General features: G+C 70.5%; 58 protein-coding genes and 1 pseudogene (1 of these 59 cut by a window edge). 30 read left to right on the forward strand and 29 right to left on the reverse strand.

All coding sequences use genetic code 11. From position 1 onward, the window contains the following. The first annotated feature begins 55 nt into the window (after positions 1–55). Together AVW09_RS17750 and AVW09_RS11990 are read left to right on the forward strand one after the other, a co-directional pair. Positions 56–721: a hypothetical protein gene (locus AVW09_RS17750; protein WP_063258296.1), complete on the forward strand. Its 666-nt coding sequence runs from the start codon at positions 56–58 to the stop codon at positions 719–721. Positions 722–736: 15 nt separating this feature from the next. Beyond that, on the forward strand, positions 737–1,117 hold the full coding sequence (locus AVW09_RS11990; RefSeq protein WP_063258297.1) for a VOC family protein: 381 nt from the start codon (positions 737–739) through the stop codon (positions 1,115–1,117). A 61-nt stretch (positions 1,118–1,178) separates the two neighbouring features. On the opposite strand, the gene AVW09_RS11995 is transcribed toward AVW09_RS11990, so the two are convergent. From AVW09_RS11995 to AVW09_RS12030, 8 genes are all read right to left on the reverse strand, one after another. After that, entirely contained in the window at positions 1,179–2,294 is a 1,116-nt protein-coding gene (locus AVW09_RS11995) for an ABC transporter permease (protein ID WP_063258298.1), read from the reverse strand. After that, the gene (locus tag AVW09_RS12000) at positions 2,291–3,175 is read right to left on the reverse strand and encodes an ABC transporter ATP-binding protein (RefSeq protein WP_063258349.1); all 885 of its coding nucleotides are present in this window, start codon (positions 3,173–3,175) and stop codon (positions 2,291–2,293) included. The genes AVW09_RS11995 and AVW09_RS12000 overlap by 4 nt, the downstream gene beginning before the upstream one ends. A 101-nt stretch (positions 3,176–3,276) precedes the next feature. Further along, positions 3,277–3,948 carry a response regulator gene (locus tag AVW09_RS12005; protein ID WP_063258299.1) on the reverse strand — a complete coding sequence of 224 codons (672 nt, stop codon included), beginning with the start codon at positions 3,946–3,948 and terminating at the stop codon, positions 3,277–3,279. After that, complete coding sequence (locus AVW09_RS12010) at positions 3,941–5,212, reverse strand: sensor histidine kinase (RefSeq protein WP_063258300.1); 1,272 nt, start codon at positions 5,210–5,212, stop codon at positions 3,941–3,943. Before AVW09_RS12010 ends, AVW09_RS12005 begins: the two co-directional genes overlap by 8 nt. Before the next feature lie 180 nt (positions 5,213–5,392). Then, on the reverse strand, positions 5,393–6,628 hold the full coding sequence (locus AVW09_RS12015; RefSeq protein ID WP_063258301.1) for an RNA polymerase sigma factor: 1,236 nt from the start codon (positions 6,626–6,628) through the stop codon (positions 5,393–5,395). Then, on the reverse strand, positions 6,625–7,053 hold the full coding sequence (locus AVW09_RS12020; protein WP_022878177.1) for a YciI family protein: 429 nt from the start codon (positions 7,051–7,053) through the stop codon (positions 6,625–6,627). Before AVW09_RS12020 ends, AVW09_RS12015 begins: the two co-directional genes overlap by 4 nt. Before the next feature lie 118 nt (positions 7,054–7,171). After that, a complete protein-coding gene (locus AVW09_RS12025) occupies positions 7,172–8,014 on the reverse strand; it encodes an exodeoxyribonuclease III (RefSeq protein WP_022878176.1) in 843 nt (280 codons plus the stop codon). A gap of 61 nt (positions 8,015–8,075) precedes the next feature. Beyond that, positions 8,076–9,290, reverse strand: coding sequence for a hypothetical protein (locus AVW09_RS12030; RefSeq protein ID WP_063258302.1), 1,215 nt, complete (start codon positions 9,288–9,290; stop codon positions 8,076–8,078). Between the two features lie 51 nt (positions 9,291–9,341). Here AVW09_RS12030 and pyrE point away from each other — a divergent pair, with 51 nt between their 5' ends. Then, positions 9,342–9,920, forward strand: coding sequence for an orotate phosphoribosyltransferase (gene pyrE / locus AVW09_RS12035; protein ID WP_063258303.1), 579 nt, complete (start codon positions 9,342–9,344; stop codon positions 9,918–9,920). A 26-nt stretch (positions 9,921–9,946) separates the two neighbouring features. Here the strand turns inward: pyrE and AVW09_RS17755 are convergent, their stop codons facing one another. From AVW09_RS17755 to AVW09_RS12050, 4 genes are all read right to left on the reverse strand, one after another. Continuing rightward, positions 9,947–10,087 carry a hypothetical protein gene (locus tag AVW09_RS17755; RefSeq protein ID WP_156496087.1) on the reverse strand — a complete coding sequence of 47 codons (141 nt, stop codon included), beginning with the start codon at positions 10,085–10,087 and terminating at the stop codon, positions 9,947–9,949. Between the two features lie 12 nt (positions 10,088–10,099). Beyond that, positions 10,100–10,675: a YdeI/OmpD-associated family protein gene (locus AVW09_RS12040; RefSeq protein ID WP_063258304.1), complete on the reverse strand. Its 576-nt coding sequence runs from the start codon at positions 10,673–10,675 to the stop codon at positions 10,100–10,102. A gap of 1 nt (position 10,676) precedes the next feature. Then, positions 10,677–11,507 carry an HAD-IIA family hydrolase gene (locus AVW09_RS12045; protein ID WP_063258305.1) on the reverse strand — a complete coding sequence of 277 codons (831 nt, stop codon included), beginning with the start codon at positions 11,505–11,507 and terminating at the stop codon, positions 10,677–10,679. Positions 11,508–11,589: 82 nt separating this feature from the next. Continuing rightward, on the reverse strand, positions 11,590–11,760 hold the full coding sequence (locus AVW09_RS12050) for a CsbD family protein (protein ID WP_063258306.1): 171 nt from the start codon (positions 11,758–11,760) through the stop codon (positions 11,590–11,592). Between the two features lie 187 nt (positions 11,761–11,947). Between AVW09_RS12050 and AVW09_RS12055 the strand changes: the two genes are divergently transcribed. Continuing rightward, positions 11,948–12,895: an SDR family NAD(P)-dependent oxidoreductase gene (locus tag AVW09_RS12055; RefSeq protein ID WP_063258307.1), complete on the forward strand. Its 948-nt coding sequence runs from the start codon at positions 11,948–11,950 to the stop codon at positions 12,893–12,895. Between the two features lie 9 nt (positions 12,896–12,904). Here AVW09_RS12055 and AVW09_RS12060 read toward each other — a convergent pair whose 3' ends face one another. Both AVW09_RS12060 and AVW09_RS12065 read right to left on the reverse strand, forming a co-directional pair. Beyond that, entirely contained in the window at positions 12,905–13,540 is a 636-nt protein-coding gene (locus AVW09_RS12060) for a metal-dependent transcriptional regulator (RefSeq protein ID WP_063258308.1), read from the reverse strand. A gap of 9 nt (positions 13,541–13,549) precedes the next feature. Continuing rightward, positions 13,550–14,827, reverse strand: coding sequence for an Nramp family divalent metal transporter (locus AVW09_RS12065; protein WP_063258309.1), 1,278 nt, complete (start codon positions 14,825–14,827; stop codon positions 13,550–13,552). Between the two features lie 87 nt (positions 14,828–14,914). Between AVW09_RS12065 and AVW09_RS12070 the strand changes: the two genes are divergently transcribed. Beyond that, entirely contained in the window at positions 14,915–15,565 is a 651-nt protein-coding gene (locus AVW09_RS12070; protein ID WP_063258310.1) for a TrmH family RNA methyltransferase, read from the forward strand. Here the strand turns inward: AVW09_RS12070 and AVW09_RS12075 are convergent. From AVW09_RS12075 to AVW09_RS12085, 3 genes are read right to left on the reverse strand one after another with little or no spacing between them, the layout of a single operon-like run. Next, the gene (locus AVW09_RS12075) at positions 15,534–15,845 is read right to left on the reverse strand and encodes a hypothetical protein (protein WP_063258311.1); all 312 of its coding nucleotides are present in this window, start codon (positions 15,843–15,845) and stop codon (positions 15,534–15,536) included. The genes AVW09_RS12070 and AVW09_RS12075 overlap by 32 nt on opposite strands. A 51-nt stretch (positions 15,846–15,896) precedes the next feature. Beyond that, positions 15,897–16,430: a hypothetical protein gene (locus AVW09_RS18005; RefSeq protein ID WP_063258312.1), complete on the reverse strand. Its 534-nt coding sequence runs from the start codon at positions 16,428–16,430 to the stop codon at positions 15,897–15,899. Between the two features lie 42 nt (positions 16,431–16,472). After that, complete coding sequence (locus tag AVW09_RS12085; RefSeq protein ID WP_063258313.1) at positions 16,473–17,801, reverse strand: MATE family efflux transporter; 1,329 nt, start codon at positions 17,799–17,801, stop codon at positions 16,473–16,475. A gap of 73 nt (positions 17,802–17,874) precedes the next feature. Here AVW09_RS12085 and AVW09_RS12090 point away from each other — a divergent pair, with 73 nt between their 5' ends. Together AVW09_RS12090 and AVW09_RS12095 are read left to right on the forward strand one after the other, a co-directional pair. Beyond that, positions 17,875–19,848 carry a M13 family metallopeptidase gene (locus AVW09_RS12090; protein ID WP_063258314.1) on the forward strand — a complete coding sequence of 658 codons (1,974 nt, stop codon included), beginning with the start codon at positions 17,875–17,877 and terminating at the stop codon, positions 19,846–19,848. 48 nt (positions 19,849–19,896) lie between these two features. Continuing rightward, on the forward strand, positions 19,897–20,859 hold the full coding sequence (locus AVW09_RS12095; protein WP_082822958.1) for a serine hydrolase: 963 nt from the start codon (positions 19,897–19,899) through the stop codon (positions 20,857–20,859). Between the two features lie 159 nt (positions 20,860–21,018). Here AVW09_RS12095 and AVW09_RS12100 read toward each other — a convergent pair whose 3' ends face one another. Next, positions 21,019–21,417, reverse strand: coding sequence for a DUF2199 domain-containing protein (locus AVW09_RS12100; protein ID WP_063258316.1), 399 nt, complete (start codon positions 21,415–21,417; stop codon positions 21,019–21,021). Between the two features lie 345 nt (positions 21,418–21,762). On the opposite strand from AVW09_RS12100, the gene AVW09_RS12105 reads away from it, so the two are divergent. Continuing rightward, positions 21,763–22,035: a hypothetical protein gene (locus AVW09_RS12105; RefSeq protein ID WP_063258317.1), complete on the forward strand. Its 273-nt coding sequence runs from the start codon at positions 21,763–21,765 to the stop codon at positions 22,033–22,035. Between the two features lie 14 nt (positions 22,036–22,049). Next, a complete protein-coding gene (locus tag AVW09_RS12110; RefSeq protein WP_063258318.1) occupies positions 22,050–22,937 on the forward strand; it encodes an FHA domain-containing protein in 888 nt (295 codons plus the stop codon). A 69-nt stretch (positions 22,938–23,006) separates the two neighbouring features. Here AVW09_RS12110 and AVW09_RS12115 read toward each other — a convergent pair whose 3' ends face one another. From AVW09_RS12115 to AVW09_RS12130, 4 genes are all read right to left on the reverse strand, one after another. Beyond that, a complete protein-coding gene (locus AVW09_RS12115; protein WP_063258319.1) occupies positions 23,007–24,236 on the reverse strand; it encodes an MFS transporter in 1,230 nt (409 codons plus the stop codon). Further along, positions 24,233–24,757, reverse strand: a complete 525-nt coding sequence (locus tag AVW09_RS12120; protein WP_063258320.1) for an ArsR/SmtB family transcription factor — start codon at positions 24,755–24,757, stop codon at positions 24,233–24,235. The genes AVW09_RS12115 and AVW09_RS12120 overlap by 4 nt, the downstream gene beginning before the upstream one ends. A 66-nt stretch (positions 24,758–24,823) precedes the next feature. Further along, positions 24,824–25,705 (reverse strand): formyltetrahydrofolate deformylase, encoded by an 882-nt coding sequence (gene purU, locus AVW09_RS12125; protein ID WP_063258321.1) that lies wholly within the window; start codon positions 25,703–25,705, stop codon positions 24,824–24,826. Positions 25,706–25,759: 54 nt separating this feature from the next. Continuing rightward, the gene (locus tag AVW09_RS12130; protein WP_063258322.1) at positions 25,760–26,878 is read right to left on the reverse strand and encodes a zinc-binding alcohol dehydrogenase family protein; all 1,119 of its coding nucleotides are present in this window, start codon (positions 26,876–26,878) and stop codon (positions 25,760–25,762) included. Positions 26,879–26,961: 83 nt separating this feature from the next. On the opposite strand from AVW09_RS12130, the gene AVW09_RS12135 reads away from it, so the two are divergent. The 5 genes from AVW09_RS12135 to AVW09_RS12155 all read left to right on the forward strand — a co-directional run bounded on the left by AVW09_RS12135 (position 26,962) and on the right by AVW09_RS12155 (position 31,699). Then, complete coding sequence (locus AVW09_RS12135; protein ID WP_063258350.1) at positions 26,962–27,528, forward strand: TetR family transcriptional regulator; 567 nt, start codon at positions 26,962–26,964, stop codon at positions 27,526–27,528. A 112-nt stretch (positions 27,529–27,640) separates the two neighbouring features. After that, entirely contained in the window at positions 27,641–28,957 is a 1,317-nt protein-coding gene (locus tag AVW09_RS12140; protein WP_063258323.1) for an MFS transporter, read from the forward strand. Positions 28,958–29,366: 409 nt separating this feature from the next. Beyond that, complete coding sequence (locus AVW09_RS12145; protein WP_063258324.1) at positions 29,367–30,065, forward strand: GNAT family N-acetyltransferase; 699 nt, start codon at positions 29,367–29,369, stop codon at positions 30,063–30,065. A gap of 124 nt (positions 30,066–30,189) precedes the next feature. After that, on the forward strand, positions 30,190–30,402 hold the full coding sequence (locus tag AVW09_RS12150; protein WP_063258325.1) for a helix-turn-helix domain-containing protein: 213 nt from the start codon (positions 30,190–30,192) through the stop codon (positions 30,400–30,402). Further along, the gene (locus AVW09_RS12155; protein WP_063258326.1) at positions 30,392–31,699 is read left to right on the forward strand and encodes a HipA domain-containing protein; all 1,308 of its coding nucleotides are present in this window, start codon (positions 30,392–30,394) and stop codon (positions 31,697–31,699) included. Before AVW09_RS12150 ends, AVW09_RS12155 begins: the two co-directional genes overlap by 11 nt. Before the next feature lie 2 nt (positions 31,700–31,701). Here the strand turns inward: AVW09_RS12155 and AVW09_RS12160 are convergent, their stop codons facing one another. Next, positions 31,702–31,911: a hypothetical protein gene (locus tag AVW09_RS12160; protein WP_063258327.1), complete on the reverse strand. Its 210-nt coding sequence runs from the start codon at positions 31,909–31,911 to the stop codon at positions 31,702–31,704. Between the two features lie 4 nt (positions 31,912–31,915). Continuing rightward, positions 31,916–32,725 (reverse strand): SDR family oxidoreductase, encoded by an 810-nt coding sequence (locus AVW09_RS12165; RefSeq protein WP_063258328.1) that lies wholly within the window; start codon positions 32,723–32,725, stop codon positions 31,916–31,918. A 211-nt stretch (positions 32,726–32,936) separates the two neighbouring features. Between AVW09_RS12165 and menC the strand changes: the two genes are divergently transcribed. Beyond that, on the forward strand, positions 32,937–34,070 hold the full coding sequence (gene menC, locus AVW09_RS12170) for an o-succinylbenzoate synthase (RefSeq protein WP_063258329.1): 1,134 nt from the start codon (positions 32,937–32,939) through the stop codon (positions 34,068–34,070). A 77-nt stretch (positions 34,071–34,147) separates the two neighbouring features. Further along, positions 34,148–35,536 carry a glycine--tRNA ligase gene (locus tag AVW09_RS12175; protein ID WP_022878483.1) on the forward strand — a complete coding sequence of 463 codons (1,389 nt, stop codon included), beginning with the start codon at positions 34,148–34,150 and terminating at the stop codon, positions 35,534–35,536. A gap of 158 nt (positions 35,537–35,694) precedes the next feature. Here the strand turns inward: AVW09_RS12175 and AVW09_RS12180 are convergent, their stop codons facing one another. Beyond that, positions 35,695–36,045 (reverse strand): hypothetical protein, encoded by a 351-nt coding sequence (locus tag AVW09_RS12180; RefSeq protein WP_156496088.1) that lies wholly within the window; start codon positions 36,043–36,045, stop codon positions 35,695–35,697. Next, positions 36,045–37,121: a DUF6177 family protein gene (locus AVW09_RS12185; protein ID WP_063258331.1), complete on the reverse strand. Its 1,077-nt coding sequence runs from the start codon at positions 37,119–37,121 to the stop codon at positions 36,045–36,047. The genes AVW09_RS12180 and AVW09_RS12185 overlap by 1 nt, the downstream gene beginning before the upstream one ends. A 38-nt stretch (positions 37,122–37,159) precedes the next feature. Between AVW09_RS12185 and AVW09_RS12190 the strand changes: the two genes are divergently transcribed. The 7 genes from AVW09_RS12190 to AVW09_RS12225 all read left to right on the forward strand — a co-directional run bounded on the left by AVW09_RS12190 (position 37,160) and on the right by AVW09_RS12225 (position 44,557). After that, the gene (locus tag AVW09_RS12190; RefSeq protein ID WP_197462630.1) at positions 37,160–37,519 is read left to right on the forward strand and encodes a DUF6507 family protein; all 360 of its coding nucleotides are present in this window, start codon (positions 37,160–37,162) and stop codon (positions 37,517–37,519) included. Beyond that, entirely contained in the window at positions 37,519–39,795 is a 2,277-nt protein-coding gene (locus AVW09_RS12195) for an ADP-ribosyltransferase (RefSeq protein WP_063258333.1), read from the forward strand. The genes AVW09_RS12190 and AVW09_RS12195 overlap by 1 nt, the downstream gene beginning before the upstream one ends. 83 nt (positions 39,796–39,878) lie before the next feature. Further along, complete coding sequence (locus AVW09_RS12200; RefSeq protein WP_156496091.1) at positions 39,879–40,379, forward strand: hypothetical protein; 501 nt, start codon at positions 39,879–39,881, stop codon at positions 40,377–40,379. 447 nt (positions 40,380–40,826) lie between these two features. Continuing rightward, a complete protein-coding gene (locus tag AVW09_RS12210; protein ID WP_156496092.1) occupies positions 40,827–41,201 on the forward strand; it encodes a hypothetical protein in 375 nt (124 codons plus the stop codon). Positions 41,202–41,375: 174 nt separating this feature from the next. Beyond that, positions 41,376–42,386, forward strand: a complete 1,011-nt coding sequence (locus tag AVW09_RS12215; protein ID WP_063258337.1) for an ATP-binding cassette domain-containing protein — start codon at positions 41,376–41,378, stop codon at positions 42,384–42,386. Continuing rightward, positions 42,383–43,186, forward strand: a complete 804-nt coding sequence (locus AVW09_RS12220; protein ID WP_063258338.1) for an ABC transporter permease — start codon at positions 42,383–42,385, stop codon at positions 43,184–43,186. Before AVW09_RS12215 ends, AVW09_RS12220 begins: the two co-directional genes overlap by 4 nt. Before the next feature lie 312 nt (positions 43,187–43,498). Continuing rightward, positions 43,499–44,557 carry a magnesium and cobalt transport protein CorA gene (locus AVW09_RS12225; RefSeq protein WP_063258339.1) on the forward strand — a complete coding sequence of 353 codons (1,059 nt, stop codon included), beginning with the start codon at positions 43,499–43,501 and terminating at the stop codon, positions 44,555–44,557. Here the strand turns inward: AVW09_RS12225 and AVW09_RS12230 are convergent. Both AVW09_RS12230 and AVW09_RS12235 read right to left on the reverse strand, forming a co-directional pair. After that, a complete protein-coding gene (locus AVW09_RS12230) occupies positions 44,535–47,420 on the reverse strand; it encodes an ATP-binding protein (RefSeq protein ID WP_063258351.1) in 2,886 nt (961 codons plus the stop codon). The genes AVW09_RS12225 and AVW09_RS12230 overlap by 23 nt on opposite strands. Positions 47,421–47,490: 70 nt before the next feature. Next, complete coding sequence (locus AVW09_RS12235; protein ID WP_063258340.1) at positions 47,491–48,489, reverse strand: LacI family DNA-binding transcriptional regulator; 999 nt, start codon at positions 48,487–48,489, stop codon at positions 47,491–47,493. A gap of 97 nt (positions 48,490–48,586) precedes the next feature. Here AVW09_RS12235 and AVW09_RS12240 point away from each other — a divergent pair, with 97 nt between their 5' ends. The 3 genes from AVW09_RS12240 (at position 48,587) to AVW09_RS12250 (ending at position 51,701) form a co-directional block, all read left to right on the forward strand. Beyond that, positions 48,587–49,621: an agmatine deiminase family protein gene (locus AVW09_RS12240; RefSeq protein WP_063258341.1), complete on the forward strand. Its 1,035-nt coding sequence runs from the start codon at positions 48,587–48,589 to the stop codon at positions 49,619–49,621. Next, positions 49,618–51,309 carry an amidase gene (locus tag AVW09_RS12245; RefSeq protein ID WP_063258342.1) on the forward strand — a complete coding sequence of 564 codons (1,692 nt, stop codon included), beginning with the start codon at positions 49,618–49,620 and terminating at the stop codon, positions 51,307–51,309. The genes AVW09_RS12240 and AVW09_RS12245 overlap by 4 nt, the downstream gene beginning before the upstream one ends. A gap of 179 nt (positions 51,310–51,488) precedes the next feature. Next, positions 51,489–51,701: an ArsR/SmtB family transcription factor gene (locus AVW09_RS12250; RefSeq protein ID WP_063258343.1), complete on the forward strand. Its 213-nt coding sequence runs from the start codon at positions 51,489–51,491 to the stop codon at positions 51,699–51,701. A gap of 17 nt (positions 51,702–51,718) precedes the next feature. Here the strand turns inward: AVW09_RS12250 and AVW09_RS12255 are convergent, their stop codons facing one another. Next, positions 51,719–52,576 (reverse strand): DUF3800 domain-containing protein, encoded by an 858-nt coding sequence (locus tag AVW09_RS12255; protein ID WP_082822955.1) that lies wholly within the window; start codon positions 52,574–52,576, stop codon positions 51,719–51,721. Between the two features lie 299 nt (positions 52,577–52,875). On the opposite strand from AVW09_RS12255, the gene AVW09_RS12260 reads away from it, so the two are divergent. The 4 genes and pseudogenes from AVW09_RS12260 to AVW09_RS17315 all read left to right on the forward strand — a co-directional run. Then, on the forward strand, positions 52,876–53,910 hold the full coding sequence (locus tag AVW09_RS12260; protein WP_063258345.1) for a type IV toxin-antitoxin system AbiEi family antitoxin domain-containing protein: 1,035 nt from the start codon (positions 52,876–52,878) through the stop codon (positions 53,908–53,910). Beyond that, positions 53,907–54,821 (forward strand): nucleotidyl transferase AbiEii/AbiGii toxin family protein, encoded by a 915-nt coding sequence (locus tag AVW09_RS12265; RefSeq protein WP_063258346.1) that lies wholly within the window; start codon positions 53,907–53,909, stop codon positions 54,819–54,821. Before AVW09_RS12260 ends, AVW09_RS12265 begins: the two co-directional genes overlap by 4 nt. Before the next feature lie 91 nt (positions 54,822–54,912). After that, a pseudogene (locus AVW09_RS12270) lies at positions 54,913–55,230 on the forward strand (amidase); the annotation flags it as partial. A 304-nt stretch (positions 55,231–55,534) separates the two neighbouring features. Further along, a protein-coding gene (locus AVW09_RS17315) for a type II toxin-antitoxin system HicA family toxin (protein ID WP_082822956.1) crosses the window boundary here: on the forward strand, positions 55,535–55,582 show its 5' end (the start). Its footprint extends 162 nt past the window's final position; the window shows 48 of its 210 coding nt (coding positions 1–48); its start codon is at positions 55,535–55,537; its stop codon lies off the right edge, out of view.

Consider the following 55,582-nt stretch of genomic DNA (forward strand, 5'->3'; position numbering starts at 1 on the left):
CCCCACCCCACCCCGACACGGCGCCGGCCCACCCGCCGCGCCCTAGAGTCGAGGCATGAGCGACGAGGACGTCGAGCTGGCGCGGCTGCGCGAGCGCGTGTACGGCGGGCGCGGGATGGCGCCCACCGCCGACGAGATCGCCCGGCTCAGCACGCTCGAGGATCAGATCCGCGCGGACCCCGCACCGGACACGCCCGCGCCGCCCACGCCACCCACGCCCGACGAGCCGACGGATGCCACCCCGCGCACGCCCCGCCCCGTCCGGCGTGGCATCCTCACCGCGCTCGCCGCGGTCGCCCTCGTCGGCCTCGGGGCCGCGATCGGCTTCGCCGCGGCCACCCAGCCCGCCCCGGCCGACGCGTCGGCGCCGGCGCTGCCCGAGCTCGCGTTCGCCCAGACCGCCGAGGACGTGATCTCGGGCGACATCCTGTCCGACAGCGGCATCGACCCGGCGAGCATCCGCTATATCGCGACGATCCGCGACTTCCGCATCTACCTCGCCGTCCCCGACGACGGCGACGGGGAATGCATCGCGGTCTTCACATCCACCGAGAACCGGCCGTGGTCGGCGGGATGCGCGAGCGGCGGCCACCCCGGGGCCGCGGTGTTCGGGGTGGACGAGAGGCTCACGGTCGCGATCGGCGACCCGGCCGACGACGCCGTCGCGGGGACGCCCGTCCGACTGTCCGAGAGCGTCACGGCCTACATCAGGCAGAACTAGAGAAAGGGCACGACCATGTTCCACTCCGAAGGGGCGTTCTCCGGATTCGCCGTCGACGACCTCGACGCCGCCCACCGTTTCTACGCCGACACCCTCGGCCTGCGCGTGGAGGTGCTCGAGGGATCCGGGTTCCTCCGCCTCCATCTGGCGTCCGGAGGGATCGTCCTCGTGTACGGCAAGCCGCACCACGTCCCGGCGTCGTTCACGGTGCTCAACTTCCCCGTCGCCGACGTCGAGGCCGCCGTCGACGACCTGCGCTCGCGCGGCGTCGAGACGAAGATCTACGACGACGCCGACTTCCCCACCGACTCCCGCGGCATCATGCGCGAGGGCGGCCCGCTGATCGCGTGGTTCCGTGACCCGGCGGGCAACGTCCTCGCGGTCCTCGAGGAATGAGAAGCGGGATGGATGCCAGAAGCCGTGGCATCCATCCCACCGGTGACCGGGCCCGAGCCGGTCAGCCCCGCAGCGCTTCCGCCAGCTTGACGCGGGCCCCCATGCGCAGCAGGGAGTTCTGGTAGATCCGGGCGGCGACGGCGATCGCTCCGACGCACGAGGCGATCAGGATCAGCAGTGAGAGCACGGGCTCCCACCAATGGGCGTCGCCGAGGTAGAGGCGCAGCGGCATCCCGACGGGCGCCGAGAACGGCACGTACGACATGATCGTCAGCACGACGGGGTTGTCGTTGAAGAAGATCACGAGGAAGTACGGCGCCATGATCAGCATGGTGATCGGCGTGGTGGTGGCGCCGATGTCCTCCTGACGCGAGACCATCGCGGCCGCGGCGGCGAACAGCGACGCCAGCAGGATGAATCCGAACAGGAAGAAGATCGCGAACCAGGCGATGGGTGCGCCCAGGGCGCCGAGCACTCCGACCTGGTCCGTGACCGCCAGACCGATCACGGCGACCGCCGCCAGCAGCACGATCTGAGCCATCGCGAGGACCGTGTTGCCCAGCACCTTGCCGGCCAGCAGCGCCCGCACCGGGATCGCGGAGATGAGGATCTCCACGACGCGCGTCTGCTTCTCCTCGACGACGCTCTGCGCGATCGTCCCGCCGAACGTGCTCGCGGCGATCAGGAAGACGATGCCGAAGCCGAGCGCGATGAAGTAGCGGAGCGCGTCGGCCGCACCCGCGCCGGGCTCGATCGTCTCGACCTCCGGGGTCTCGCTCAGGAGCTGCAGGAGCGCGGCGGGCACCCTGTCCTTCACCACGACGGTGTAGTCGAACGCCGGGTTCGACGATCCCGACACCAGGGCGGCATCCACGGTCCCGTCCTCGACGAGCGCACGCGCGGTGGCATCGGAGTCGGCGACCGTCGCGTCGACGCCCTCGACCCCCGACAGGGCGGGCTGCGTCTGATTCGTGACCGCGACCGGGATGCCACTGCCCCCGGCGTCGCGCGCGGCGAATCCGCCCCACAGCACCGACGCGAGAGCCGCGACGACGAGGATCGCTGTCGAGATCACGAAGACCTTGCTGCGCAGCTTCGAGCCGATCTCGCGCTCGGCCACGAGCCACACGCTCTGCAGCTCGCTCGGGGCGGGGCGCGGCGTCGTTGCGGTGCTCACTGGATGACCTCCTTGAAGATGTCGGCGAGGGTGGGCCGCTGCGGCGCGAAGCTCGCCACGTCGCCGCGAGCGACGGCCGCGCGCAGCACGGCCTGGGCCGCGTGGTCGTCGGCGGCGTCGAACACGGCGTACCCGCCGTCGAAGTCGACCACCGTGATGCCGGGCTGATCGCGCAGCCAACCCGCGTCGCCGCCCGAGAGCAGTTCGTACCGGTGCGTCGCGTGCTGCGCGCGGAGGTCGTCGCGGCTGCCGGCCGCGCGGATCGTGCCGGCGGCGATGATCACCAGGTCGTCACACAGCCGCTCGACGACGTCGAGCTGGTGCGAGGAGAACAGCACCGCGGTGCCCGTCGCCGCCTTCTCCTGCAGCACGCCCGCGACCACGTCGACCGCGAGCGGGTCGAGGCCCGAGAACGGCTCGTCGAGGATCAGGACGTCGGGCTCGTGCACGAGCGACGCGGCGATCTGCGCGCGCTGCTGATTGCCGAGCGACAGCGTCTCGACCAGGTCGTTGAGCCGCTCGCCGAGGCCGAGGCGCTGGAGCAGCGCCGTCGCCTTCGCCGTGGCCTCGGCCTTGCTGAAACCGTGAAGCCGGGCCAGGTAGGCGATGTGTTCGACGACCTTCATCTTCGGATAGAGGCCGCGCTCCTCGGGCATGTACCCGAAGCGTCGCCGGTCGGCCGCCGTGAGCGGCGTGCCGTCGAGAGCAACGGTTCCAGCGTCCTTGCCGAGGACGCCGAGCGCGATGCGCATGGTCGTGGTCTTCCCCGCGCCATTGCCACCGACGAAGCCCGTCAGCCGTCCCGGAGCCACGGTGAAACTCACGTCGTCGAGCACGCGGCGACCGCCGTAGCTCTTGGTGATGCCGTCCAGTTCGAGCACGCTCCACCCCTTTCTGGTGATGGCCTCCACGCTACGGACACGGGTGCGGCGTGGCATCCATCCGGGGGAGGGTTCTGCGACTCCGCCGCGCGGGGGAGGCCCTACGTCAGGCCGTGCCGATGCGCGAGCACGACGGCCTGGACCCGGTCGCGCGCGCCGAGCTTCTGCAGCACGTTCGACACGTGCGTCTTGACCGTGGCTTCGCCGATGAAGAGCCGCGCGGCGATCTCGGCGTTGCTCAAGGCCTCGGCGACGAGCTTCAGCACCTCGGCCTCGCGTTCGGTGAGGGGCTCCGCGAGGACGAGTGGCTCCACCGCGGGCGAAGGCGGTGCGACCTCGCCCCCGCGCCCGGCGAACCGCGAGATGACGCGGCGTGTCACCTCCGGCGCGAGCAGCGCATCGCCCGCGCCGATGACCCGCACCGCGCCCACGAGCTCTTCAGGTCCGGCGTTCTTGAGCAGGAACCCGCTCGCCCCCGCCCCGAGCGCATCGAAGAGGTAGTCGTCGCGGTCGAACGTCGTCACGATGAGCACCGCCGCGTCGGAAGCCGGGTCGGCGATGATGCGTCGCGTTGCCTCAAGGCCGTCCATGTCGGGCATCTGCACGTCCATGCAGATCACGTCCGGTCGCAGGCGCGCGGCGGCGGCGATCGCCTCGACACCCGTGCCCGCTTCGCCGACCACCTCGATGTCGTCCTCGAGCGAGAGGATCGTGCGGAACCCCGCCCGCATCATCGCGTGGTCGTCGACGAGCAGTACGCGCAGGTCAGGCATGCGTGACCTCGCTCTCGACCAACGGCACGCGCACCCGCACGAGATAGCCTCCGCGCGAACGCGGGCCCATCTCGATGCTGCCGCCCGACACCGCCGCGCGCTCCCGCATCCCGAGCTGCCCGAGCCCCGGGGTCGCCGTCCCGCGCCGACCGGTATTGGTCACCTCGAGCTCGACCGACGTGTCGTCGAACCGGACGCGCACGTCGGCCGTGGCATCCGGTCCCGCGTGCCGACGGGCGTTCGTCAGGGCCTCTTGCGCGATCCGGAACAGGTTCACCTGCACCAGCGGCGGCGGCTCGACCGCCGGCTCGCCGATCACGGCGAACGTCGTCGGAAGCCCCGCGGCCGATGCCTCCGCGACGAGGGAGGGGAGGGATGCCAGACCGTGCGTCGTCGGAGCGGTGTCGGTGCTCGGCTCCTCGCCGTGGGTGGCATCCGGGGTCCGGAGGGTTTCGAGCAGCTGCCGCAGCTCTTTCAGCGACGTGCGCGCCGATTCCTCGATGCCGCTCAGCACCCGCCGCGAGGTGTCGGGGTCGCGTTCCAGCACCGAACGGGCGACACCCGCCTGCACGCCCATGAGCGACACGTGGTGCGCGACGACGTCGTGCAGTTCGCGCGCGATCCGCACCCGGTCGAGCGCCACCGCCTGAGCGGCCGTGATCTCGCGCTCGGCCTCGAGCTCGGCCGTGCGCTCCTCGAGCGCGACGCGCTGCAGACGCTGCTGGTGGGAGCGCTCGCCGAAGAAGTACGCGCCGCCGAAGAACAGGGCGTTGACCCCTAGGGTCAGCAACTGCGCAGCGACGAAGGGCGAGAAGGCGCCGGTGCGCGACGGGAAGCCCTCCGGCACCTGGTCGACCGGCATCGTGGCGTCCTGGAACATCACGACGAACAGCCACGCGAACATGCCGAGAATGATGGCGACCCGCACGATCGTGGCGCGGCGCCGATTCGTCGACCAGGCTCCGACCGTGTACAGCGCGATGAACATCGCGATGTTGCCCGCGTAGATCTCGGGGACGCGCAACGTGACCGCGACGAAGTACGCCACGGAGACGATCACGGCCACGATCGACGGCCACCGGCGGCGGAAGGCCAGCGGCACGGCCAGCACCGCGACGTACACGACGGCGAAGATGAATTCGGCCTGCTGGTCGCCGTAGATCCCCGCGACCGCGGACAGCACCGCGCTCAGGAGCCCCCCGACGAACAGCACCGCCGCGAGGGCGACGTCGCTGCGCCACTGCGCGCGCGTGAGGTTCGGCATCCCTCCACGGTAGGGGCGACCTCCGACGTTCGGCATCCCCCTCCGGACGGAGTCCACCCTCACCCGTCCGAAGTTCGCAGAATCCGCGCTTCCTCGCAGATTTCCGCCCGAATCCTGCGAAGAACGGGGAAATCTGCGACGTTCGGCGCGTCGACGTTCGCGCGCGTCGGCCTTCGCGCCTCAGCCGCCCAGCGCCTCGGCCTTCCGCCGCAGCAGCGCCGCCTCGCGGGCGTTGCGGGTGAGGCCCGCGGCCTCGAGCAGCTGGGCGCGGGCGTCGTCGACGCGGCCCAGGCGCGCGAGCAGTTCGCCGCGCACCGACGGCAGCAGGTGCGAACCCCGCAAGGGCGTGGCATCCATTCCGTCGACGATCGCGAGTCCTTCTTCGGGACCGGATGCCATCGACACAGCGACCGCGCGATTGAGCTCGACGACCGGGTTCGCGGTGATCCGGCCGAGCATCTCGTACAGCAGGACGATGCGGTCCCAGTCGGTCACCTCGACGCTCGCGGCCTCGGCGTGACACAGCGCGATCGCGGCCTGCAGTTGATACGGGCCTCGGCCCTTGCCGAGGGCGTCGGCCCGGTCGAGGAGCGCGCGGCCGCGGGCGATCGCCGAGTGATCCCAGCGGCGTCGATCCTGGTCGGCCAGCAGCACGGCATCCCCGTTCCCGTCGATCCGGGCGGCGAAGCGGGATGCCTGGAACTCCATGAGCGCGGAGAGCCCGAGCACCTCCGGCTCGCGGGGGAGTAGGCGGTCGAGGACGCGGCCGAGCCGCAGCGCCTCGTGCGCCAGCTCGGTGCGGAGGACCGCGTCGCCCGTGCTCGCGACGTAGCCCTCGGTGAAGATCAGGTACACGACGGTCAGCACCGCGGTGCGCCGCGCGGGCCATTCCGCGGGCTCGGGCACCGCGAAGGGGACGCGCGCCGCGCTGAGCGCCTTCTTGGCCCGGACGATCCGCTGCTGCATCGTCGGGACGGGGACCAGGAAGAGCCGCGCGATCGCCTCGGTGTCGAGGCCTGCCACGACCTTCAGCGTCAACGCCACCTGCGCTTCGCGCGAGAGCACGGGGTGACAGGCGGCGAAGACCAGGCGCAGGACGTCGTCGTCGATCGGCTCCCACATGTCGTCGGCCACCTCGTCGAGGTCGGCGGCGAGGAGGCGGTACTTCTCGCCGAGGCGCTGCTCGCGCCGCCAGCCGTCGATCGCGCGACGCTTCGCCACCGCCGTGAGCCATGCCCCGGGGTTGCGCGGAACGCCGTCGCGCCCCCACTGCTCCACGGCTTCGACGAGCGCGTCCTGCGCAAGGTCTTCCGCGGTGCCGAGGTCGCCGACCACGCGAGCCAGCGCCGCGACGATCCGGGCACCCTCGATGCGCCAGATCGCCGCGACGCGGCGCGAGAGGTCGGGCTCGGTCACCGCCCGGACAGCTCCTCGCGCCAGCCCTCCTCCTTCTGGATGTACTCGTTGTCGGCGAACGCGGCGAAGTCGGTCTCGTCCGTCACGCGGCGCACCTCGAGCTTGTTGCCGGCGATGAGCGGCGCGCGGCGCGCCCACTCGATCGCCTCGTCGCGCGAGGACACCTCGATGATCCAGAAGCCGTTGAACAGCTCGTGCGTCTCGCCGTAGGGGCCGTCGGTGACCACCGGCTCCTCACCGCCGAACTCGACGACGAAGTTCTGGCTCATGTCTTCGGCGAGGCCGTCGCCGGCGACGAGCACGCCCGCGGTGATCATGGACTCGTTGTACGCGCCCATGTCGTTGATGATCTGCTCGAAGGGGATCTGCTTGTACGCCGCGTACGCCTCGTCGGTGCCGCGCATGATCAGCATGTACTTCGTCATGGTCTCTTCTCTTCCCTGCTGCCGTGGATTCCGGGGGGAGCGGATGCCTGCCCCTACTATCGCGTCGAACGGCGCGGGCCGGAATCGACAGGGGGACGAAAAAAGATCCCGGATGCCGTCAGCCGAAGATCATCGGGAGGTCGTCGTCCTCGCCGTCGGTGAAGTCGAGGTCGGCGACGACGGGCACGTGGTCGCTCGGCGCCTCGCCCTTGCGCTCGTTGCGGTGGATCTCGGCGCCCTGCACGGCGTCGGCGAACGCCGTCGAGCCGAGGATGAAGTCGATCCGCAGACCCTCGTTGCGGGGGAAGCGCAGCTGCTTGTAATCCCAGTACGTGTAGCCGGTGGGAATGAGCGGACGCACGACGTCGGTGAGCCCCGCGGACTCGAACGCGGCGAACGCGGCGCGTTCGGGCGGCGAGACGTGCGTGGTCACGCCCTCGATCACGGTGGGGTCGCCGTTGTCGGCATCCGTCGGGGCGATGTTGAAGTCGCCCGTGAGGGCGAGGGGCAGGCCGGGGTTCGCCGCGAGCGTGTCTTCGGTGTGACGGCGGAGGGCCTCGAGCCAGTCGAGCTTGTAGCGGTAGTGAGGGTCGTCGAGCCCGCGGCCGTTCGGGACGTACAGGCTCCACACCTTCACGCCGTTGACGGTCGCGCCGAGCGCCCGCGCCTCCTTCGGCAGATCGGGACCTTCCTTGCCCTTCTCGAACCCGGGCATGCCGGGGAAGCCGATCTCGACGTCCTCGATCGGCTCGCGGCTGGCGATCGCGACGCCGTTCCACTGGTTGAGCCCGTGCGCGACGACGTGATACCCGGCCTCTTCGAACGCGGCGTACGGGAACTGCTCCGTCTTGCACTTGATCTCCTGCATCGCCAGCACGTCGATGTGCTCGCGCACGGCGAACTCGACGGTGCGGGCGACGCGGGCGCGGACGGAGTTGACGTTCCAGGTGGCCAGGCGCATGGCATCCAGCCTACTTTCGGGCGCCGACATCGCCGTTCGATGAGCTGCAGCGGGGGATCCCCTACCGTGCCGCGGCGAGCAGCACACCGCCCACTGCCCAGACGAGGGCGAGAGCCCCCATCGCGAACGCCCACCGCTCGCGCGGCTCCCGTTTCCGGGAGAAGGCCCCTCGGACACACAGCCCCCACCAGATCGCCAGGACGGCGATCACGGAGGAGACGGCGATCGCATGTGCGGACGCCGGTGCGAACGCGGTCGCCGCCGCGCCGATCGGAAGCGGGGCGGCCGCGGCCCACCACGCGATCCCCGGGGAGTGCGACGCGCTCCGGGGATCCCACGGCGCCGCGCCCAGCCGTCGTGCGACGTCGGGGACGTCTCCGGGCACGGGATCGTCGAACCTCAGGTGCGACCGCTCGGCGAGGACCGATGACGGGTCGTTCCCTCCACGCGACAGGATGCTCGCCGCGTACGCGTCGCGCTCCGCCTCCGTGGTCACCCCGGGAAGCGGACAGCCCCAGCGGCCCGCCTGGGCGGGGCGATTCCGTCTTCGCGCATCTTCGACGAGCGCGCGTCGCGCTTCCGGATCGCCGTCGGCACGGACGAGCGCGCGCAGCATCACCCGTCCCTCTTGCGGTCGGCTGTCGAGGAGCTCGAGGGCGCGCCGGGTGGCGAATGCGGGGTCGGGGAGTTCGACCGGACGATCGAAGAGCCGCAGTCCCGCGGCGAGCACTCCTCCACTGACGATGACCGTGATCAGTGCGGCGAGAGCGAGTTCGGCAGTGAGAGGTGATGGCGTGGAGAGGAAGGCATTCCACAGCGTGTGGGCTGTGTTCCAGAGAAGCGTGAGAAAGCCGGCGATCAGACCGATGACCGCGATGAGCATGCTGACGCACCCCAGACCCTGGGCGGGCGAGCCGTCGTTCGGTCCGCGCTCGACGTACGTCGGTGAGGTGAGGTCGGCGACCACTGCCGGAACCGCCTCGTCGTGAGCGAGGCGCAGGCTCTGGCGGACGAAATTGCCCCGGGTCGCCTGGCCGAGTAGCCACAGACGCATGTGGGCGACTTCTCGCGGACGGGTCCAGCCCGGGAAGACGACGCCCCACCGCCCCGCTTGCGCGCGATCCCCGATCTGCCGGTAGTGCTCCGCGAGAGCCAGGCGGAGTTCGGGCGATCGGGATGCCCGTGCCTTGGCTTCCTGGCGCGCCTCTTGCACGTCCGTCCCCGCGCCTTCGGTCGCGAGCAGCGCGACGAGGTCGGGGGTGGGCGTTTTCGGCATGCGCCCATGATGGCGGAGGCTTCGCTTTCCGCACCAAATAGACTCGACGCCGTGACTGCCGCCTCCACGCCCGAGCTCGAAGCCGACCGTCAGGCCCTCATCGGCCTCATCAACGCCGAGGCGGTGTTCCACGGCGACTTCACCCTCTCGAGCGGCAAGAAGGCGACGTACTACGTCGACATGCGCAAGCTCACGCTCGACCACCGCGCCGCTCCCGCGATCGGCCGTCTCGTGCTCGACCTCGTGAAGGACCTCGACGGTGTCGTCGCCGTCGGCGGGCTCACGCTCGGCGCCGACCCGATCGCCAACGCCGTGATGCACGAGTCGGTGCACGCGGGTCGCCCTCTCGACGCGTTCGTCGTGCGCAAGGAGCCCAAGGACCACGGCCGCGGCCGCCAGATCGAGGGCGCCGACGTCGCGGGCAAGCGCGTCGTCGTCGTCGAGGACACCTCCACGACCGGGCAGTCCGCCCTCAAGGCCGTCGAGGCGCTCCGCCGCGAGGGCGCCGAGGTCGTCGCCGTCGCCGTGATCGTCGACCGCAAGACCGGCGCACAGGCCGCGATCGAGGCCGAGGGCCTGCGGTGGCTGGCATCCATCGACCTCGACGACCTGGGGCTCGCGCCGCAGTAAGTCGGATGCCGGGGCGGATGCGGCGATCACTCCCCGCCGTCGCCCGGACCGTCGAACGGGTCGCGGTGGTTGCCCCTCCGCGAGCGGCGCCACTGCACGATGAACGCGACGAGCGTGCCGGCGGTGATGACGAAGGCCGTGAGGAGCCAGAGCGTGCGGTCGTCCATGGGGTCTCCTGATCAGACGGGGCGTTTGCCCGCGGCGGCGTCGGCCACGATCTTGGCGATCCGCGCCTCGCGCGTCTGCGGTCGCACGGCCATCGCGATCTGAGTGAGCCCGAACTTCCGGGCCGAGGGCGGGAACGCGTCCCAGTTCGTTCGCGCCGCGGGTACCGCGTCGAGAGCGGCGGTGAGTTCGCGCGGCTCGATGCCGGCCTCGGGTCCGTCGAGGATCTCCCACGCGCCGTTGGCGCGGGCGACCTCGAGCGCGCGGACACCCGCGGTCCGCAGACGCCCCTCGGCCTCGAGTCGGGCGATGCGCGCCTTGTTCGTCGCCGCCCATCCGCTCCGCGGCTGACGCGGCGCGAACCACAGCCCCGAGCTCACCTCGTCGAACACCCGCACCGGGCCGTCGATCCAGCCGAAGCACAGCGCCTCGCAGATCGCCTCCTCGTACTCGACGTAGCGGCCCGCGTCGGCGCCCCGACCGCGGAGCAGCCACGCGCCCTTCGACACGGTGTGGTTCTCTTCGAGCCAGCGGCCCCACTCGACTGCATCGACCGCCGCGACCTTCACCCCGTCGTCGAGCGCGCCCACGTCACAGGCCTTCGGCCAGGCCCTCTTCGCCGTCGGCGAGGTCGGACTCGACGGGCTCGTCACGGACGAGGTCGGCGACGGATGCCAGGATCTCGTCGGGCCGGAACGGGTACTTCTCGATCTCGTTCTGGTCGCTGATGCCTGTCATCACGAGCACGGTGTGCAGCCCCGCCTCGATGCCGGCCACGATGTCGGTGTCCATGCGGTCGCCGATCATGCCGGTGTTCTCCGAGTGCGCGCCGATGCGGTTCAGGGCGGACCGGAACATCATCGGGTTCGGCTTGCCTACGATGTACGGCTCTTTGCCGGTGGCCTTCGTGATGAGCGCGGCGATCGCCCCGGTCGCGGGCAGTACGCCCTCGGTCGAGGGACCCGTGGCATCCGGGTTCGTGGCGATGAAACGGGCGCCGTCGCGGATGAAGCGGATGGCCTTCGTGATCGCCTCGAACGAGTAGTTGCGCGTCTCGCCGACCACGACGTAGTCGGGCGAGGTCTCGGTCATGATGAAGCCCGCCTCGTGCAGGGCGGTCGTGAGCCCCGCTTCGCCGATGACGAAGGCGGAGCCGCCCGGCATCTGCGATCGCAGGAAATCGGCGGTGGCCAGGGCCGAGGTCCAGATCGAGGACTCGGGCACCACGAGCCCCGAGGACCGCAGGCGTGCGCTCAGATCGCGGGGCGTGAAGATCGAGTTGTTGGTGAGGACGAGGAACGGCGTGCCCTCGGCCCGCCACTGCGCGAGCAGTTCGGACGCACCCGGCACGGGGGTGTTCTCATGGACGAGCACGCCGTCCATGTCGGTGAGCCAGCACTCGATGTCGCCCCGGGTTCGCATGGGCCCAGCCTAACGCGACGGTCCGACACGGCCAGGGGGAAGAGCGCGGGGCGCCGACCCTGGAGTCGGCGCCCCGGGACGCTTACTTGAACGTGTCCTTGAAGTCCTCGGTGGCCTTCTTCGCCTCGGCCTTGACCTGGTCGGCCTTGCCCTCCGCGACGAGCTTGTCGTTGTCGGTGGCGTTGCCGATGGCTTCCTTCGCCTTGCCCACGATGTCCTGAGCGGCGTTCTTGATCTTGTCGTCGAGACCCATGATCGGTTCCTTCCCTAAGTGACGTCGTCGCGCCGGGTGGTGGCCGCGGCGGAGCCGGTGTGCTCACTCCTCAGACGCATCGACTCGGCCATTCGTCACGCGATGGAGCGAGAAAGTTCACGAGATCGGTATTCCGCATCCGGAATGCACCCGTGACGGCACCGAGCGATCTGGTTAGGGTCGAAGGGTGGCGCGCGACGAGTGGGACCCCCGGAACCTTCCCGACCTCACGGGCCGCGCGTACCTCGTCACCGGGGCGACCCGCGGACTCGGCTACTTCTCGTGCGAGCAGCTGGCCGGTGCGGGCGCGCACGTGCTGCTGACGGGCCGTAACCCGAACCGGCTCGTGCTCGCGAAGGAGGCCGTGCGTCGGACGCACCCGGATGCCTCGATCGAGACGCTCCTCCTCGACACGAGCAATCTCGGGTCGGTGCGCGCCGCTGCGGCGACGGTGCGTGCACGCGGTCGGCTCGACGGACTCCTGATGAACGCCGGGATCGTGCATCCGCCCAAGACCCGCGAGCTCGCGGGCGGGCACGAGAAGGTCTTCGCAACGAACGTCCTCGGACACTTCGCGCTCGCGGGTGAGCTGCTGACCCCGCTGGCCGCGGCGCGCGGACGCATGGTGTGGGTGGGCAGCATGGCGACCTCGCTGTGGAAGCACCTGCCGACGGACCCCGACCTCGTCGAGGGCTACACGCCCTGGCGGGCGTACGTGCAGTCCAAGGCGGCCACGACGATGCTGGCCCTCGAGGCCGACCGTCGCCTCACGGCGCACAGCGTGCCGGTCGAGAGCCTGGTCGCCCACCCGGGGTACTCCACGAGCGGCCGGACCCGTGGCATCCGCGGGGTGAACGAACCGACGCGCCTCACGAGGTTCGTCGACAACCTCCAGGCCGCGTTCACGCAGGGGAAGGAGGAGGGGGCGTGGGCTCTCGTCCGTGCCCTGACCGACGCGCACGCCGAGGGCGGCTCGATGTACGGACCCGCCCAGCTCGCGCGGGGCCTTCCGCGCCGGGCGACTCCCGCGCGTCTCACGCGCGACAGCGGGCTCAGCGCCGACCTGTGGCGCGCCTGCGAGACCGCGACGCACGTCCGCTGGCCGTTCGAGCGCGTGCGCCGCGTGGCGTCCTGAGGGTGCGCGTCAGCGCGTGAGCCAGACCGAGGCGCCGGCGCCCTCGGGCAGCGCCACCTCGACGCCGTCCGCCCGCACGGTGTCGGGCGACACGACCTCGACCTCGTGGCCGACGTCGATCCGCCGCGCCACGAGCGCCCGGAGCAGCTCGGGGTCGCGATCGCTGACGCGCAGCACGCGCCCCGAGTGACCGGATGCCGCGTCCTGCAGCAGCACGAAGGGTTCGCGGTGCACCGCGCCGGTGGCATCCGGGATCGCGTCTCCGTGCGGGTCGAACCGGGGTCGCCCGAGCCGCTCGTCGATGCCCTCGAGGAGCCGGTCGCTGAGGGAGTGCTCGAGGACCTCGGCTTCGTCGTGCACCTCGTCCCACGAGTAGTGGAACTCGCGCACGAGCCACGTCTCGATGAGGCGGTGCCGACGGATCACCGACGCCGCGCGCCGCGCGCCCGCCGGCGTCAGCGAGACGGGACCGTACGGCCGGTGGCTCACGAGCCCCTGCGCCGCGAGCTTCTTCACCATCTCGGTGACGCTGGAGGGAGCGAGGCTCAGCACCCCGGCCAGCTGCGAGGGCGTGATCGGGTCGTCCTGCCACTCGGTGTGGTGGTAGATGGCCTTGAGATAGTCGTCGGCCACGGGCGATTCCACGCGCTCAGCCTAACCGCCGCTGAACACCAACCACAGGAGCACGGCGTTCAGCGCGACGAGGAACACCGAGGCCACCACGCCCGCGGCGGTCGTGAGGGGGCGGTTGCGATGGACGCCGAGGAGGTCGCGCCGGGAGGTCAGCACGACGAGCGGGATCAGGGCGAACGGGATGCCGAACGACAGCACGACCTGGCTGAGGACGAGGGCCACCGTCGGGTCGATGCCCAGCCCGAGGATCGCGAGCGCGGGGACCAGGGTCACGAGGCGGCGGGCGAGGAGCGGCACGCGGACGCGGAGGAGTCCGTGCATGATCTCGGCGCCGGCGTACGCGCCGACGGACGTGGATGCCAAGCCGCTCGCGAGCAGCCCCACGGCGAACAGCGTCGCGACCAGCGGCCCGAGCCCGTCGCGGAGCGCCGCGTAGGCGCCTTCGAGGCTGTCGGTGCCGTCGACGCCGGTGAGGTTGGCTGCGGCCAGCAGGAGGATCGCGAGGTTCACCGTGCCGGCCACGGCGAGGGCGATCGTCACGTCCCACCGGGTCGCGCGCAGCAGGCGCGGCGTCGAGACACCGCGAGCCGCCTCGAGATCGGCGGCGGCGGTCGGTTCGGCGGGAGCGAAGCGGTCGCGGCTCAGCGCCGAGTGGGCGTAGATGGCGTGCGGCATGATCGTCGCGCCCAGGATGGAGGCCGCGAGCAGCACCGACGTCGCCCCGTCGAACCGCGGCACCAGCCCGCCGACGACACCGACGGGATCGGGCGGCGCGAAGAAGAGGCCCGCGCTGAACCCCACGGCGATGATGACGAGGAGACCGATCACGACGGTCTCGAACGCCCGCGCCCCCCGGCGGGATTGCACCAGCAGCAGGCCGATCGACACCACGCCGGTGATCGCCCCGCCCCACAGCAGCGGGATGCCGAACAGCAGATTCAGGGCGACGGCACCGCCGATGACCTCGGCGACGTCGGTGGCCATCGCGACGAGCTCGGCCTGCAGCCAGTAAGCCCGCCGCAGCCACGGGCGGTGGATGCGGCGGCCCAGCAGCTGCGGGAGGCTCTCGCCCGTGACGATGCCGAGCTTCGCGGACAGGTACTGGATCAGCCACGCCGTGACGTTGCCGAGCACCACCACCCACACGAGCAGATAGCCGAACACGGCGCCGGCCGTCATGTTGCTCGCGACGTTGCCCGGGTCGAGGTACGCCACGCCCGCGACCATTGCGGGCCCGAGGAGCCACGCCGCGCGGCGCGTGGCGCGGCGCGGGGGCGCGGCATCCAGGGTTTTCGGCATCCCGAAATGGTAGCGATATTTCGGGATGCCGAAAAGTGCTGTGACGCGATGCGACGGCCCGCGCGGGGCGGCGGATAGCCTGGAGCGATGACCCACGACGACGCGACCCCGGTACCGGACGACGCGACGCCGGTGGTGCTCCCGGGCGTCGGGCCGTGGCCGGGCGGACCCGACGCGTGGCCGGACGACCCGCGCTACGACCGCGAGCTGCTCGCCGACGGCGACCGCCGCAACGTCGTCGACGCCTACCGGTATTGGACGATGGATGCCATCGTCGCCGACCTCGATGCGCGTCGGCATCCGTTCCACGTGGCGATCGAGAACTGGCAGCACGACCTCAACATCGGGTCGATCGTCCGCAGCGCGAACGCGTTCCTCGCGGCCGAGGTGCACATCATCGGCAAGCGGCGCTGGAACCGTCGAGGCGCAATGGTCACCGACCGATATCAGCACGTGCGGCATCACGAGGACGTCGCCGCGTTCGTCGCCTGGGCGCGCGACGCCGGACTCCCGGTTCTGGCGATCGACAACGTCGACGGCTCCGTCCCCGTCGACCGCGCGGACGTGCCCGAGGCGTGCGTACTGCTGTTCGGTCAGGAGGGGCCGGGACTCTCGCCCGAAGCGCTCGCCGCGGCCACCAGCGTCATCGAGATCACGCAGTACGGCTCGACGCGGTCGATCAACGCGGCCTCGGCGGCCGCCGTCGTCATGTACGAGTGGTGTCGCCGCTGGGCGTGAAGCCCTCTGCGCGGGCGGGGCACTCGTCGAGCACCGGCGAACCGTGGACGCGACCGGCGCGCATGGGCATCACGGCCGCCGCGTAGAGCACCGCGGCGCTGAGCACGACCGAGACGCCGAGCACCGCACCCGAGTACGGTCTCGCCCGGTAGATGTACGCCGAGGTCGTGGCATCCCACACCTGGTATTCGACGTAGTAGTAGCCGCCCGCGCAGAAGATGGCCATCGCCAGGATCAGCGCGGCGACGACGATCACGACTGCCGCTGCATGCCCCCGCATGCGCCCAGGATAGAGAATCCTGAGTGTCGGGTGTGTAAAGAATGCGCGAATTCAGGTCCCCGGGCGCGGGTGAATTTCGTAAGCGAACACCGCCTGCTCCGGTGCGTCCACCCGGAGCGTCGCCGGGGAGCTGGCATCCCAGCGGATCGTCGTCGGCGGCGCCCCCGTCCGACCGGGCGCGCCGCACGCGACGTCGGTGGTGGTCCCGGCGACCTCGACGGTGAGGGGCGCTCCGGTCGCGCTCTCGCACGCGACGACGACGTCCCAGGATCCGCCGACGGGCGCGAGGGCGACCGCGGCTCCGGCGGGTCCGACTTCGCCCGTGCCGCGCGCGACGGCGGTGCTGCCGCCGAGGCCGTTGTCCGGCAGCGCGGTCGCCGCCCACTGCTCCAGCGCGGACGCGTCGCTCGGCAGCGTCGCGCCGGGGGACGGTGCCGACGGGGCCAGGGAGGGGGTGGATGCCGACGGCCCGGCGGAGGACGCCGACGGCGACGCCGCGTCGGTCGAGGTGCACCCCGCGAGCACGAGCAGCGCCGGGACCAGCAGGGCGGGAAGGGTCGCGAGGACCGGGGGGTTCGACCTCATGCCCGCACGGTACGCGCGGCTCCTGGGAGTCGCGTGGGCGTGTCAGGCGCCCGCGGTCGTCCAGGCGCGGCCGCGCACGCGCAGGCCCAGGGTGGTGGCGCGGGCCAGCAGGTAGACGCCGAAGAACGCCCCGGCGAGCCAGGCCAGACCCGCGGCGCCGCCGCCCGCGAGAAGGGCGACGAGCACGAGGGCGGGAATGTACGGCACGAGGTTCAGCAGCCCCGCGATCGCGAGGTACTTCGCGTCGCCCGCGCCGATGAGGACGCCGTCGAGGACGAAGACGAACGAGGCGAGCGGCTGCGCGACCGCGAGCACGAGCAGGGCCGGCTGGATGAGCGCGGCGATCGCGGGATCTCCCGTGAAGACGAGCCCCAGGACTCCGGATGCCGCCGCCACGAGCGCCCCGACGGCGACCCCGAACCACAGGCCCCACGCCACCGTGCGGGAGAGGACGTGTCGGGCACCGGCGACGTCGCCCGCGCCCAAGGATTTGCCGACGAGGGCCTGCGCCGCGATCGCCAGGGCGTCGAGGGCGAACGCGGCGGTCGAGAAGATCGTGAAGGCGATCTGCCACCCGGCGAGCTCGGCGGAGCCGAGGCCCGTGGCCACCGCCACCGTCGCGAGGAACGCGGCGCGCAGGCTCAGCGTGCGGACGAACAGCCACCCGCCCGAACGTGCGGTGCCCCGCAGGCCCTCGGCCTCGGGGCGGAGGGAGGCGGCGTGCTGACGGGCGAGGCGGGTGGCGATCACCACGTACGCGCCCACCATGCCCCACTGCGCCAGGACCGTGCCGATCGCGGAACCCGCGATGCCCCACCCGAAGCCGTAGATGAAGAGCGCGTTCAGCAGCGCGTTGACGCCGAAGCCCAGGCCCGCGATCCACAGCGGCGTCACGGTGTCCTGCAGGCCGCGGAGGAGCCCCGTCGCGGCGAACACGACGAGCATCGCGGGCAGCCCCCACATCGAGATCGACAGATAGACGCGCGCGTTCTCGGCCACGTCGGGCGCGGCGCCGAAGACACCGACGAGGAGCGGCGTCGCCATCACCCCCACGAGCGCGAGCACCCCGCCGATCGTGAGCGCGAACCACATGCCGTCGATGCCGACCGACACGGCACGGCCCACCTCGCCGGCGCCGTAACGGCGGGCGACCGCGGGGGTCGTGGAGTACGCGAGGAAGACCATCAGCCCGACGATGGTCTGCAGCACCGCGCTGCCGATCCCGAGGCCCGCGAGCGGCGCCACACCCAGGTGGCCGACCATGGCACCGTCGACGATGAGGAACAGCGGCTCGGCGACCAGCGCGCCCAGCGCCGGGACGGCCAACCGCACGATCTGGCGGTTGAGGGTCGCCGGTGCGGGTGTGGTCACCGTCCGAGCCTACGGCCGGCCCCCGACACGGCATGCTGAGCCCGTGTGGAGCGGGGGGATTTATCCTGTCTCCATGACCCAGACCCCCCGCGCAGGTCTTGCGCTCGAAGAGCTCAGCGATGAGATCCGCCCGCAGGACGACCTGTTCCGGCACGTGAACGGCCGCTGGCTGCAGCGCACCGAGATCCCCGAGGACAAGGCCCGATGGGGCAGCTTCCATCTCATCGCCGAGCAGGCCGAGAAGGACGTCCGCACCATCGTCGAGGAGTCGCAGCAGGCCGAGCCGGGCAGCGAAGCCCGCAAGATCGGCGACCTGTTCGCGAGCTTCATGGACACCGCTCGCATCGAGGAGGCGGGAGCGGCGCCGCTCGCCGACCAGCTCGCACGCGTGGATGCCGTCACCGACGTGCCCGCATTCCTGCGGCTCGTCGGCGAGCTCGAGCGCGACGGCGTGAGCGGCCTGCTCACCCTCTTCGTCGAGCCCGACCCCGGCGACCCGACCCGGTACGTCCCCGTGATCTACCAGGGCGGCCTGTCGCTCCCCGACGAGAGCTACTACCGGCTCGAGAACTTCGCCGAGACCCGCACCGCCTACCGGGCGCACATCGAGCGCATCCTCGAGCTCGCCGGGGCCGCCGAGGCCGCGGCATCCGCCGATCGGGTGTTCGCGCTCGAGACCGACCTCGCCACGCACCACTGGTCGCGCGAGGACAGCCGCGACGCGGTGAAGACCTACAACCTCCGCACCTGGGACGAGATGGTCGGCCTCGCCGGTCTCGACCTCGCGCCGTGGCGCGCGGGTGTCGCGCCCGGCCACGAGGACGCCTTCGCCGAGGTCGTCGTGTACCAGCCGAGCTTCGTCGAGTCGCTCGCGACGCTGCTGGTCGAGGAGCGCCTCGAGGACTGGAAGGCGTGGCTGCGGTTCGCGATCGTGCACTCCGCCGCGGCGTTCCTGTCCGACGAGTTCGTGGCCGAGAACTTCGCGTTCTACGGCACGCAGCTCACCGGCGTCCCCGTGAACCGCGAGCGCTGGAAGCGCGGCGTGAGCCTCGTCGAGGCCGCCCTCGGTGAGGCGATCGGAAAGGTGTACGTCGACCGGCACTTCCCGCCCGCCGCGAAGGATGCCATGGACGTGCTCGTCGCGAACCTCATCGAGGCGTACCGCGAGTCCATCGAATCCCTCGAGTGGATGACGCCCGAGACGCGCGAGCGGGCGCTCGCGAAGCTCGACGCGTTCACGCCGAAGATCGGATACCCGGTGAAGTGGAAGGACTACTCCGCGCTCGAGATCGACGCCGCCGACCTCGTCGGGAACGTCCGCCGCGCCCACGTCTGGGAGCACGACCGCCAGCTCGCGAAGGTCGGCCAGCCGATCGACCGCGACGAGTGGTACATGACCCCGCAGACCGTCAACGCGTACTACAACCCGCTGATGAACGAGATCGTGTTCCCCGCCGCGATCCTGCAGTACCCGTTCTTCGACGCCGACCGTGATGCCGCCGCGAACTACGGCGGCATCGGCGCCGTGATCGGACACGAGATCGGCCACGGGTTCGACGACCAGGGCAGCCGCTTCGACGGCGACGGGTCGCTGCGCGACTGGTGGACGGATGCCGACCGCTCGGCGTTCGAGGAACGCACGAAGGCGCTCATCGCCCAGTACGAGGAGCTCGTCCCCGAGGGCCTCAGCGCAGAGCACCACGTCAACGGCGCGCTCACGATCGGCGAGAACATCGGCGACCTCGGCGGCCTCGGCATCGCGATCCGCGCCTACCGGCTGTCGCTCGGCGAGGACGAGTCGGCCGACGGTCCCGTGATCGACGGGTACAGCGGCATCCAGAGGCTCCTGCTCAGCTGGGCGCAGATCTGGCAGCAGAAGGGTCGGGATGCCGAGACCATCCGGCTCCTCACGATCGACCCGCACTCGCCGAACGAATTCCGCTGCAACCAGATCGTGCGCAACATCGACGCGTTCTACGACGCGTTCGACGTGACCGAGGGCGACGCCCTATGGCTCGCCGAGGACCAGCGCGTCACCATTTGGTGAGGTTGCGTTTGTTGCTCTCCTGACCCGGAAGGAGCCACGCTCGTGGGCATGCCACCGGTTCCCGAGCCCGCCTCACCCGAACCCGCCGGAGGGCCCGTGGAGTCGTCGCGACGCGACGCCCCGGCCCTCCGCGGGTCGGCCCGTAAGGGTCCTCGGCGGCTGCCCCGGCGGGCGGCCGCCGGGCGTCGGTCGTTCACGGCGACGCTCCGGGCACTCGACGAGCTCGCGGCATCCGGAGCGAAGGTGTCGGTGCGCATCGACGACCTCGACGGCGGCTCCGCGGTGCTCGAGGGCGACGACTTCGTCACGCTGCCGGTCGCGGGTCTCGGGGTCGTGCCGCTGCTCGTCGAGGTGGCCGCGGCGATCGAGGCGGGCCGCGTCGACGCGCTCGAGATCGTCGATCGCGCGACCGTCGACTCCGCGTCGGGCGGGGGAGTGTGGCAGCACCTGAAGGCTCCCGCGCTGCCGCTGTCCGACGTCGCGGTGCTCGCCGCGTCGGCGGGGGACGCGCTCGCCGCCAACGCGCTGCTGCAACGCGTCGGGCTGCCCGCGGTCCGGGCGCGCATCGAGGAGCTCGGGCTGCGCCGCACGGCACTGCTCGACCGGTTCCGCGACGACCGGGGCCCCGACGACGCGCCGCACGTCGCGCTGTCCACCGCGCGCGAGATGGCGTCGGTGTTCGCCGGGCTGGTCAATTCGACGGTGGTGTCGCCGGGGGTCAGCGCCCAGGTCGCGGAATGGCTGAGCCTCAACCACGACCTGTCGCTCGTGGCATCCGCCACAGGTCTGGATCCGTTCTCGCACGAGAACGACGAGCACGGCCTGCTGTTCGTCAACAAGACGGGGCGATCGAACGGCGTGCGCGCCGAAGCGGGAGTGCTCGGGGGCCCGCGCGCCGGCGTCGCGTTCGCGATGATCGTGAACTTCGACGACCTCTCGATCGCCCACCGGCTGCGCGCGCACGACGCCTTCCGCGTGCTCGGCGTGGAGCTGATGGAGTACGTGTTCTGAAGCGTCGCCCGGCCGTGCGGCAGCGCCGCCTGACGCCGAGACTGCACGCGCCTGACGAGTCCACTGCAGGTTGCGGCGGTTTTGTCAGGCGGATGCAGTCTCGCGGCTTGAGCGTGCGGGCGCGCCGAACACGAGGCTCGGCACCGGCGTGGAACCCGATCAGCGCGGCAGGGTGGACAGCACCAGCTCGTGATTCCACGTGTCCTGGAGAACGGCGGCGAGCTCAGCACCTGAGCTCGACGTCACGTACGGGGTGTGGTCGGGGTCGATGACCGCGATGCGGGTGGGCGCGCCTCTCACGCTCCACGGTGCGATTTGGTTCGCGAGGTGCCCATCGATGAGCAGGTCCGGATAGGTCGGGGCGAACCACTCCGACAACGCGCGATGCATCTCTCCGGGGGGGACGCGGATCCAGACGCCGAAGGTGACGGAGTGACCCCCGGTCAGGTGGACGGGAAGGAGGGCGCGGACGAAGGCGCCGACCCCCTCCGCCGAGATCATCACCGATTCCCGCGGAGTCGCGTGGGACAACCACAGACCCCCGGATTCGACGGTCATTCCCTGTTCCAGAACGTCGTCGGGTAATGCGTATCGGACATGCCGCTCGTGGTCGGACAGCGGGCGGCCACACCCGGGACAGGCGCTCGTCACGGGGTCAGACTAATCGACCGGGAAGTCCGGAAAGCGCCGGGCGGGCGAGCACTCGGGTTCCGCCGACGATGAGGACGGCGGGATGTCGCCGGATGGGGCTCGGCATCCGTCGACTCGCCAGGTCGAGTCTCGGCGCACGCGCCCCGGAGGCGCGGTCGGTTATCCCGCAACCGGCGCTCGAACGCAATCCCTTCTTGCGTATTGCGGCCCGGTGGGAGCCTGGTGCCCCCGAACACCGAAAGGACTGGGACGATGTCCGAAACCACCACCACCGACCCGTTCGCGAACTCCGCCGGCCCCGAGGGCCACTCGATCACCGACTGGACCGACCTCGGTCGCGAGATGTGGTCGTACCTGACCGGCCGCGGCGCAGCGGTCAACTACTCCTTCGTCGACATGACCGTCGAAGTGCCGCGCGACATCGGCCCCGACGCGCCGCGCGCCACGTGGAAGCTCAACGGCACCCTCCGCGTCACGACGAGCGACGACACCGCGCCGGGCTCCGACCCGTACCGCGGCAACTGAGGGCGGGCGCCGTCATGGTGCGCCTCGACATCGATCTCGCCTTCTCCGAACAGGAGGCGGGGGTGGATGCCGCCCTCCCGCCGTTCGAGGGGACGATCACCGCTGCGGGGTCCGAGGTCTGCGTCACGGTGAGCGACCCCTCGCGGCTGCCCGGCAACGGCCGCCGCACGCTCGCCGAGCTGTCGACCGTGGCGGACGCGCTGGCGAAGCGCGGGATCTCGGTCCGCCTGGAGGGCCCCGACGGCCCGATCCTGCACCTCGGGGACGTCAAGAGCAGCCTCCTGCAGCGGGTCGTGACCGGCTCGCCGCACATTCGGCTGGGGTCGGTCGCGGCCCTGGCGCCGCTGCTCACCCGGCGCAACGGAGGCCAGGCATTGACCTTCCCGGTGCCGCCGGGGACGCCTCTGCCGCTCGTGCCGACCGTGAACCGGTTCGTGCCCCGCCGGATCACGACGACGCACTACACGCCGGGCTCGGGTCGACCGCGGCTGATCTTCGCGATCGGGTCGTCGTCGTGGGACGGATCGCGGCCGCGCGAGTTCGACCTGCTGCCGACGAAGACCGTGATCGGGTCTGGCGACGAGGCCGACCTGCGCCTCCCCGGTCTCGCGCCGATCCACGCCGAGATCCGGCACGAGGGCGACGACGAGTACGTCCTGTACGGCTTCGACGTCGTCGGCGGTGGCGGTGCCGCGGTCGAGGGGCGGCGGGGTGACGGCCGCATCCTGCGGACCGGCGCGCGGATCGAGCTCGGCGACTGGCGCTTGGCGTACTTCCGCGCCGAGTGGGCCGACCACGGCCGCCCCTACGGCGGACGCGTCGGCGGCGAGGGAGCGCTGCAGCGCAAGCAGCCGCCGCGCGGCGGCACGGGTCCGCTCGCGAAGGCCACCGACCCGGATTGAGGCGCACGCACCGACGGACGGCATCCGCGGAATCCTGGCCGACGGATGCCGTCTCGGCGGCGCGGTGCGTCAGGCGACCGGTGCGGGGGCAGGAGTGGTCGCGACCACGCGCCAGACGCTCCGCATCGACGCGGCCACGAGCGTCGCCGCGACGATCAGCGCGGCGCACGTCCACAGCACCGGCGTCGTGCCGACGAGGTGAGCTGCGGGACCGACCACCGCTTCGCCCAGCGGTACGGCCACGAACGACCCGACCATGTCGTACGAGTACACGCGCGAGAGCGCCTCGCGCGGCACGTGCGACTGCAGCGACTGGTCCCACGCGATCGCGAAGATCTCCGTGGCGAAGCCCCCGAGCGCGAACCCCGCGATGAGCACCCCGACGGTCGGCGCCGCCGCGAGGGTCGCCACCGGCACCGCGGCGAACGCCATCGCGGCGACGCCGATCCCGAGCGCCCGCCGGGGCCGCCAGCGCAGCGCGACGACGGCGCCGAGCGCGAAGCCCGCCGTCTGCGCGCCGATCACGAAACCCCACGCGGTGCGCCCGACGGTCTCATCCGCCACGACCGGGCCGAGCACGGCGACGGCGCCCGTGAACGCGGCGTTCAGCACGGAGAACTGCAGCACCACGATCCACACCCACGACCGACTCGTGAATTCGCGCCACCCCTCGCGCAGGTCCGAGAGCATCGACGTCCGCTCCGCGTCTCCCCGCGCCCGTTCCGGCAGCCGGAGACGCGAGAAGAAGAGGGCCGCAGCGGCGAAGGCGATGGCATCCACCGCCAGCCCCCATCCGGGTCCGAACGTGGCGATCAGGATGCCACCCGCCGACGCCCCGACGATCGTGCCGCCGTTCAGCCCGAGGCGGAGGAGCGCATTGGCGGATCGCAACTGTTCCGGAGGCACGGTGTCGGGCACGAGAGCCGCGGATGCCGGGAGGCTCACGGCCGCAACGGCACCGTTCAGGACGCTGAGCACCACGAGCGCCGGAATGGTCGCCGACCCCGTGACGACCAGCGCGGCGACGGCGCCCTGCGTTCCCGCCGCGGCCAGCGACGTGCCGACGAGGAGGAGGTTGCGCGGCAGCCGGTCGGCGAGGACGCCGCCGAAGAGGAGGACGGCGACGTTCGTGATCGAGCGGGCCGCGACGACGAGCCCGAGGTCGGCGGCCGACCCGGTGAGGTCGAGCACCGCGAAGGCGAGGGCGATCGGCGCGACGGCGTTGCCGACGATGCTCGTCGTCCGCGCCGCCAGCAGCCACCGGAAGGCGGCGTGGGCGAGCGGTCCGCCGCGGGTCACGGCCGCTCCAGTCGGAACAGCGCGGCCGTCATCGAGACGGGCTGCGTCCCGGGAGTGCGCGGGGGCTGGGCGGCTTTGTGGAGCAGCGTCGATGCCTCGGCGACGTGGTGCACGACCCGGCGCCAGACCTCCGGATCGACCCACAGCTCGGCGTCGGTCGTCACCCCGGGGCCTTCGGCGCGCCGGCGTGCGCGGCGCCGCAGCTCGTCGATGATCGCTTCGACGTAGGGCGCTTCCTCCTCCGCGGGCAGGCGGGGTGCGGGAGGGGCGCCGGGGTCGATGCGGCGGGACGACGACTCGTGGCGGTAGCGCTTGGCATCCCCGCCGCGAAGCCGGACGGTCTCGACGACGCGGATCAGCGCGACGCGCTCGAGCACGCGGAGGTGGTAGCTGGCCGAGGCCTGCGAGATCCCGAGCTCGCGCCCGACTTCGGCCGCGCTCATCGCGGCGCCGGTGAGGAGCGAGAGCATCCGGAGCCGGAGCGGATGCGCGGTGGCGCGCAGCTCGTCGATGCGGGTCATGGGTCGATGCTGGCGCGGTCGTCCACTACCGTCAAATGTCCCTTTGGGGGTTCGTGGCCCCGCGCCTCAGAAGACGATCGTGTGGTTGCCGTGGCGGATGATGCGGTCCTCGGCGTGCCACAGCACGGCGCGCGAGAGCACCTGTCGCTCGACGTCGGCGCCGCGGCGGGCGAGCTCGGCGGCCGAGTCGGCGTGGGTCACGCGCACGGTGTCCTGCTCGATGATCGGCCCCTCGTCGAGGTCGCCGGTGACGTAGTGCGAGGTCGCGCCGATGAGCTTCACGCCGCGCTCCTTCGCCTTCTTGTACGGCTCTGCGCCGATGAAGGCCGGGAGGAACGAGTGGTGGATGTTGATCACCGGCACCCCGATCTTCTCCAGGAACTCGGGGGACAGGATCTGCATGTACCGCGCGAGCACGACGAAGTCGACGTTGCCGACCAGCAGCTCGAGGATGCGGGCCTCGGATGCCGACTTGTCGGGGCCGGGCGTCGACGGAACGTGGAAGAAGGGCACGTTGAACGAGCGGACGTCCTCGGCGGAGGTGGTGTGGTTCGACACGACCATGGGGATGCTGACCGGGAGGTCTCCGCGGCGGTGGCGCCACAGCAGGTCGAGGAGGCAGTGGTCCTGTTTCGAAGCCAGGATCGCCATGCGCTTCGGCGTGGAGAGGTCGGTGAGCTTCCACTCCAGCTCGAAGCCGCGGCCGAGGGTCTCGGCGAGGTCGTCCTGGATCGCGGGTAGCGCGGCGGCGAGGTCGGGGCGGTGGAACACGACGCGCTGGAAGTACGCTCCGCCGCGCGGGTCGTCCGAGTACTGGTCGAAGGCGACGATGTTGCCGCCCTGGCGGGCGATGAGCGCCGAGACCGCGGCGATGATGCCGGGGGTGTCGCTGCCGTGGACGATGAGGCACGCGTGATCGGGCTGCAGGTGGGGACTCGCGGAGACCATCGGACCATTCTGCCGTGCCCGGATGACGTCCGCGGACACCGCCGCTTCACCCCGTCAGATACGAACGACCAGCTTGGATGCCGAGACCCCCGCACGCTGACGGTCGAGCGCGGCCTGCACGTCTCCCAGGCCCTCGCCGACGACGAGCGGCTCCGGCATCGGCCGGAGACTCCCGTCGGTGAGCGCGCGCGGGATTACTTCGCCCCACAGTGCCGGGCCCACCTCGTCGTCGCGCAGACTGCTGCCCCACACGAACCCCGCCCGGATGCCGGCGCGCCGGGCGCGCAGGGTCGACCGGACCGTGGTGAGACCGATGCGGGTGAAGACGGGGAGCATCGCGGGGAAGAGCCGTCGTCGCGCGACGAGGCCGGCGAGCGACACGGGCGTGCTCGCCATGGCCAGCCGCGTGCCGCCGACGCGGCGGAGGATCTCGATGCACGCGTCCGTCGATCCCGCGCCGAGCGCGACCGCGCCGACGACCGGCCGGCCACCGACCGCCGCGACCAGCTCGTCGACGGCGGTTGGCGAGCCGTAGTCGATCACGGCGTCGGCGCCGAGCGCGCTGACGGTCGCGGCGTTGCGCGGCGACGCCGTGGAGACCACGTCGTATCCCGCGGCGCGGGCGAGCTGGACGGCGTTCATCCCGACACTCGTCGATCCGCCCCACACCACCACGACACCGCCCCGTTGCTGGGGCGTCTCGCCAGTCGGCATCCGGAGTCCGAGGTGCGCGGATTGGAAGAGCGCGCACGCCGCGGTGGATACGCCGAGCGGAAGAACGGCGGCCTCCTCGTCGGACAGGGCGTCGGGGATCGGCGCGGCAAGACGTTCGAGCAGCACCGTGTACTCCTGGAAGGCGCCCTCGCGCAGTGGATCGCGGCCCCTGTCGGTTCCGGTGGCGAGCCCGAAGACGCGCTGGCCGACGCCGAACCTCGTGACGGCGGAGCCCACGGCGACGACCTCGCCGGCGACGTCGGATCCGAGGACCGCGGGGGTCTGCAGCCATCGGTACGTGACGCGGCTGGTGCCCTGGATGACCCAGTCGACGGGGTTGATCGCGACCGTGCGCACCCGCACGAGGATCTCGTCGGAGGCCGGTTCGGGAACGGTCGTGCCGATCACGGCGAGCGGTGCGCGCGGAGCGGGCAGGACGGCGGCGGACTGGACGGACATGGAGCCTCCTGCTCGTGATGACACTGAGTGTCTTCACACTAACCCACCGATGACACTGCGAGTCATCACTTATGCTCGTCCGCATGGCGAGATGGGCACCGGACACGCGGGAGCGACTGCGCGCCGCGGCACTCGAACTCTTCGCCGAGCGCGGCTTCGACGCCACCACCGTGCCCGACATCGTCGAGCGGGCGGGGCTCACGCGCCGGACGTTCTTCCGCCACTTCAGCGACAAGCGCGAGGTGTTCTTCGGCGACGACGAGATTCCCGCGCTCGCCGCGTCGACCGTCGCCGCCGCCCCCGCGGACGCGGCGCCGTTCGCGATCGCGTGGGCCGGATTCCACCGGCTCGCCGCCGATCGCTTCGAGCCGCGACGTGCGCAGATGCAGGCGGCGCGGCGTTTCATCGCGTCCGAACCGGCGCTGCGCGAGCGCGACCTGCAGAAACAGGCCGACCTGCGCGACGCCCTCCGCGACGGGTACCTGGCCCGCGGCGTCGACGTCTTCACGGCGCGCGTGACCGCGGGCGTCGCGGTCGAGCTGCTGCAGATCGCGCTCGAGCGCTGGCTGGCCGACGAGACCGGCGCCGCGCTGACCGAGCACCTGGCCGCGGTGCGCGCCGGAATGTCGGACGCGCTCGCCGACGCCTGAGGCGGCCCGCTGCGCGCCGCGCTCGTGAAGACCCGCCGTGTCGGTGGCCACGGCTAGCCTTGTGGATGCCGCTCTCCGTGGCATCCATCCCCTTCCTCCCCCAGGACTCACCGTGATCAGCAGCCTCGAACGCCCCGGGTGGCGGACGTGGACGCTATGGGCGGTCGGGGTCCTGGCGTACGTCGTCTCGATCGTCAACCGCACGTCGCTCTCGGCGGTCGGAGTGGATGCCGCGACCCGCTTCCATGCGGATGCCTCGGCGCTGTCGTTGTTCGCCGTGATCCAGCTGTTCGTGTACGGTGCGATGCAGATCCCCGTCGGGCTGCTGCTCGACCGGTACGGCGCGCGGCCGATGATCGCGATCGGCATGGTGCTGATGGCGGCGGGGCAGCTCGTCATGGCGTTCGCGGATGCGGTGGGGATCGGCATCCTGGCCCGCGTCCTGATCGGTGCGGGCGACGCGATGATCTTCCCGAGCGTCCTGCGCGTGATCGCGACGTGGTTCCCCGCGCAACGTGCGCCGGTGCTCGTGCAGTTGACGGGGATCATCGGCCAGCTCGGTCAGATCGTCGCGGTCGTGCCGCTCGCCGCTCTGCTGCACGCCACGAGCTGGAGCGTCGCCTTCGGCAGTGTCGCGGGGCTCGGTGTGCTGTTCGCGGTGCTGACGTACGCGATCATCCGCAACCGCCCGCCCGAGCGGCGCGACGATCCCGTCGACCTGTCGGTGGACACGCAGACCGGCGCGATCCGCGTCGTGACGTCGGCGGCCGATCTGCGGCAGGGATTCCGCGAGTCGTGGGCGCACCCGGGGACGCGCCTCGGTTTCTGGTCGCACTTCACCACGCCGTTCGCGGGCACCGCCTTCATGCTGCTGTGGGGCTTCCCGTTCCTGACCGCCGGCGAGGGCCTCGCCCCGGCGACCGCGTCGGGGATCATGACGCTGTTCGTGCTGTTCGGCATCCTGAGCGGTCCCGTGATCGGTGCCCTGTCGAGTCGGCATCCGCGTCGGCGCTCCCGGTGGCTCGTGCTGCCGACGGTCGTGTTCCAGGCCGTCGTCTGGATCGTCGTCGCGGCGTGGCCCGGGCCCGCGCCGCTGTGGCTGCTGATCGTCCTCATGCTCGCGCTGTCGACAGGCGGCCCCGCGTCGATGATCGCGTTCGACCACGCCCGTACGTTCACCCCGAGCCATCGGCTCAGTACCGCGACCGGCATCGTCAACGGCGGCGGATTCCTCGCGGCGCTTCTCGCGATCCTCTTCATCGGTATAGCGATGGACGTCCAGGGGGCGGGCAGTCCCGACACGTATTCCCTGGATGCCTTCCGCTGGGCGTTCCTCACACAGGTGCCGCTGTGGCTGGTCGGCGGCATCGCGATCGTGATCGAGCGCGCCCGGACGATCCGGCACATGGACGGCGCGTTGCCGCGCTGAATCCGGCGCCGGTGGGTGCGGCGCTGCCACCGCTACGCCGGCGCAGCCAGCTGCCCGGTGGGTGAGGCGCCGGCGCCGCTGCCGGCTGCGCCGGCGCTGCCATCTGCGCCGGTGTCACCTGCGAGCTGCCTGGCGCGTGGCATCCGTTGCGTGTCCCACTTTGTGCTGTTTGCGGCGCCTTGAGTTGCACGAAGTGGGACATGCCCCGTCGTGAGTGGGACATGCTGCGGCGGGTGGGGGCGTGGCATCCGTTGCGTGTCCCACTTTGTGCTGTTTGCGGCGCCTTGAGCTGCACAAAGTGGGACATGCCCCGCCAGAGGTGGGGCATGCACCGTCAGAAGTGGGACGAGGGCGGGGGCGGACGCGCGGACGAGCGGGCGAGCGGGCGAGCGGATGCCAGACTCGAAACATGAGCACGACCGGCATCGACATCCGCCCGCTCGACACCCTGGAGGCCATCGAGGCCGGGTCCCGTCTGTTCGACGACGTGTGGGTGGGGGATCGCGCGACGATGCCGTCGAATATCCTGCGGGCGCTCGAGCACTCGGGCAACTACGTCGTGGGCCTGTACGACGGCGACCGCATGATCGGGGCGTCCGCGGCGTTCTTCGGCCCCCCGGCGGAGCGCACGATGCACTCGCACATCACCGGCATCCTGCCCGGCTACCAAGGGCGCGGGCTCGGACGCCAGCTCAAGGCGCACCAGCGCGAGTGGGCGCTGGAACGCGGCATCGGACGCATCACGTGGACTTTCGACCCGCTGATCCGCCGCAACGCCCACTTCAACCTCGCCATCCTCGGCGCGCGTGTGGCCGAGTACCTCGTCAACCAGTACGGCGAGATGCCGGATGACGTGAACCGCGGCGACGAGTCCGACCGGCTGATGGTGTCGTGGGCCGTGGCCGAACCGCCCGCCCCGACCCCGGAGGAGGATGCCGTGCGCGCGGTGGTCGAGATCCCCGATGACATCGAGGGTCTGCGCCGGACCGATCCGTGGGCCGCCGCCGGGTGGCGTTCGCGCGTGCGCGAGGAGTTGCGGGGGCACCTGGCATCCGGTCTCCGGATCGGCGGCATCGACCGGCGCGGGTACCTGCTCGTTGCGGGGTGAAACGGCCGTCTTGTGGGATCTTTCCCACAAAGGAGTGTGTGGGATTTATCCCACATGAAGTCTTGTGGGTTTTATCCCACAAGGTGTATTGTGGGATAAAACCCACAGATGCTCGGAGGTGACCATGAGGGTCGCACGTCCTGCCGACCTCGGTGCACTCGTCGCAGAGCGCCGCGAGCAACGAGGGCTGTCCCAGGAGCAGCTCGCCAAGAACGCGGGCGTGACACGCGACTGGCTCGCGCGCTTCGAGGGAGGAAAGCCCTCGGTCACCCTGCACCGCGTGTTCTGGGTGCTCGAGGCGCTCGGGCTGACCCTCGAGGCGCACGATGACGAGTGAACTGCACGCGTACCTCGACGGTCTTCGGGTTGGGGCCTTCACTCAATCCCGCGCTGGTGCGCTCGGCTTCGAGTACGACGACCAGTACCGGCGCTCGCGAACCGCAACCCCGATGTCGCTGTCGATGCCTCTCGCCCGACAGGTGCACAAGAACGCCCCCGCTCGGGCGTACCTGAGGGGTCTGCTGCCGGACAGCGCCGGCCGTCTCCGCGAACTCGCGAGCGAGTATCACGTGTCCGAGAACAATCCATTCGCTCTCCTGTCGCACATCGGTCGCGATGCTGTCGGCGCCGTGCAGCTTCTGCCGGAAGGAGAAGACAGCGATGACGCCGCCACGCGCACGGGTCGGCTTCAAGAGCACTCGGACGAGGACTTCGCCAGCCTCATTCGAGACCTGATCGCCAACGCTGCCACGTGGGGCGTACGGCGAGCGGGACGATGGTCGCTCCCCGGCGCACAGCCTAAGACCGCCCTGTTCCGCACGGTTGAAGGGATGTGGGCCACTCCTCTGGACTCGACGCCGACGACACACATCATCAAGCCCTCCGTACCCCCGTACTCCGAGCACCACATCGTGGAGTACATGACGATGGCGGCGGCGCGCCACCTGGGCCTCGTCGTCGCCGAGAGTGAGATGGCCACCACCAGCGCGGGCGACAACGTCTTCATCTCCCGCCGATACGATCGGGCGTTCACCGGCGAACGCTGGGCTCGTTTGCACCAGGAAGATCTGTGTCAGGCGCTGGCCGTCGAGCCCGACAAGAAGTATCAGAGCGACGGCGGCCCTGGCGTCGGCAAGATCGCGGATCTGTTCCGTGGCCTCCCGAATGGAAGCGACCGTCAGGACAACAGCCGACGCTTCTTCGATGCCCTCGCCTTCAACCTCGCCGCCGTCGGCACCGATGCGCATGCCAAGAACTACTCGCTCCTGCTGGACGGCTCGCGCGCCACGCTTGCTCCCCTCTATGACCTCGGTACGCACGCCCCCTATCCGTCGCCGGAGGGACAGCCGATGAAGCTGGCGATGTCGCTCGACGGCGAATACATCATCGACCGCGTGGGGGAGAACGCTCTCCAGGTGGCCGGTCGACGACTCGGACTCGACCCTGACGAGGCGCTCTTGCGAGCGCGCGAGATTCTGCGCGGCATCGTGTCGGCATTCGATCAGGCAGCCGCGGATGCGAACCAGGTTCTGGGGAGAGTCCCGACCATCGCGCGCCTTCGGGACGCCATCGCAGATAACGCTCGAGGACGCGGATGGGTGGCGTCACCCACTGTCGTTCCGCTCGGTGACTGAGGTCAGTCGCCCGAGACGGGCACGTCTTTCTCCGCCGCGGGATCGCCCTGACCAGGACCCGGCCGCACGGCCGCATCGTCGCGCACGTCGATGCGCGTCACGCCGTCGCGCTTCGTGACGTCGATGCGGGGAGCCGCGTCGGCCTCCGTCGCCTTCGGGGCGCTCGTCAGCTGGTCGTGACGGTTCTCGTCGAAGCTCTTCTCGTCGCTCACCGCGTCACTCCTTTCCGACCGAACGCCACGCGTCCGACTCCATGTGCGACCCCGCCTGCGGCCCCATCTGCAGCATCCCGCCGTCCACGACCCAGCTCGCACCCGTGACGTACGAGCCCGACGGCGACGCGAGGAACCGGATCACGTCGGCGATCTGGTCCGGCTTGCCGGGGCGACCGAGCGGGATGCCGGGACGGTGGATGCGATCGGCATCCTCGGGATCCATGTCGTTGATGGGCGTGGCGATCTCGCCCGGCGCGACGGCGTTCGCGGTGATGCCGTACTGCCCGAGTTCGAGCGCCATCGTCTTGATGAGGCCGCCGAGCCCGTGCTTCGCCGCGACGTACGGCGCAGAGCCGACGCGCGGCTGGTGCTCGTGCACGCTCGACACGGCGATGAGCCGCCCGCCGTTGCCGGCCGCGACCATGCGCTTCGCGGCGGTGTGCAGTGCGAGGAAGGCGCCGTCGAGGTTCAGCGCGATGTCGGTGCGCCACGTCTTCATATCGAGGTCGAGGAAGCTCCCGCCGATGCCGCCGCCGGCGTTGTTGACGAACACGTCGAGGCCGCCGAGTTCGTCGGCGAGGGAGTTCACGGCATCCGGGATCGCGTCGAAGTCGGTGGCATCGAACTGCGCGACGACGGCGCGGGCGCCGCGCTCGCGGACGGCTGCGGCGACCTTCTGCGCCCCGTCCTCGTCGCTGTTGTAGGTGATCGCGACGTCGATCCCGGCGGCGGCGAAAGCGAGCGCGGTGGCCGCGCCGATGCCCGAGTCCGAACCGGTGACGATCGCGTGGCGGGGAGTGAAGTCGCTCATGCCCGCGACGCTACGCGGCGGCTTGGGCCCGGACAGTGGCCTTGCCAGGCCGCGCGCGAGGGGTTACGGCGGGCACAGCTCCTGCAGATCCGGCGGTGCCGTGGCATCCGGGTCCCGCGCGGGGCGGATGTGCCGGAGTTGGGCGGGATGCCGCAGGACCCGCCGCCCCGCCGCGGCCGCGGCCGTGCCGCCACCCGGATACCCTGCCCTCATGCCGCCCCGCACCCCCGCCGCCCCCGTGACCCTGGATGCCGTCGAGCTGCGGGTCCTGCACCTGCCGCTCGTGTCGCCGTTCACGACGTCTTTCGGCACCGAGACGGTGCGCGAGGTCATCGTCGTCCGCGCCGAGACGTCGGACGGCGTCGCGTGGGGCGAGGTCGTCACGCAGGCGGAGCCGTTCTACTCCAGCGAATACACGCAGGGAGCGTGGGACGTCCTCATCCGCTTCCTCGCGCCCGCCCTGCTCCAGCGCCGCACGTTCGCTCCCGAGGAGGTCACCGGCATCCTGGCCCCGGTCGTCGGGCATCGCATGGCCAAGGCCGGACTCGAGCTCGCCGTGATCGACGCCGCGCTGCGCGCCGAGGGCCGCAGCTTCGGGCAGTACCTCGGCGCCGAGAAGGACCGCGTGCCCTCCGGCGTCTCGGTCGGGATCCAACGCGACCCCGCCGCGCTCGTCGACACCGTCGGCGGCTACCTCGACGAGGGCTACGTCCGCATCAAGATCAAGATCAAACCCGGACGCGACATCGACGACACCGCCGCCGTGCGGGCGGCGTTCGGCGGCATCCCTCTGCAAGTGGATGCCAACTCCGCCTACACCCTCGCGGATGCCGACACGCTCCAGGAGCTCGACGCCTTCGACCTGCTCCTCATCGAGCAGCCGCTGCAGGAGGACGACCTCGTCGACCACGCGACCCTCGCCCGGCGCCTGACCACGCCGGTCTGCCTGGACGAGTCGATCGTGTCGGACAAGGCCGCGGCGGACGCCCTGCAGCTCGGTGCCGCGGCGATCATCAACATCAAGGCCGGCCGTGTCGGCGGGTACCTCGAGGCGCTCGCGATCCACGACCGGTGCCGGGCCGCCGGTATCCCCGTGTGGTGCGGCGGAATGCTCGAGACGGGCATCGGGCGGGCCGCCAACGCGGCGCTCGCGGCGCTCCCCGGGTTCCTGCTGCCCGGCGACATCTCGGCATCCGCCCGCTTCTACGACCGCGACATCGTGACGGCGCCCGCGGTCCTGGAGGACGGACACGTGCGCGTCCCGACGGGGCCCGGGCTCGGCGTCGAGATCGACGAAGCCGCGCTCGACGCGTTCACGGTGCACCGCGAGCGCATCACGCGATGAGTTCCGGCGTCGCTCGATAAACTGGATGCCGCGCACTCGCGCTCGCACCCACAGCTTTCCCGACCATTGGAGCCACCGTGGCCGAACAGTCCCGCCTCGACAAGGTCATCTCGCTCGCCCGCCACCGCGGGTTCGTGTTCCAGGCCGGTGAGATCTACGGCGGTTCGCGTTCGGCGTGGGACTACGGCCCCCTCGGCACCGAGCTGAAGGAGAACATCCGGCGCCAGTGGTGGCAGACGTTCGTGCGCGGCCGTGGCGACATGGTGGGCCTGGACTCCAGCATCATCCTGCCCAAGCGCGTGTGGGAGGCGTCCGGTCACGTCGCGACGTTCACCGACCCGCTGGTGGAGTGCCTGCACTGCCACAAGCGCTTCCGCGCCGACAACCTCATCGAGGACTTCGAGGCCCGCAAGGGTCGCAAGGCCGAGAACGGCCTCGCCGACATCCCGTGCCCCAACTGCGGCACCAAGGGCCAGTACACCGAGCCCAAGGCGTTCTCCGGCCTGGTGAAGACGTACCTCGGTGTGGTCGACGACGAGTCGGGCCTGTACTTCCTGCGCCCCGAGACCGCACAGGGCATCTTCGTGAACTTCTCCAACGTGCTGACGGCATCCCGTCGCAAGCCTCCGTTCGGCGTCGGTCAGGTCGGCAAGGCGTTCCGCAACGAGATCACCCCCGGAAACTTCATCTTCCGCACGCGCGAGTTCGAGCAGATGGAGATCGAATACTTCACGCCTCCGGCCGAGGCGCAGGAATGGTTCGAACACTGGGTCGAGGCGTGCTGGAACTGGTTCGTCGACCTGGGCATCGACCCCGAGAACATGAAGCGGTTCGATGTGCCCGAGGAGGACCGCGCGCACTACTCCGCCGGCACGATCGACGTCGAGTACCGCTTCGGCTTCCCGGGCAAGGAGTGGGGCGAGCTCATGGGCGTCGCCAACCGCACCGATTACGACCTGAAGAGCCACTCGGATGCCTCCGGCTCGAGCCTCACGTACTTCGACCAGGCCTCGGGTGAGAAGTACACCCCGTACGTCATCGAGCCGTCGTTCGGTCTGACGCGCGCGATGATGGCGTTCCTCGTCGACGCGTATCGGGAGGAAGAGGTGCCCAACGCGAAGGGCGGCTCCGACACCCGCACGGTGCTGAAGCTCGACCCGCGCCTCGCGCCCGTGAAGGCCGCCGTCCTCCCGCTGTCGCGCAACGAGCGTCTGTCGCCGCTCGCCCGAGAGGTCGCGGACACGCTGCGCTCTGCCGGCTGGAACGTCGACTTCGACGACGCCGGCGCGATCGGCCGCCGCTACCGCCGCCAGGACGAGATCGGCACGCCCTACTGCGTGACGATCGACTTCGATTCGCTCGACGACAACGCCGTGACCGTCCGCGACCGCGACACGATGGGCCAGGAGCGCATCCCCCTCGACGGCCTGCACGCCTACCTCGCCGAGCGCCTGCGCGGCGCCTGAGCAGCTCACGTCGATCGGAGCGAACCAGGCGACGGTGCTGGTCCCCGTCTCCCTGCTCCCGCTTCCCCTCCTGGCGTTCCTCGTCGTCGTGCTCATCTACCGCTGGTCTTCACCGCGCTGAGCACGGATCCTCACGGCCGCGGCCGGACTCGGAAGCGTCAGCCGCGTCCGTCGGGCGCGAGGTCGTGGGCAGTGCCACCCGAGACCGCGGCGAGGGCAGCGATCACGCGCGCGGCGCGATGCTCGGCCTCCCACGGTGCGACGACATCGATCCACCACCGCTCTGTGTCCGCCGCGTCGTCCTCGCGGAGGAGGCGTCGCACCTCGGCCGGTCGGGCGGGGACCGGGTGCACGATCGTCAGCACGGTGGCATCCCCGTCGACGAGGACGATCTGCATCCCGCCCGCGTCCATGCGGTAGGTGAGCGCCGGTTCGGCAGCGGCGACGGCGTGGGCCACCTCGCGCAGGCCGATCACCCGCGGGGTGAGGAGGACGTACTCGTGAGGCATCAGCGGCTCCGCCACGCGTCGATGTCGAGGCGGAACCCCGTCAGTTCCGCGACGCGCTCGACCCCGAGGGTCTCGGTGATCTCGACGAGCCGGTTCCACGCGACCTCGGCCGGCTCTTCCGACCGCCGCAACGGGATCACGAGCGCGGGCGTGCGAGGGCGACCGGCGATGCGGGCACCGAATCGCCGGCCCCAGGTCACCGGGTCGAGTGCGAGGTCGCGCACAGAGGGAGCCCCGATCAACAGCGCGAGCGGTCTCGCCGTAGGGACGACGAACGCCGAGGTCGTGAGGTCGGCACGACCAGGGCGCGTAAAGAGCGCCGCCATGAGTGGCCACGGGGCGACGGCGAGTTCGTCGAGAGCCTCGACCGTGGCGTCGGCGCGCGCATCGGTAGCAGGGTCGTCCAGTCTGCCGAGCGAGACGAGTGCCTCCGTCACCTCCTCGACGCCGCGCGCCGTGCGGCGGGCGGTGAGGGTCGCGACCACAAGGCGCGAGGAATCCCCGGTCGCGATGAGGCGGGTGTCGCTCGGCATCCGGGATCTCGCGAAAGCGGTGAGGGCATCGCGGTCCCAGGCGTACTCGGCCGGTTCGTTCGGGCCCCACGTACCAGGAGCGGCCTCGGCCGAGCGCCCCAGGATTTCGAGCGCAGCGCCCAGACGGGTCGAGGCATCCGCCCGATGACGGACCGAGACCGACGCGATCAACTGCAGCGTGGTGGGCTGCTCGAGGTGGAGGGCGTCGGGGTGCGGGGCGGCGGGAGTGTCGTCGAACGCGGCGACGAGGTCCTCAAGGGGACGCCACGTGAGTCCGTCACGCAGCCCGCCGGTGGTGCGGACGACCCACGGCACGCGGGTGTCCGCGAGGGCCGCGCGCATCGGTTCGGTCAGGCGCGTGCCGTCGCCGGTGAGGAAGACCAGTGGATGCCGCGCCATCCCCGCCTGCCGAAGCAGGTCGCCACGCGTCGCCGTCAAGGGGAGCAGCGGTGCCCGGCTCTCCGAGACCGCGATCCCCCCGACGATCTCGTCGATGAGAGCATGGCTCACGATGCCCTGTGCATCCCTCGACAGATCGACCACGTTTCCTATCATGGTCGAGGGCGAGTCGGAGGTGGACGATGACAGGATGGCGTGTGTCCCCGGAAGGGGTGCAGCAGGTACTCACGGGAGTCGACGCAGCAGCGACATCGATCGCGACGGCTCTCACGGGCCTCTCGGACCAGCTGTCGGCGGCTGTCGCCGGCACTCGGTCAGCCGAGGTCGCTGAGGCGATGCAGGCGTTCGTCGAAGCTCAGACGGCCGATCTGACTCTCATCGAGCAGCGCATCCCGAGCGCTCGGCAGGCCGTCATCGACGCCACCAACGCGGTCACGGCGGGAGACCTCGAGATGGCGACGACGACGGAGGCGCGCGCCGCGTCGGCCCGGACTCCGGATGCCGAGGCCACCGTGCGACACGGCGGATCGGTGCCCTACTGATGTCGCACGGTCTGATCGACCCGTCGAAGCTGCCGGGCCTCGACCTCGACCTCGCCGGGGTGACGCAGGCGGCCACGGAGATTTCTTCCCGTGCCGGCTCGATCCGTCAGGCGGGGACCGATGCGGCCTCCTCCTGGTCGGCCCTCCCCTCGGCGTACGAGTCGACCGGTGCCGAATCGGTCTACGTCGCGATGAATCCCGTGCGCGACGCCTCCGACCGCGTCGGCGGCGACCTGGCCTCGGTCGCCAGCGCCCTCAGCACCTGGGCGACGACCGTTCAACCGATCCTCTCGCGCGTGGCCGACCTGCGCACGGATGCCGAGGCGTTCGTCGTCGAAGCGAACACCTTCCAGCCGCGCGTCACCACGACGGGCAACCTCGCCGTGACGTTCCTGCCGGTCCAGGTGGACAACTGGTGGGAAGACCCCGAGATGGTCCAGCGGAACGCGGACCTCGTCGACCAGGGGTACCTCCTCGGCGAGCAGCTGCGCGTTGCGAACGAAGACCTCGCGAACGCGATCCGCCGCGCAGCGGGACTGTCCACCACCACGGTCGCCGGCGCCGCGACGACAGCCCCCGACAACCTCCAGACCGACTGGGGCAGTGCGTCGCCGCGCGAGGAGTCGTGCGCCGAGAAGACGATCGGCTTCCCGATGCACCTCACCGGTGGAGTGCTCACCGGTGCGTGGGACATGGTCGGCGGCCTCGGGATGCTGATCTACGGTTACGACTTCAAGAGCTGGCCGCCGCCCGCCTGGGCCGTGGCGGGGGAGCTGATGGCGGGCGACCTCCAGGGCGCGATGGACCGTGGCGGTGCGTGGCTTTCGGGTTGGGGACAGTCATGGGTCGGTCTCGGCCATCTCGTGACGGGTCTCTCGATGGGCTTCCTCGCGCCGGTGAAGTCGGAGATCGTGGCTCCCGCGCAGATCGCGGACCTGAAGTCGAAGGGTGTCGACACCGGTTTCCTCGAGTGGGAGCAGCAGTGGACGCGTGACTCGTACCGGTCGTACATCGATCTTCTCGGGAGCTTCGTGGGGTACCACGCGCCGGAGGAGTGGTGGAACGCTTCGCCCGACCAGTGGGGTGAAGGGTGGTCCGACTGGGGCAAGGACCCTGGCGGTACGGCGGGGACCTCGGTCTTCAACGTCGCGACGATCTTCCTTCCCGCCAAAGGTGGCGGCGCACTCCTCGACGGAGTGCGGGTCGGGCACGGGGCGGAGGGCCTCGCGGACGACCTCGGTCGCGCGCGGGCCGGCGATCGTGACCTCGGCGGGACGCCCCTTCGGCCCGGCGGTCTCGCCGACGACGTAGCAAAGGCGGGGCGCGTGCAGGACGACCTCGCGAAGACGCTCGGTCGTAGCCCGCTGAACGACGGAGGCTCGCTCCTAGACGACATCCGCGGTGGCGATCGTCTTGCGCGCCCCGATGCTGACCTTCCGCGTGTGCATGCGGATGAGCCCGACGTTCCGCCGTCGCGCATCGCCGATCCTGACTCGTTGACTGCGCACCATGTCGGCGGGGACGCCCCGGGCGGTCATGCCGGAGAGACCGCGCCGACCGGTCCCGGCAACGAACGCCACCTCACCGATCCCCAGCCGCACGTCCCGCCCCACACGAATCTCTACGCGCCTCCGCCGCACGCCGGGCCCGACGCTCCGCGCCTTCCGGACCTGTCGGCGATCGACAGCGAGTTCCGGATGCCGAACGGTGCCGTTGATCCGTTGCGGCTCGGCGAGTGGGCGCGGAAGGTGTCGGAGGCCTATCCTCGCCTGACGCCTTCGGAGATCAAGGGCATCTATGACTACACCACGGTACCGGGGGTCCACGCGATGAACCCCTATCTCCGCGACCCGAGTCATCCGTCGCCGTTCGACGTGGGCTCCGTCGAAACGAGGATCGAGAACGCGACCTCCGGCCTGTCGAAGCTGCCCGCGGAGCCGGGACGGACGTATCGCGGCGTAACGCTGGATCAGAACTTCCTCGATACCTTCCAGATCGGACGGAAGTGGCACGACGACACCTTCATGAGTTCGTCGAAGACCCCGGGAGTCGCGGAAGATTTCAGCCAGCAAGCCCTCGAACCCGGCAAAGCGCCGGGAGTGATCACCATCGACGGCCTAACCGGCAGCGACGTGATGCCGATCTCGCGATATCAGCACGAGTCCGAGATCCTCTTCCAGCGCGGCACTGAATTCGATGTCGTGTCCAAGTTTCAAGATGTGGAGGGGATCTGGCGAATACATCTACGTGAGATCCCGGGTCCGGGAGCAAAATGAACTCTTCGCAACATGTCGACGACGTTGCAATCGCCCTGTATGACTCGATGAGTTCCGAACTATTGGCGAGTTACGGGGGCGGCGTGAGTATTGCGAAGTTCCTGGGAAAGTCCGATGACGACGAGGCGCGGCGGTCGTGGTCGACCCGAATCTCGCGGGAGCTCGCCGAACTGCCGCCTGATGCGCTGAAGAGCCTCGCCGTCTCTCCGGACCCCGCGACGGTGAGCGTGTCGGAGGAGGTGGCGGCGCGGTTCGAGTTGGGCAAGGTGACAGTGACGATCCTCGGGGACGCCGTCTGGAGAGCGGCTTTGCGTCCGGGTTTCGGTGCCGCGATCATCGCCGGTCTCGGCTGGAGCCGGTGGGCGGGGCGGTGGATCGACGCCCTCCGCAGTCGAGGCGCGGAGCCGGGGCCGATCGTACGCGGACCCGACGATGAGGATTTTCCGTGGGTGGCTCAACGGCCCGGCCAGCCCGGGCCGTGGACCCGGGCGCATTCGGAGTTGGGCGCTGCGGTGATCGCTGATGCCGAGTCGCTCGGGACCCCGCGCCTGCGGGAAGTGTATGAGGAGTTGAACCGTGACTGATGGTCCCGGGCGTCTGGAAGACGCCCTCGCGAGATTGCCGATCTTCCGCGGTGTGGTGTGGAGGGGGGCGGGCTTCGAGCTGACGACGCCGTTCACCCTGCAGGCGCCTCTTCCGACGTCCCAGGATGCGCGGGTGGCGTCCGAGAACTTCCGCGCGCCCTCCCTTCACGCGATCGTCTCGGTTTCAGGACGCGAGATCGGGCCTCTCTCGCGTCACCCCGCGGAAGCCGAGGTCGCCCTCCTTCCAGGGACCACGCTCACCCCGGCCACCGGAGTGCATCTCGTCGAGGGGTTCCCTGTGCAAGTCGTGAGGGAGGTATCCCCGAGTGGGGAGATCGCTCCCATGGTTTCGGACGAAGACCTGGCACTCATACTCGCGGCGGCTCGCGCTGCACCCCCGGTAGACATCACGAGCCCGGGCCGCTTCTTCGTCGAGTGAGCATGCACATGCACGAGCACCGACTCGACACCCCAGCGCTCGACCTGGCGAAGGAGGTCGCTTCGTCGCTGAGGCGATACTTCGGCGACCGCGTGACCGCGCTGGCGATCAGCAACGTGATCGACGACCGCAATCACGTGGAGTTCTCGGTACTCTTCGAGGCCTACAGCTTCTTCCCCGTCATCTTCAACTACGACCGCGGGTTCTTCGGATTCGGCATCGTGTACGGGGACCGAGCCGTTGGGGTCGAACCACTCGGTGGTCACTGGGCCTCCTTCGGCGAATTCGGACGGGTGCTGGAGCAACTGGACGAGGAGCTCCGGCTGCGAATCCCCGACAAGTACCTGGATGCCAAGGGGTGGGTGGGCCGTTCCGGGCACTAACGCCCGCGAGACTGCATCCGCCTGACATCTCCATTGCATCCTGCAGTTGTTTCGTCACCGGCATGCAGTCTCGGCGAATCGCCCCTCGCCCCCGCCCCGACGGTGGCAGCGCCGTGACAGCACCACCGCCGCCGTGACAGCGGCGCGACAGGGCGCCCGGCGCATCCTGTCGTCATGACCACCTCATCCACCCGCGTTCCCGCGGTGCGAGCCGAAGGGCTCGTCAAGACGTTCGGCTCGAACAGGGCCGTCGACGGCGTCGATCTCGTCGTCGAAGCCGGGACCGTCTACGGCGTTCTCGGCCCCAACGGTGCCGGCAAGACCACCACCATCAGCATGCTGACGACGCTGTTGCGTCCCGACGGCGGGCGGGCCGAGATCTTCGGCCACGACGTCGTCAAGGACGCCCACATCGTCCGCCAGCTCATCGGCCTCACGGGACAGTTCGCGTCCGTCGACGAGAAGCTCTCGGCCACCGAGAACCTCATCATCTTCGCGCGCCTGCTCGGCCTGTCGCGGGCCGATGCCCGCCGCAAGTCGACCGAGCTCCTCGAGGAGTTCGGCCTCACCGAGGCGGCATCCCGGCCCCTGGCGAAGTTCTCCGGCGGGATGCGCCGTCGCCTCGACCTCGCGGCATCCCTCATCGCCCAGCCGCCGCTCATCTTCCTCGACGAGCCCACCACGGGCCTAGACCCCCGCACCCGCGGGCAGATGTGGGACACGATCCGGCGGCTCGTCGCCACCGGCTCCACGGTCGTGCTCACGACGCAGTACCTCGACGAGGCCGACCAGCTCGCCGACCGCATCGCGGTCATCGACCGCGGACGCGTCGTCGCCGAGGGCACGGCGCTCGAGCTGAAGGCATCCGTCGGTCAGGCTTCGCTCGTACTGCGCCTGCAGCCGGGCTCCGACCTCGAGGTCGCGCGCGCCACCATCGCGCGGGTCCTGGATGCCACGGCCATCGTGTCTCCGGAGGCGGCGCGCCTCACGGTGCCGATGTCCGACCCCGATGAGGTCACCGACCTGCTCGTGGCGTTCCGCACGGCCGGCGTGCACCTGAGCGAGTTCAGCGTGCAGCAGCCGACCCTCGACGAGGTGTTCCTCACGCTCACCGGCAGCGGAGTGCCGGCCGACGACGATGCGGCGCGCGAAACCGCCGCCGACCTGGAAGGAGTCCGCTCATGACCGCGATCACCATCCCGCGCGACCTGCCCCACACCGCGGGGCTCGGTCAGACGTTCCGCAACACCCTGACGATGGCGTGGCGCGGCCTGCTGAAGATCCGCCGCACGCCCGAGCAGCTCATCGACGTCACGGTGCAGCCGATTCTCTTCACCCTGATGTTCACGTACATCTTCGGCGGCGCGATCGCCGGCGACGTCGCGAGCTACCTGCCGATCATCATCCCCGGCATCCTCGTACAGACCGTCATCACGACCTCGGTCGTGACGGGCGTGCAGCTGCGCGAGGACATGGACAAGGGCGTGTTCGACCGGTTCCGGTCGTTGCCGATCGCGCGCATCGCACCGCTGTCGGGGGCCCTGCTCGCCGACACGGTCCGCTACGCGATCGCGACGACGCTGACGTTCACGATGGGCTACATCATGGGCTTCCGCCCCGAGGGCGGACTCGGCGCGGTGGTCGTGGCGGGCCTGCTCGTGATCGTGTGCTCGTGGGCGATCAGCTGGATCTTCGCGTTCTTCGGGGTCATCGCCCGCACCGCGTCGAGCGTGCAGGGCGTGTCGATCCTGATCCTGTTCCCGCTGACGTTCCTCTCGAACGCCTTCGTGCCCTCCAACACGATGCCGTCGTGGCTGCAGTGGTTCGTCGACATCAACCCGGTGTCGCACCTGGTCACGGCCGTCCGCGACCTGGTCAACAGCGGAACGCTCGGCTCCGATGCGGTCGTGTCGCTCATCGGGGCGGCCGTCATCGTGGCGGTGTTCGCACCGCTGACGGTCCGCGCCTACATGCGCAAGGCCTGACCCGATCCGATGATCGACCGCGGGGGACGCACTCGGTGCGCTCCCTGCGGTCGCCGCGTCGTGAGGATGTCGTAAGGATCGGACGGGACCGCCCTCACGCTCGTGTAAGGTTCCGGAGGGTCAGCAGGCCCGGAGACACGGAGAGGACGGAGGCGACTGTGGACAGTGACAGTTGTTGCTCCTCTCTCCGCTCCGGTCGGCTCCGCATGATGTGAGGCAGGCCCACGGTCGAGCTTCGTCACGACTCCGGTGACATGCGTGTCTCATCGGTTGCGTCCGCAGTCCGCCTCCGTCGATATCGACGGAGGAATCATGGCACTTGTCGACAACGCGATCTACGTCGGTGGACGTCGCACCGGCAACCCCAGCACGCTGGATGAGACATTCGAGCTGTTGCACGAACGCAGAGGGATGGCCTGGATCGGGTTGTACAGACCCGCTGCGGAGGAAGTCCATGCCGTCGCCCGCGAGTTCGATCTTCACCCTCTTGCCGTCGAGGACGCGCTGAAGGGTCATCAGCGTGCCAAACTCGAGCGTTTCGGTGACACCTTGTTCGTCGTTCTGCGACCGGCCCGCTACATCGACGATCGCGAAGTGGTGGAGTTCGGTGAGGTGCATCTCTTCATCGGGCCGCAGTTCGTCGTGACTGTTCGCCATGCGGAGAATCCGAACCTCAGACGCGTGCGGGAGCGGCTGGAGTCCACCCCCGAGCTCTTGGCGTGCGGTCCCGAAGCGGTCCTCTACGCCGTCCTCGATGAAGTGGTCGACGGGTACGCCCCTGTGATCGCGGGCCTGGAGAACGACATCGACGAGATCGAGGACCAGCTCTTCGCCGGTGATCCGGAGGTATCGCGACGGATCTATGAATTGCTCGGCGAGGTGATCTCGTTCCAGCGGGCGACCCTTCCGCTGCGGGACATGCTCGATGCCCTCCGACGGGGAGCGGACAAGTACGGCGTCGACATCGAACTACAGCGCTCGTTGCGCGATGTCCTGGACCATGTCATCCGCATCACGGAGCGGGCGGACGGATTCCGCTCCCTCCTCGAGAACGCACTGACGGTCCATTCGACCCTGGTCACCCAGCAACAGAACGACGAGATGAGGCGGCTCTCGGAGGCGAGTCTCGCTCAGAACGAAGAGACTCGGCGACTCTCCGAGACCGGACTTGCACAGAACGAGGAGATCAAGAAGATCTCCTCGTGGGCCGCGATCCTCTTCGCCCCGACGCTCATCGGAACCATCTACGGCATGAATTTCACCTACATGCCCGAGCTGGACTGGCCCCTCGGGTATCCCGCGGCGCTTCTGGGCATGGTCGTCGGCGGCATCGCCCTGTATGTCGTCTTCAAGCGCAAGAAGTGGTTGTGACCCCGGCCGAGCCCCGCCGCGGGCCCTCGTCGAGCAGGGCCGTGAGGACGTCGGCATCCACTTGTCCGAGGGGGATGCCGGGCGCGGATGTCGGGATCTCCCCGATGTCCGCGCCGAGGCGTTCCTGTGCCCACCGCCAGAACGGTTCGTGACGGTCCTCCGCCCCGCGGACCGCAGCGGCGCGCTCGAGGGCCTCGCGGGCTCGGTCGGGGCGTCCCACCGCGGCATTCCATCCGGCGACCGCCACGAGTACGGATGCCACAATCGGGTGGTCGTGCGACCGGACTGCGAGCGGCACCGCGTCCCGGAGGGCGGCGCGGGCTTCGTCGAGGCGATTGAGGAGGATGAGGGCCTGCGCGCGCTGCGCGCCGGCCCACGCCCTGATCTGGTCGGGGAACCCCGGTTCGAGGCGGATCGCCTGCGACTGGCGCAGAGCCGCCGCGCCGTCTCCGGCGGAGATCTCGACCTGAGCGGCCGCCATCCGCGCCTGGGACAGGGCGCGGACCGACCCGTCGGCGGCGGCGATGGATTCCATGTCGGCTGCGCGCGTCCGTGCCTCGTCGAGCCGGCCGAGTCGGAGCAGGATGCCGACGGACTGCGCCCGCATCTGAAGGAGGTCGGACACCGACGACAGGCCGTCCACGATCCGGGCGGCGTTGTCGCTCACGGCCAACGCCTCCTGGAGTCGACCCGCGAGAATGAGCCACTCCGACCGCAGCTGACTGGCGATGCCCGTGCCCCAGGGGTCCCCCACCTCGGTGAAGATCCGCAGCGCCCGCTCGCTCTCGACGCCGAGGCCCGTCGCGTCGCCGACGTTCTGCGCGGCGCCGGCGCGCAGCATGTGGAGCGTCGCGCGCGACCACGGGGGTGCCGACGTGATCTCGCCGTCCGAGACGTCGACGTGCCACGCGCGGCCGGCCGGTGAGTCCTGCGCCCGCAGGACCGTCTCGGCGAGGCGGAGGAGCGGGGCGGCCAGGATGCTGATCTCGGACGGATGCCGGGATGCCGCCTCTTCGAGCGCGAGGCGCCGGGCCCGGAATCGCGCGGGATCGAACGTCGGAGTCTCGCCCGGCTCGGGGAAGGAGGCCGAAAACAGCGCGAGCGACTCGATCACGACGCTCGGCTCGTCGTCGAGCGGAGTTTCCGGATCAGCGAAGGCCGCGAGCGCGGGGCGAAGTTCCTCGATACGTTCGCGCACGGCCCACGCCCACAGCAGCGCGCGGAGCAACCGGCGTCCCGGTCGTCGGTCCGTCGAGGCCGTGCGCGTGCGGAGCGCCGCCGACAGGTTCTCCTCGTTGGCGTCGAACCAGGCGAGCCCCGCGCGGAGCCCCGGCCCGCGCATGGTCCGTTCCCGATCCGTGGCCAGCACGGTGAGCACGTCGGCCGCGCGCTCGCGGTACTCCGTCTCGGCGCCCTCGACCCGCAGTCGGTCGAGCCCGTACTCGCGGACCGTCTCCAGCAGGCGGAAACGGCCGTCGCGCCGCACCACCAGCGACCGGTCGACGAGGGCATCGAACACCGTGGCATCCACCCCGAACGCCTCGGCGATGGCGGCGGCGTCGCCGCTCCCGATGCCGTCGGGGAACACCGACGACGCGCGCAGCGCCACCCGCTCGGGGTCGGTGAGGGTGTCCCAGCTCCAGTCGATCAGGGCCCGGAGCGTCCGGTGACGGTCGGGGCTCAGCCGTGGACCGTGGGCGAGCAGCGCGAACCGGTCGCTGAGTCCGGCGTCGATCTCCGCGAGCGTGAGCGTGCGGGCGCGGGCGGCGGCGAGCTCGATCGCGAGGGGGAGGCCGTCGAGGCGCTGCACGATGCGCGCGGCCGTGTCGCGCTCGTCGGGGGCGGGCGGGATGCCACGCGCCGAACGCACGCGCCGGGCGAAGAGCTCGTCGGCGTCGAGGGCGGGCAGCGGGCCGAGGTCGACGAACGCCTCGCCGATGACGCCGAGCGGTTCGCGGCTGGTGGCGAGGATCCGCAGGCCCGGCGTGCTCATCAGCAGGGTCTGGGCGACCTCGGCCGCCTCGCCGATGACGTGCTCGCAGTTGTCGAGCACGATCACCACGTCGCGCCCGGCGACCGCCTCGATCACCCGGTAGCGGGGGCTCGTCGGCGCGCTCGCCGCCGTCTCGTTCAGACGGATGCCGTGCCCCACCGCACCCGCGATCGCCGCCCACACCTCGCCGCTCGCGGCCGGGGCGAGCTCGACGACGAGGGCATCCGCGGTCGCGCGCACGGTCTCGAGCGCGAGCGTGGTCTTTCCGGCGCCGCCCGGCCCGATCACGGTCACGAGCCGGTCGGTGCTGAGGCGTTCGCGGATGGCATCCAGTTCGTAGGCACGTCCGACCAGGCCGGTGATCGCCGCCGGGACGACGGGCGGTGCCGGTGCGGGCGTCGGGGCCGGTTCTGCGGCGGCGAGGCGCTCGGCGTGGCCGCGGTCCTGCCAGAGGTCGCGGACGAGCCAGTCGAAGCCGTCGTGCGGGATCCACGGGTCGCCGGTCCAGAGGGCGAGGGCGTCGCGGGCGCGCCCCGGATCGTTCGCGGCGCGCGCGTCGGCGACGAGGTCTTGGAACCGCGTGATGTCGATGTCGTCGCGGGACAGCTCGAGGCGATACCCGCCGGGGACCGACGCGAGCAGGCCCTCGGGGAGCGCTCGCCGCAGCCGCGACGCCAGCGACTGCAGCGCTGCGCGCGGGTCTTCCGGAGCGTCGTTCGGCCACACGTCGTCGGCGAGGGCGCGGTAGCCGACGGTCGTTCCGGCGTCGACGGCGAGGCGCAGCAGCAGAGCCTGCTGCCCGCGCCCGGGGACCGCTCCCTCGTCCGCGCCCCACGACACGGAGAGGCCGCCGAAGAACCTCACCTGCACGCTGTTCACTCTAGGTCCGCGGGCGTCGGGACCTGCGCTCGCGTGTCCCGGGCCGAGCGGGCGTCGCTGCCTACGCGGGCGTCCCGGGCCGCGCGGGCGTCGCGGTGCTCGCCCGCGCGCGCAGCAGTGGACGGTGCACGCGGAAGCGGTCCGCGGCATCCCCGGCGAGCGCCTCGAGGCACGCGGCGCCGACCTCCCGCGGCTGCAGGTCGAGCGCCGTGACGGTCGGGGTGAGCAGGGCGTGCAGCGGTTCGTCGACGTAGGCGGCGAGCAGCAGGTCCTCACCGACGGTGCGCCCCGCGCGGGCGGCGGCGGCCAGCGCGGGCGCCGCCGATCCGCTGGGCGCGACGACCACGGCATCCGCTTCGCCCAAAACCTCGGACATCGCGGCGGCGACCTCGTCCGGCGCCGGCACGAATCCGATCCGGCGCGACAGGGGGATGCCGCTATGTTCGGCGGTCCACTCCTCGTACGCGCGTGTGAGGTCGTGGCTCCAGGCGGTGCCCTCGGGCGGCAGCAGCATCGCGATGCGTCGCGCGCCCTGCGCCGCGAGATGGTCGAGGAGTTCGCGTGTCGCGTTACCGTGGTCGGAGACGACGCTGCCCGCGACGCGATCCTCCGCGCCGAGCAGCTGCTCGGAGCTCACGACGGGCCGCCCGGTCTCGAGGATCGCCCGGATGCCGGCATCCTCTGTCGTGGCATCCACCACGATGTACCCGTCGACGAATGCCGTCGGAGGGGAGGCGTCGTCCGGATCCCGGTGGGGGAGCAGGATGACGGAGAGGCCGAGGCGGTCGGCGGCATCCACGACTCCGAAGGCGAACTCGGTGTAGTACGGCAGGCGCGTCGTCCCGGGCGGGAGGTACAGGCCGATCGCGCCGTACCGCGCGGTGCGGAGGCTGCGCGCCGGGACGTTGACCGCGTACCCGAGGTCCCGCGCGACGGCGAGCACGCGATCGCGGGTCTCGGGCGACACCCCGGGCTTGTCGCGCAGCGCGAACGAGGCTGCGGCGATCGAGACGCCCGCCGCCGCGGCGACGTCGTGCAGCGTCGGTTTGCGCGGGGTCACGTGGGCCGACGTTACCCGACGGATCGGGTCTTGCGCTCGGGATACTTAAACGTTTAATGTCGCGAGTGTTACGACACCCCACCCCGAAGGATCCGCGATGACCTGGCGCATGCCGTCCGAGACCGCTCCGCACTCCCGCACCTGGATGGCGTTCCCGAGCGAGGGGCCGACCCTCGGAGACACGGATGCCGAGCGCGAAGCGGGATACGCCGCGTGGACCGCGGTCGCCCACGCCGTCGCCGAGTTCGAGCCCGTGACGATGCTCGTCGACCCGACCGAGCTCGCCCGCGCCCGCCGGATGCTGTCGAGCGAGATCGAGGTGCTCGAGGCGCCGGTCGACGAGTTCTGGCTGCGCGATTCGGGGCCGACGTTCGTGGTCGACCCCGAGCGTCCGGGTGTCCTGGGTGCCGTGGACTGGATCTTCAACGGCTGGGGCGACCACGACTGGTCGGTGTGGGCGAAGGCCGCGCAGCACGGCCGGATCGTCGCCGAAGCCGTCGGGGCCGAGCTGATCCCGTCGCTCCTCGTGAACGAAGGCGGTGGCATCCATGTCGACGGCGAAGGAACCGTCCTGCTGACCGAGACCGTCCAGCTCGATCCGCGCCGCAACCGCTACGCGACGCGCGAGCGGGTCGAGGCCGAGATGCTCCGGACGCTCGGCGCCACGCACGCGGTGTGGGTGCCGCGCGGTCTCACCCGCGATTACGAGGACTTCGGCACGAGCGGACACGTCGACATCGTCGCGACGATCCCCTCGCCCGGAGTGCTGCTGCTCCACGATCAGCGCAATGCCGCGCATCCCGACCACGCGGTCACGCGCGAGCTCCGCAGCTTCTTCGAGACGCAGACGGATGCCGCGGGCCGCCCGTTCCAGATCGTGGATCTGCCCGCACCCGCCACCATCCGCGACGCGGACGGCGACACCGACTGGAGCTACGTGAACCACCTCGTCGTGAACGGCGGCGTGATCGCCTGTGGTTTCGGCGAGGACGGGGCGGATGCCACGGCTCGCGGCATCCTGGAGGACGTCTACCCGGGCCGCCGGGTGGTGACCGTTGACGCCCGCGAACTGTTCGCGCGCGGCGGCGGCATCCACTGCATCACCCAGCAGCAGCCGGAGGTGTCGGCATGATCGATGTGGTCGAGGCATCCATCGCCGATCTCGCCGCCGCCCTCGCCGAGGGCCGCACCACCGCCGTCGAGCTGGTCGAGGCGCACCTCGCGCGCATCGACGCGTACGACAGTCCCGACACCGCGACGAAGCTCAACGCCGTTGTGGTCCGCAACCCCGACGCGCTCGCCGAGGCGGCCGAGTCCGACGCCCGCCGCGCGGCGGGTCAGGCGCGGGGGCTGCTCGACGGCATCCCGTACACCGCCAAGGACAGTTACATGGTGCGCGGCCTCACGGTCGCCGCCGGGAGTCCCGCGTTCGCCGACCTCGTCGCGCAGAACGACGCGTTCACGATCGCGCGACTGCGCGAGGCCGGCGCCATCTGCCTCGGGCTGACGAACATGCCCCCGATGGCGAACGGCGGCATGCAGCGTGGGCTGTACGGCCGCGCCGAGAGCCCGTACAACGCCGACTATCTGACGTCGGCGTTCGCGTCGGGCTCGTCGAACGGCTCGGGCACCGCGACCGCCGCGTCGTTCGGCGTCTTCGGGCTGGGCGAGGAGACGTGGTCGAGCGGCCGTGCGCCCGCGGCGTGCAACGGCCTGTGCGCGTACACGCCGTCGCGCGGCCTGATCTCTGTGCGCGGCAACTGGCCGCTCGTGCCCACGATGGACGTCGTCGTACCGCACACCCGCTCGATGGCCGACCTGCTCGCGGTGCTCGACGTGATCGTCGCCGACGACCCCGAGACGCGCGGCGATTTCTGGCGCGCGCAGCCGTGGGTTCCGCTGCCCTCTGTAGAAGAGGTGCGGCCTCCGTCGTTCGCCGCTCTGGCCGAGGGGTCCTCGCTGCGGGGCAAGCGGATCGGCATCCCGCGCATGTTCGTCGGCGACGACCCGCTCGTGGGGACCGGTCCGCGCGGCGTGGGCGGGCCGACCGGTGAGCCGATCGAGCTGCGGCCGTCGCTGCGCGAGCTTCTCGACGTCGCCCGCGCAGATCTCGAGGCCGCCGGCGCGATCGTGGTCGACTGCGACTTCCCGCTCGTGAGCAACTACGAGGGCGATCGTGCGGGTGCGCCGACGATCAAGACCCGGGGGTTGGTGTCGCAGGAGTTCCTCGACCGCGAGATCGTGGACCTGTCGGCGTGGGCGTGGGACGACTTCCTCCGCGCGAACGGTCACCCGGGGCTGGCGACCGTGGACGGCGCGGCGATCTTCCCGCACCCCTCCGGTGCCCTCCCGGATCGGTACACGGGCTTCGACGACGACATCGCTCTCTACCCGGCGCATGTCCGTGAGCACCCCGTCGCTTCGTTCACCGAGATCCGTGAGCTTGCCGCCGGCGTGCGCGGCCTGGAGGAGACCCGGCGCGTCGATCTGGAGGAGTGGATGGATGCCAACGGCTTCGCCGCCGTGGTCTTCACGACGCTCAGCGACGTGGCGCCCGCCGACGCCGACGTGAACGAGGAGTCGGCCGACATCGCGTGGCGCAACGGCGTGTGGGTGGCGACGGGCAACCTGGCGATCCGGCATTGCGGTGTGCCGACGGTGACCGTGCCGCTCGGGACGATGGCAGACATCGGGATGCCGAGCGGCCTCACGTTCGCGGGCCGCGCCTACGACGATGCTGCGCTGTTGTCGATGGCCGCGGCGTTCGAGGCGCTGCGTCCGCGGCGGACGGTGCCGCCCCGGACGCCTCGATTGGGGTAGCGCCGAGGCGCTGGGGCTCGGGCGGTTCGGGGCGCGATTCTCGCTTCGGGGCGTGCATCTTGCGCCCCAAGCGGCGGAATGCGATGCTCGCCGACCCGACGCGTCGGCGAATCCTCGATCTGCTGGCCGAACGCGGGGAGGCCACGGTCTGTTAGCTGGCCGGCGACTTTCCCGACCTCGTGGCATCCGGGATCTCCAAGCACCTCATGGGACTGCGAGCCGCGAACCTCGTTGTGGCCACCAAGGTCGGTCGCACCCAGCGCTACCGGTTGAATTCCGAGGCGCTCACGGCGGCTCTCGCTCCCTGGCTCGCTCGTTACGAGCCGTACCTCGGAGACGCGCTCACTCGCCTGAAGGGGTTGGTGGAGTCGGGGGTCGAGCCTCCGGCCTGAAGCTGACGCCCGCGAATTCACCCGGCGCGAAGATCGCGGTCGTCATGGGCCGGGAGTCCGTCGTCTGCCGAATAGCGCCAGTGCGCGTAGGGGAGGCTGATCTTGCGCGCGCCGCGGACAAAGGTCTCCTCGCCGAGAATCCAATGGCTGAGGTTGTTCAGCTTGTCGGGGAAGAGCTTCAGACCTGTTCCGCCGATGAGACCGCGGAGGTTGACGCATAGCATCGGCTGGATCAGCGGCATCAGTTCCAAGCCATGCGAGACTCCAGCCACGGCAGCCGTGACGCTCCCGGCGATGAGGTCGGCCAATTGCAGGTGCGGGTGAAGGTGCGACGGTGCGGTCAGAATCTGGGTCACGATCGCGTTCGGCCGGACGTACTCGGTTCCGACTCGCACCATCTCCGCGCGTTCGGCCAGCCAGCTCGCTTCGTCACGGTGGCTGCCGCCGGGTTTGTCGAAGACGATGACGCCGCGTTCGTTGGCTTTCTCGAGGTGGAACGAGATCCGCTCGAACATGAACGTGATCACCGCGTCTTCCGGCCCTTCGCCTCCCGCTGAGGCGGGCCCGTTCGTGTCCCAGGCCACGACGATGACGCGCACGTCGTGCGCTCGAGCGAGCTCCAGGATCCGTCGGCGCATAGGCGTCTGTATCGCCTTGCGCTCCTCGGACTCGGCCCACCAGTTGCGGCGCTGCGAGTTCGACCACTTTAACTCGACGTCGTGGGGCACCGAGAACTCGTCGTAGACCGCGCGGAAGGCCTGAGCGAACGGCTGGACCTGCGCTTCGTCGAAGATGGCGGCGCCGAGGGCGACTAGTTGTCCCATGTCTTCTCTTCGACCGCGCTGCTTGGTGTCGTCAACGTATGCGATCCGCATGTGTCTGCCCCTTGTCGTGCTTGACTTCGCACGGTAGCCGCGTGTCGAGGGCGGTTATCCCGCTCCCGACAGGTGGACCCTGAGGTGACGTCCCGACGACGATGCGGCGCTGCTGGCGATGGCCGCGGCACTTGACGCCGCGGTTGAGGTGAGGGGCAGCGAGCCGGGGGACCGCGGCCGTGGTCGACCAGGGTTTGGGGTGTGATTCGCCCCAATGGCGTGAATCTTGCGCCTCAACGTGAGGAACGACCCGGATCCCACTACTGCAAAAGTATCCACTAGAGGATACAATCGCAGACATGGGAGTGACTGCTGTGGCTGCTCGGGTGTCGAAACTGGCAGCCCGACAGTGGGGCCTGCTCACGACATCTCAGGCCGAAGCGGAAGGCGTCACCCGCTTGCAGCTTGCGCGCCTCGCGGATGCCGGTCTGGTCGAGCGCCTCGACCGAGGGATATACGCAGTGCCTGCCGCAATCGACGAGCGCGCCCCGCTGCGCGTCGCCTGGCTCTCTCTCGACCCGTCGGCACTCGCGGAGGAGCGTCTTGCTGACCCCATCTCGTCGGGGGTGCTCTCGCACACGGCGGCGGCGAGCCTGCACCGACTCGGGGACCTTCTTGACGACGTTCCTGAGATCACGCTGCCCGAGAGGAAGCAGAGCCGCCGTGGTATTCGCTTTCATCGTGGCGCGCTCGGCGGTGGCGAGGTGACGATCGTGGACGGACTTCCGGTGACGACCCCCGCACGCACCGTCGCGGACCTTCTGCGCGATGGACATGATCCCTCCCACGTTGCGGAGATCGCGGGCGACGCGCTTCGACGGGACCTCGCCTCGCGGCGCGAGATGGCGGCGATGCTGGAGCCCCTGGCGCGACGCAACGGACAGACCGACGGGGCCGCGCTGCTGGAGCACCTCCTGGATCTGGTCGGTTTGAGCAGCGAGGCGCTCGTTGCTCATCTCGCCGCGAGTGACCTGGGGAGAGCGCTTGTTGCGGCCGGCCAGTTCGACGCGATCAAGAACATCGTGGAGGCGGTCTCGGAGCTCGGAACGCCGAACAGCGGGATCGGCGCGATGGATCATTCGGCGCTGGCGGCGTTCGCTCGAGAAGTCGTCATTCCCCGGTTCGCCGACCGCGTCCTTCCCGTCATCGACACGTCCGCGATCATCGACGCGGCGAACTTTCCCGTCCCCCTCGATAGTGCGGTCTTCCGGGAAGCTCTTGCGACGAGCGTCTCCACGTGGCTGCCCGAGGTCATCCGAGCGCTACCGAAGGACGTTCGACCGCCGTCAAAGGTGGCTATGACCCCCGCTCAGAGAGACGAGTCGTCAAAATGACGATCGGCATGCCGTACAAGGACGGGAACGCGTTGTGGGCCGCGGTCACGACGCGTGCCAAGGCCGAAGCGGCGATCTCGGGCCAGGAGTCGGGCGTCGTGATCAGGCGATTCGTGATCGACCGATTCCTCGCGCGCGTGTTCGCTCTACCTGAGAACGGATGGGTTCTCAAAGGAGGCAACGCCGTTCTTACGCGCGTTCATGATGCACGCGCGACGAAAGACATCGATCTGCTCGCCGAACTGGGTGACCTCGACGACGCCGTAACGCGGCTCCGGAAAGCCATCGACATCGATCTGGGCGACCATTTCCGCTTTGTCATCACAGGTGCCAAGGCGGTGTCGGGTGGTCCGTTGCAGCCTGACGTCGAGGGTTACAAGGTCTCCGTCGACGCGTACTGCGGGGTGAAACCCCGTCATCGCTTCAGCGTCGATGTCGTCACGGGCTCTTTCATGACTGCAGAACCCGATGTCCAGATTCGTCCGGGCCTCGTCCCGTCTGTCGCCCCGACCAGCGTGCGTCTCTACCCCGTCGTCGACCACATCGCCGACAAACTCTGCGCGACCCAGAGCACGTATGGCACTGCAGGCGATCAGCCCTCGACCAGAGTCCGCGATCTAGTTGACCTCGTCGTCTTCGCCCGCACGCAGAGAGTCGACGGCGATGAACTGACCGAGGCTGTCGCCGCCGAATGGATGCACCGCGGACTCCCCGGAGTGCCATTCTTCTCGCCGCCCGAAACGTGGAGGCGTCTGTACGCGTCGCAAGCTCGACGCGTTCCTGCGTGCGGTGAGGTCGCCACATTCGACGGGGCCGTTGAATTGGTAGCAGCATTTCTGGAGCCGGCGATCGACCGGATCGCCATCGGTCGACGGTGGTCGCCAGACAGCGCAACATGGGTGGTCCGTTAGGGACGCCCACCCGCTTCCTTCGCCCGCTCGGCTTCGGCCGCGATGGCCCAGGCGATGCTCTGTCAGCCGCGGGCCTCGACATCCCTGGGGGTGGATGGATGCCAACGGCTTCGCCGCCGTGGACTTCCCGACGCTCAGCGACGTGGCGGCGGCCGACGCCGACAAGGCGTCGGTCGACATCGCGAGGCGGAACGGCGTGTGGGTGGCGACGGGCAACCTCGCGATCCGTCACTGCGGTGTGCCGACGGTGGCGGTTCCTCTGGGAACGTTGCCCGACGTCAGGATGCCGACTGGCCTGACGTTCGCGGGCCGCGCATACGACGACGCGGCGCTGCTGTCGATGGCCGCGGCGTTCGAGTCGCTGCGCCCGCGGCGGACGGTGCCGCGCCGGACGCCGCAGTTGGGATAGCGCCGAGGCTCTGGGGCTCGGGCGGTTTGGGGCGCGATTCTCCCTTCGGGGCGTGAATCTTGCGCCCCAACGAGCGGAATGCGCCCCACTCCCGCGCTCACGCTCCAACTGAAACGCCGTTCATTTGGAGCGTATGCAGGCACATGCAACTGCCATTGGAGCGTCGCGTCGGCGCTCGATCTCGAGCAGTGGTGGACCGGAGCAGCCATCGAGCTCAGGCGTCCACGGGTGATCATTCACTGTTAGAGGGCGAATGAACAAGTCCCCCCTTTCTTGCCGAGCAAGGGGGGTCTTTTCTATCCTGATGCGAGCGCAGAAGACACGAGACGTGCTGAACCACCTGAGAAGCATC

It is taken from the genome of Microbacterium sp. T32, from assembly GCF_001619615.1.
In the GTDB taxonomy this organism is placed as follows: domain Bacteria; phylum Actinomycetota; class Actinomycetes; order Actinomycetales; family Microbacteriaceae; genus Microbacterium.

Excerpts from the sequence above, each read along its gene's own strand:
- AVW09_RS12120 (WP_063258320.1), bottom strand. The coding sequence starts at position 24,757 with ATGACCCGCATCGACGAGCTGCGCGCCACCGCGCATCCGCTCCGGCTC.
- AVW09_RS17750 (WP_063258296.1), top strand. The coding sequence starts at position 56 with ATGAGCGACGAGGACGTCGAGCTGGCGCGGCTGCGCGAGCGCGTGTAC.
- AVW09_RS12255 (WP_082822955.1), bottom strand. The coding sequence starts at position 52,576 with ATGCGGATCGCATACGTTGACGACACCAAGCAGCGCGGTCGAAGAGAA.
- AVW09_RS12150 (WP_063258325.1), top strand. The coding sequence starts at position 30,190 with ATGAGGGTCGCACGTCCTGCCGACCTCGGTGCACTCGTCGCAGAGCGC.
- AVW09_RS12240 (WP_063258341.1), top strand. The coding sequence starts at position 48,587 with ATGACCTGGCGCATGCCGTCCGAGACCGCTCCGCACTCCCGCACCTGG.
- AVW09_RS12110 (WP_063258318.1), top strand. The coding sequence starts at position 22,050 with ATGGTGCGCCTCGACATCGATCTCGCCTTCTCCGAACAGGAGGCGGGG.
- menC (WP_063258329.1), top strand. The coding sequence starts at position 32,937 with ATGCCGCCCCGCACCCCCGCCGCCCCCGTGACCCTGGATGCCGTCGAG.
- AVW09_RS17755 (WP_156496087.1), bottom strand. The coding sequence starts at position 10,087 with ATGGACGACCGCACGCTCTGGCTCCTCACGGCCTTCGTCATCACCGCC.
- AVW09_RS12155 (WP_063258326.1), top strand. The coding sequence starts at position 30,392 with ATGACGAGTGAACTGCACGCGTACCTCGACGGTCTTCGGGTTGGGGCC.
- AVW09_RS12045 (WP_063258305.1), bottom strand. The coding sequence starts at position 11,507 with ATGCGAACCCGGGGCGACATCGAGTGCTGGCTCACCGACATGGACGGC.
- AVW09_RS12220 (WP_063258338.1), top strand. The coding sequence starts at position 42,383 with ATGACCGCGATCACCATCCCGCGCGACCTGCCCCACACCGCGGGGCTC.
- AVW09_RS12090 (WP_063258314.1), top strand. The coding sequence starts at position 17,875 with ATGACCCAGACCCCCCGCGCAGGTCTTGCGCTCGAAGAGCTCAGCGAT.
- AVW09_RS12105 (WP_063258317.1), top strand. The coding sequence starts at position 21,763 with ATGTCCGAAACCACCACCACCGACCCGTTCGCGAACTCCGCCGGCCCC.
- AVW09_RS12265 (WP_063258346.1), top strand. The coding sequence starts at position 53,907 with ATGACGATCGGCATGCCGTACAAGGACGGGAACGCGTTGTGGGCCGCG.
- AVW09_RS12100 (WP_063258316.1), bottom strand. The coding sequence starts at position 21,417 with ATGACCGTCGAATCCGGGGGTCTGTGGTTGTCCCACGCGACTCCGCGG.
- AVW09_RS12195 (WP_063258333.1), top strand. The coding sequence starts at position 37,519 with ATGTCGCACGGTCTGATCGACCCGTCGAAGCTGCCGGGCCTCGACCTC.
- AVW09_RS12165 (WP_063258328.1), bottom strand. The coding sequence starts at position 32,725 with ATGAGCGACTTCACTCCCCGCCACGCGATCGTCACCGGTTCGGACTCG.
- AVW09_RS12010 (WP_063258300.1), bottom strand. The coding sequence starts at position 5,212 with ATGCCGAACCTCACGCGCGCGCAGTGGCGCAGCGACGTCGCCCTCGCG.
- AVW09_RS12005 (WP_063258299.1), bottom strand. The coding sequence starts at position 3,948 with ATGCCTGACCTGCGCGTACTGCTCGTCGACGACCACGCGATGATGCGG.
- AVW09_RS12180 (WP_156496088.1), bottom strand. The coding sequence starts at position 36,045 with ATGCCTCACGAGTACGTCCTCCTCACCCCGCGGGTGATCGGCCTGCGC.
- AVW09_RS12050 (WP_063258306.1), bottom strand. The coding sequence starts at position 11,760 with ATGGGTCTCGACGACAAGATCAAGAACGCCGCTCAGGACATCGTGGGC.
- AVW09_RS12225 (WP_063258339.1), top strand. The coding sequence starts at position 43,499 with ATGGCACTTGTCGACAACGCGATCTACGTCGGTGGACGTCGCACCGGC.
- AVW09_RS12065 (WP_063258309.1), bottom strand. The coding sequence starts at position 14,827 with ATGCCGAAAACCCTGGATGCCGCGCCCCCGCGCCGCGCCACGCGCCGC.
- AVW09_RS12095 (WP_082822958.1), top strand. The coding sequence starts at position 19,897 with ATGCCACCGGTTCCCGAGCCCGCCTCACCCGAACCCGCCGGAGGGCCC.
- AVW09_RS12130 (WP_063258322.1), bottom strand. The coding sequence starts at position 26,878 with ATGTCCGTCCAGTCCGCCGCCGTCCTGCCCGCTCCGCGCGCACCGCTC.
- AVW09_RS11990 (WP_063258297.1), top strand. The coding sequence starts at position 737 with ATGTTCCACTCCGAAGGGGCGTTCTCCGGATTCGCCGTCGACGACCTC.
- AVW09_RS12075 (WP_063258311.1), bottom strand. The coding sequence starts at position 15,845 with ATGCGGGGGCATGCAGCGGCAGTCGTGATCGTCGTCGCCGCGCTGATC.
- AVW09_RS12245 (WP_063258342.1), top strand. The coding sequence starts at position 49,618 with ATGATCGATGTGGTCGAGGCATCCATCGCCGATCTCGCCGCCGCCCTC.
- AVW09_RS12210 (WP_156496092.1), top strand. The coding sequence starts at position 40,827 with ATGCACGAGCACCGACTCGACACCCCAGCGCTCGACCTGGCGAAGGAG.
- AVW09_RS12215 (WP_063258337.1), top strand. The coding sequence starts at position 41,376 with ATGACCACCTCATCCACCCGCGTTCCCGCGGTGCGAGCCGAAGGGCTC.
- AVW09_RS12145 (WP_063258324.1), top strand. The coding sequence starts at position 29,367 with ATGAGCACGACCGGCATCGACATCCGCCCGCTCGACACCCTGGAGGCC.
- AVW09_RS12135 (WP_063258350.1), top strand. The coding sequence starts at position 26,962 with ATGGCGAGATGGGCACCGGACACGCGGGAGCGACTGCGCGCCGCGGCA.
- AVW09_RS12020 (WP_022878177.1), bottom strand. The coding sequence starts at position 7,053 with ATGACGAAGTACATGCTGATCATGCGCGGCACCGACGAGGCGTACGCG.
- AVW09_RS12025 (WP_022878176.1), bottom strand. The coding sequence starts at position 8,014 with ATGCGCCTGGCCACCTGGAACGTCAACTCCGTCCGCGCCCGCGTCGCC.
- AVW09_RS12260 (WP_063258345.1), top strand. The coding sequence starts at position 52,876 with ATGGGAGTGACTGCTGTGGCTGCTCGGGTGTCGAAACTGGCAGCCCGA.
- purU (WP_063258321.1), bottom strand. The coding sequence starts at position 25,705 with ATGGTCTCCGCGAGTCCCCACCTGCAGCCCGATCACGCGTGCCTCATC.
- AVW09_RS12190 (WP_197462630.1), top strand. The coding sequence starts at position 37,160 with ATGACAGGATGGCGTGTGTCCCCGGAAGGGGTGCAGCAGGTACTCACG.
- AVW09_RS12070 (WP_063258310.1), top strand. The coding sequence starts at position 14,915 with ATGACCCACGACGACGCGACCCCGGTACCGGACGACGCGACGCCGGTG.
- AVW09_RS18005 (WP_063258312.1), bottom strand. The coding sequence starts at position 16,430 with ATGAGGTCGAACCCCCCGGTCCTCGCGACCCTTCCCGCCCTGCTGGTC.
- AVW09_RS12030 (WP_063258302.1), bottom strand. The coding sequence starts at position 9,290 with ATGCCGAAAACGCCCACCCCCGACCTCGTCGCGCTGCTCGCGACCGAA.